This window comes from Streptomyces sp. NPDC050704, from assembly GCF_040654355.1.
Classification (GTDB): domain Bacteria; phylum Actinomycetota; class Actinomycetes; order Streptomycetales; family Streptomycetaceae; genus Streptomyces.
Window position 1 is genome coordinate 1 of record NZ_JBFAHW010000052.1, and the last position, 57,671, is coordinate 57,671.

The 57,671-nt window shown below is 70.4% G+C and carries 47 protein-coding genes and 1 pseudogene; 20 read left to right on the plus strand and 28 right to left on the minus strand.

The annotated features are described in order from the left end of the window. Positions 1-189: 189 nt before the first annotated feature. Both AB0I18_RS28060 and dapE read right to left on the minus strand, forming a co-directional pair. Positions 190-948 carry a TIGR00730 family Rossman fold protein gene (locus tag AB0I18_RS28060; protein WP_363108369.1) on the minus strand — a complete coding sequence of 253 codons (759 nt, stop codon included), beginning with the start codon at positions 946-948 and terminating at the stop codon, positions 190-192. A gap of 136 nt (positions 949-1,084) precedes the next feature. Continuing rightward, the gene (gene dapE / locus AB0I18_RS28065; RefSeq protein ID WP_363108370.1) at positions 1,085-2,164 is read right to left on the minus strand and encodes a succinyl-diaminopimelate desuccinylase; all 1,080 of its coding nucleotides are present in this window, start codon (positions 2,162-2,164) and stop codon (positions 1,085-1,087) included. 117 nt (positions 2,165-2,281) lie between these two features. Here dapE and AB0I18_RS28070 point away from each other — a divergent pair, with 117 nt between their 5' ends. Together AB0I18_RS28070 and AB0I18_RS28075 are read left to right on the plus strand one after the other, a co-directional pair. Next, entirely contained in the window at positions 2,282-3,295 is a 1,014-nt protein-coding gene (locus AB0I18_RS28070; RefSeq protein ID WP_363108371.1) for a heavy metal transporter, read from the plus strand. Between the two features lie 364 nt (positions 3,296-3,659). Beyond that, positions 3,660-4,097, plus strand: coding sequence for an ATP-binding protein (locus tag AB0I18_RS28075; protein ID WP_363108372.1), 438 nt, complete (start codon positions 3,660-3,662; stop codon positions 4,095-4,097). A gap of 149 nt (positions 4,098-4,246) precedes the next feature. Here AB0I18_RS28075 and AB0I18_RS28080 read toward each other — a convergent pair whose 3' ends face one another. Both AB0I18_RS28080 and fdxA read right to left on the minus strand, forming a co-directional pair. Beyond that, complete coding sequence (locus AB0I18_RS28080; protein ID WP_363108373.1) at positions 4,247-5,341, minus strand: bifunctional succinyldiaminopimelate transaminase/glutamate-prephenate aminotransferase; 1,095 nt, start codon at positions 5,339-5,341, stop codon at positions 4,247-4,249. A gap of 143 nt (positions 5,342-5,484) precedes the next feature. Then, entirely contained in the window at positions 5,485-5,805 is a 321-nt protein-coding gene (fdxA, locus tag AB0I18_RS28085; RefSeq protein ID WP_019058397.1) for a ferredoxin, read from the minus strand. Positions 5,806-5,946: 141 nt separating this feature from the next. On the opposite strand from fdxA, the gene AB0I18_RS28090 reads away from it, so the two are divergent. After that, positions 5,947-7,071, plus strand: a complete 1,125-nt coding sequence (locus AB0I18_RS28090) for a GNAT family N-acetyltransferase (RefSeq protein ID WP_363108374.1) — start codon at positions 5,947-5,949, stop codon at positions 7,069-7,071. A 17-nt stretch (positions 7,072-7,088) separates the two neighbouring features. After that, positions 7,089-7,940 carry a transglutaminase-like domain-containing protein gene (locus AB0I18_RS28095; protein ID WP_363108375.1) on the plus strand — a complete coding sequence of 284 codons (852 nt, stop codon included), beginning with the start codon at positions 7,089-7,091 and terminating at the stop codon, positions 7,938-7,940. Between the two features lie 52 nt (positions 7,941-7,992). Here AB0I18_RS28095 and AB0I18_RS28100 read toward each other — a convergent pair whose 3' ends face one another. The 8 genes and pseudogenes from AB0I18_RS28100 to AB0I18_RS28135 all read right to left on the minus strand — a co-directional run bounded on the left by AB0I18_RS28100 (position 7,993) and on the right by AB0I18_RS28135 (position 16,157). Next, positions 7,993-8,610: a response regulator transcription factor gene (locus AB0I18_RS28100; protein ID WP_363108376.1), complete on the minus strand. Its 618-nt coding sequence runs from the start codon at positions 8,608-8,610 to the stop codon at positions 7,993-7,995. Between the two features lie 332 nt (positions 8,611-8,942). Further along, positions 8,943-10,097 (minus strand): annotated as a pseudogene (locus tag AB0I18_RS28105) (histidine kinase); the annotation flags it as partial. After that, on the minus strand, positions 10,094-10,834 hold the full coding sequence (locus tag AB0I18_RS28110) for an ABC transporter permease (RefSeq protein ID WP_363108377.1): 741 nt from the start codon (positions 10,832-10,834) through the stop codon (positions 10,094-10,096). The pseudogene AB0I18_RS28105 and the gene AB0I18_RS28110, both read right to left, overlap by 4 nt. Continuing rightward, complete coding sequence (locus AB0I18_RS28115; RefSeq protein ID WP_363108378.1) at positions 10,831-11,754, minus strand: ABC transporter ATP-binding protein; 924 nt, start codon at positions 11,752-11,754, stop codon at positions 10,831-10,833. The genes AB0I18_RS28110 and AB0I18_RS28115 overlap by 4 nt, the downstream gene beginning before the upstream one ends. A gap of 221 nt (positions 11,755-11,975) precedes the next feature. After that, positions 11,976-14,363 (minus strand): hypothetical protein, encoded by a 2,388-nt coding sequence (locus tag AB0I18_RS28120; protein WP_363108379.1) that lies wholly within the window; start codon positions 14,361-14,363, stop codon positions 11,976-11,978. Between the two features lie 160 nt (positions 14,364-14,523). Then, a complete protein-coding gene (locus AB0I18_RS28125; RefSeq protein WP_363108380.1) occupies positions 14,524-14,949 on the minus strand; it encodes a DUF6113 family protein in 426 nt (141 codons plus the stop codon). A 40-nt stretch (positions 14,950-14,989) separates the two neighbouring features. Further along, the gene (gene mshB, locus AB0I18_RS28130) at positions 14,990-15,916 is read right to left on the minus strand and encodes an N-acetyl-1-D-myo-inositol-2-amino-2-deoxy-alpha-D-glucopyranoside deacetylase (protein ID WP_363108381.1); all 927 of its coding nucleotides are present in this window, start codon (positions 15,914-15,916) and stop codon (positions 14,990-14,992) included. Between the two features lie 46 nt (positions 15,917-15,962). Further along, entirely contained in the window at positions 15,963-16,157 is a 195-nt protein-coding gene (locus AB0I18_RS28135) for a hypothetical protein (protein ID WP_363108382.1), read from the minus strand. Positions 16,158-16,340: 183 nt separating this feature from the next. On the opposite strand from AB0I18_RS28135, the gene AB0I18_RS28140 reads away from it, so the two are divergent. From AB0I18_RS28140 to AB0I18_RS28170, 7 genes are all read left to right on the plus strand, one after another. Beyond that, positions 16,341-18,458, plus strand: coding sequence for a prolyl oligopeptidase family serine peptidase (locus tag AB0I18_RS28140; RefSeq protein ID WP_363108383.1), 2,118 nt, complete (start codon positions 16,341-16,343; stop codon positions 18,456-18,458). A 433-nt stretch (positions 18,459-18,891) separates the two neighbouring features. Beyond that, complete coding sequence (locus tag AB0I18_RS28145; protein ID WP_363108384.1) at positions 18,892-19,923, plus strand: ABC transporter permease; 1,032 nt, start codon at positions 18,892-18,894, stop codon at positions 19,921-19,923. A 123-nt stretch (positions 19,924-20,046) separates the two neighbouring features. After that, entirely contained in the window at positions 20,047-21,807 is a 1,761-nt protein-coding gene (locus AB0I18_RS28150; RefSeq protein WP_363108385.1) for an ABC transporter substrate-binding protein, read from the plus strand. Between the two features lie 163 nt (positions 21,808-21,970). Further along, positions 21,971-22,951 (plus strand): ABC transporter permease, encoded by a 981-nt coding sequence (locus tag AB0I18_RS28155; RefSeq protein WP_363108386.1) that lies wholly within the window; start codon positions 21,971-21,973, stop codon positions 22,949-22,951. Between the two features lie 78 nt (positions 22,952-23,029). Further along, positions 23,030-24,070: an ABC transporter ATP-binding protein gene (locus AB0I18_RS28160; RefSeq protein WP_363108387.1), complete on the plus strand. Its 1,041-nt coding sequence runs from the start codon at positions 23,030-23,032 to the stop codon at positions 24,068-24,070. A gap of 52 nt (positions 24,071-24,122) precedes the next feature. Next, positions 24,123-25,187: a dipeptide ABC transporter ATP-binding protein gene (locus tag AB0I18_RS28165; protein WP_363108388.1), complete on the plus strand. Its 1,065-nt coding sequence runs from the start codon at positions 24,123-24,125 to the stop codon at positions 25,185-25,187. A gap of 88 nt (positions 25,188-25,275) precedes the next feature. Beyond that, the gene (locus AB0I18_RS28170; protein WP_363108389.1) at positions 25,276-26,259 is read left to right on the plus strand and encodes an aminoglycoside phosphotransferase family protein; all 984 of its coding nucleotides are present in this window, start codon (positions 25,276-25,278) and stop codon (positions 26,257-26,259) included. Positions 26,260-26,338: 79 nt separating this feature from the next. On the opposite strand, the gene AB0I18_RS28175 is transcribed toward AB0I18_RS28170, so the two are convergent. Together AB0I18_RS28175 and AB0I18_RS28180 are read right to left on the minus strand one after the other, a co-directional pair. Next, on the minus strand, positions 26,339-26,803 hold the full coding sequence (locus AB0I18_RS28175) for a GNAT family N-acetyltransferase (protein ID WP_363108390.1): 465 nt from the start codon (positions 26,801-26,803) through the stop codon (positions 26,339-26,341). Beyond that, positions 26,804-27,181, minus strand: a complete 378-nt coding sequence (locus AB0I18_RS28180) for a VOC family protein (protein WP_363108425.1) — start codon at positions 27,179-27,181, stop codon at positions 26,804-26,806. Positions 27,182-27,365: 184 nt separating this feature from the next. On the opposite strand from AB0I18_RS28180, the gene AB0I18_RS28185 reads away from it, so the two are divergent. Continuing rightward, positions 27,366-28,409, plus strand: coding sequence for an amidohydrolase family protein (locus AB0I18_RS28185; protein ID WP_363108391.1), 1,044 nt, complete (start codon positions 27,366-27,368; stop codon positions 28,407-28,409). Positions 28,410-28,741: 332 nt separating this feature from the next. Here AB0I18_RS28185 and AB0I18_RS28190 read toward each other — a convergent pair whose 3' ends face one another. The 7 genes from AB0I18_RS28190 to AB0I18_RS28220 all read right to left on the minus strand — a co-directional run bounded on the left by AB0I18_RS28190 (position 28,742) and on the right by AB0I18_RS28220 (position 39,818). After that, a complete protein-coding gene (locus AB0I18_RS28190) occupies positions 28,742-29,875 on the minus strand; it encodes an oligopeptide/dipeptide ABC transporter ATP-binding protein (RefSeq protein WP_363108392.1) in 1,134 nt (377 codons plus the stop codon). 12 nt (positions 29,876-29,887) lie between these two features. Next, complete coding sequence (locus tag AB0I18_RS28195) at positions 29,888-30,949, minus strand: ABC transporter ATP-binding protein (protein ID WP_363108393.1); 1,062 nt, start codon at positions 30,947-30,949, stop codon at positions 29,888-29,890. Positions 30,950-30,959: 10 nt separating this feature from the next. Next, the gene (locus tag AB0I18_RS28200; protein WP_363108394.1) at positions 30,960-31,937 is read right to left on the minus strand and encodes an ABC transporter permease; all 978 of its coding nucleotides are present in this window, start codon (positions 31,935-31,937) and stop codon (positions 30,960-30,962) included. 105 nt (positions 31,938-32,042) lie between these two features. Further along, on the minus strand, positions 32,043-33,848 hold the full coding sequence (locus tag AB0I18_RS28205) for an ABC transporter substrate-binding protein (protein WP_363108395.1): 1,806 nt from the start codon (positions 33,846-33,848) through the stop codon (positions 32,043-32,045). Positions 33,849-33,949: 101 nt separating this feature from the next. Next, the gene (locus AB0I18_RS28210; protein WP_363108396.1) at positions 33,950-34,987 is read right to left on the minus strand and encodes an ABC transporter permease; all 1,038 of its coding nucleotides are present in this window, start codon (positions 34,985-34,987) and stop codon (positions 33,950-33,952) included. Positions 34,988-35,398: 411 nt separating this feature from the next. Further along, the gene (gene typA, locus AB0I18_RS28215; RefSeq protein ID WP_363108397.1) at positions 35,399-37,306 is read right to left on the minus strand and encodes a translational GTPase TypA; all 1,908 of its coding nucleotides are present in this window, start codon (positions 37,304-37,306) and stop codon (positions 35,399-35,401) included. Positions 37,307-37,460: 154 nt separating this feature from the next. Continuing rightward, entirely contained in the window at positions 37,461-39,818 is a 2,358-nt protein-coding gene (locus AB0I18_RS28220) for an ABC transporter family substrate-binding protein (protein ID WP_363108398.1), read from the minus strand. Positions 39,819-40,357: 539 nt separating this feature from the next. Between AB0I18_RS28220 and AB0I18_RS28225 the strand changes: the two genes are divergently transcribed. The 5 genes from AB0I18_RS28225 to AB0I18_RS28245 all read left to right on the plus strand — a co-directional run bounded on the left by AB0I18_RS28225 (position 40,358) and on the right by AB0I18_RS28245 (position 46,154). Then, positions 40,358-40,645 (plus strand): hypothetical protein, encoded by a 288-nt coding sequence (locus AB0I18_RS28225; RefSeq protein ID WP_363108399.1) that lies wholly within the window; start codon positions 40,358-40,360, stop codon positions 40,643-40,645. Positions 40,646-40,688: 43 nt separating this feature from the next. Next, positions 40,689-41,486, plus strand: a complete 798-nt coding sequence (locus AB0I18_RS28230) for a hypothetical protein (RefSeq protein WP_363108400.1) — start codon at positions 40,689-40,691, stop codon at positions 41,484-41,486. Then, positions 41,486-43,435 (plus strand): fumarate reductase/succinate dehydrogenase flavoprotein subunit, encoded by a 1,950-nt coding sequence (locus tag AB0I18_RS28235; RefSeq protein WP_363108401.1) that lies wholly within the window; start codon positions 41,486-41,488, stop codon positions 43,433-43,435. Before AB0I18_RS28230 ends, AB0I18_RS28235 begins: the two co-directional genes overlap by 1 nt. Then, positions 43,432-44,208, plus strand: a complete 777-nt coding sequence (locus AB0I18_RS28240) for a succinate dehydrogenase/fumarate reductase iron-sulfur subunit (protein ID WP_363108402.1) — start codon at positions 43,432-43,434, stop codon at positions 44,206-44,208. The genes AB0I18_RS28235 and AB0I18_RS28240 overlap by 4 nt, the downstream gene beginning before the upstream one ends. Before the next feature lie 122 nt (positions 44,209-44,330). Continuing rightward, positions 44,331-46,154: a hypothetical protein gene (locus AB0I18_RS28245; RefSeq protein WP_363108403.1), complete on the plus strand. Its 1,824-nt coding sequence runs from the start codon at positions 44,331-44,333 to the stop codon at positions 46,152-46,154. Between the two features lie 252 nt (positions 46,155-46,406). On the opposite strand, the gene AB0I18_RS28250 is transcribed toward AB0I18_RS28245, so the two are convergent. Together AB0I18_RS28250 and AB0I18_RS28255 are read right to left on the minus strand one after the other, a co-directional pair. Next, complete coding sequence (locus tag AB0I18_RS28250) at positions 46,407-49,040, minus strand: SpoIIE family protein phosphatase (protein ID WP_363108404.1); 2,634 nt, start codon at positions 49,038-49,040, stop codon at positions 46,407-46,409. A gap of 241 nt (positions 49,041-49,281) precedes the next feature. Then, positions 49,282-49,740 carry an ATP-binding protein gene (locus tag AB0I18_RS28255; RefSeq protein WP_363108405.1) on the minus strand — a complete coding sequence of 153 codons (459 nt, stop codon included), beginning with the start codon at positions 49,738-49,740 and terminating at the stop codon, positions 49,282-49,284. Between the two features lie 588 nt (positions 49,741-50,328). On the opposite strand from AB0I18_RS28255, the gene AB0I18_RS28260 reads away from it, so the two are divergent. Next, a complete protein-coding gene (locus tag AB0I18_RS28260) occupies positions 50,329-51,612 on the plus strand; it encodes an MFS transporter (RefSeq protein WP_363108406.1) in 1,284 nt (427 codons plus the stop codon). 90 nt (positions 51,613-51,702) lie between these two features. Here AB0I18_RS28260 and AB0I18_RS28265 read toward each other — a convergent pair whose 3' ends face one another. Further along, positions 51,703-52,452 carry a PepSY domain-containing protein gene (locus AB0I18_RS28265; RefSeq protein WP_363108407.1) on the minus strand — a complete coding sequence of 250 codons (750 nt, stop codon included), beginning with the start codon at positions 52,450-52,452 and terminating at the stop codon, positions 51,703-51,705. A 171-nt stretch (positions 52,453-52,623) separates the two neighbouring features. On the opposite strand from AB0I18_RS28265, the gene AB0I18_RS28270 reads away from it, so the two are divergent. Further along, a complete protein-coding gene (locus AB0I18_RS28270; protein WP_363108408.1) occupies positions 52,624-53,292 on the plus strand; it encodes a response regulator transcription factor in 669 nt (222 codons plus the stop codon). Beyond that, positions 53,289-54,764: a HAMP domain-containing sensor histidine kinase gene (locus tag AB0I18_RS28275; RefSeq protein ID WP_363108409.1), complete on the plus strand. Its 1,476-nt coding sequence runs from the start codon at positions 53,289-53,291 to the stop codon at positions 54,762-54,764. The genes AB0I18_RS28270 and AB0I18_RS28275 overlap by 4 nt, the downstream gene beginning before the upstream one ends. Before the next feature lie 220 nt (positions 54,765-54,984). Here the strand turns inward: AB0I18_RS28275 and AB0I18_RS28280 are convergent, their stop codons facing one another. From AB0I18_RS28280 to AB0I18_RS28295, 4 genes are all read right to left on the minus strand, one after another. Continuing rightward, positions 54,985-55,461 carry a MarR family transcriptional regulator gene (locus tag AB0I18_RS28280; protein WP_363108410.1) on the minus strand — a complete coding sequence of 159 codons (477 nt, stop codon included), beginning with the start codon at positions 55,459-55,461 and terminating at the stop codon, positions 54,985-54,987. Between the two features lie 92 nt (positions 55,462-55,553). Then, the gene (locus tag AB0I18_RS28285; protein ID WP_363108411.1) at positions 55,554-56,348 is read right to left on the minus strand and encodes an AIM24 family protein; all 795 of its coding nucleotides are present in this window, start codon (positions 56,346-56,348) and stop codon (positions 55,554-55,556) included. Next, the gene (locus tag AB0I18_RS28290; RefSeq protein WP_363108412.1) at positions 56,345-56,995 is read right to left on the minus strand and encodes an AIM24 family protein; all 651 of its coding nucleotides are present in this window, start codon (positions 56,993-56,995) and stop codon (positions 56,345-56,347) included. Before AB0I18_RS28290 ends, AB0I18_RS28285 begins: the two co-directional genes overlap by 4 nt. A gap of 1 nt (position 56,996) precedes the next feature. Continuing rightward, positions 56,997-57,629 carry an AIM24 family protein gene (locus AB0I18_RS28295; RefSeq protein ID WP_363108426.1) on the minus strand — a complete coding sequence of 211 codons (633 nt, stop codon included), beginning with the start codon at positions 57,627-57,629 and terminating at the stop codon, positions 56,997-56,999. Positions 57,630-57,671: the final 42 nt, after the last annotated feature.

Below are 57,671 nucleotides of genomic sequence, written 5' to 3' on the forward strand. Positions count from 1 at the left end.
TTGCTCGCGACGGGCTTGTTCTTCGGGTGCGGGTGGGTGGGGGCTGGTCGCGCAGTTCCCCGCGCCCCTGGGTACCTCAGCCCGTCCGGCGTTTGAGGACGAGGCCGTTCAGGCCGATAGCGGGGGTCTGGGGGCGCAGCCCCCAGGGACGGGACGGGTAGGGGCGGCGGGGGCGAAAGAAAATCCCGCCTACCTCCCGGCCTCCTTCGACACCAACGCCACCGCCTCGTCCACGTCATCCGTCAGGTGGAAGAGCAGCAGGTCCTTCTCCGACGCCTTGCCCTGGGCGATCAGCGTGTTCTTGAGCCAGTCGACCAGCCCGGCCCAGTACTCCGTACCGAAGAGGACGATCGGGAAGCGGGTGACCTTCTGGGTCTGGACCAGGGTGAGGGCCTCGAAGAGTTCGTCGAGGGTGCCGAGCCCGCCCGGGAGGACGACGAATCCCTGGGCGTACTTCACGAACATCATCTTCCGCACGAAGAAGTAGCGGAAGTTGAGGCCGATGTCGACATAGGGGTTGAGCCCCTGCTCGAAGGGCAGCTCGATGCCGAGGCCGACGGAGATGCCCTTGGCCTCGCAGGCTCCCTTGTTGGCGGCCTCCATGGCACCGGGACCACCACCCGTGATGACGGCGAACCCCGCCTCGACGAGCCCCCGCCCGAGCTCGACCCCGGCCGCGTACTCGGGCGAGTCGGCCGGCGTCCGCGCCGAGCCGAAGACACTGATCGCGGGCGGCAGTTCGGCCAGTGTGCCGAAGCCCTCGATGAACTCCGACTGGATGCGCAGCACCCGCCACGGGTCGGTGTGCACCCAGTCGGACGGCCCACCCGCGTCCAGCAGGCGCTGGTCCGTGGTGCTCCCCTGGATCTGGTCCCGCCTGCGCAGCACCGGCCCCAGCCGCTGCTCCTCCGGTGGCCGCTTCTTGCCCTCCGGGTTGCCAGTAGCCATGTCCGCTCCCTCCGCTTGCGGGTCGTTCCACCCCAGCGTAGGTCTACGCGGGTTACGGAGGGGGGACGCGGGCATGTCCGCCATGAACCGCTGCCAGGTACGCAGCAGGTACGCAGCAGGTACGGCTCGGACGGGCTCAGGCGGTCAGCCAGGCCCGCAGACGCTTCTCGCCCGCCAGGATCTTCGCCGTCTCGACCCGCTCGTCGCGCTTGTGCGCCAAGTGCGGGTTGCCGGGGCCGTAGTTCACGGCCGGGACGCCGAGCGCGCTGAAGCGGGAGACGTCGGTCCAGCCGTACTTGGGCTGCGGGGTGCCGCCGACCGCCTCGATGAACGCGGCGGCCGCGGGATGCGAGAGACCGGGGAGGGCCGCGCCGCTGTGGTCGTCGACGACGAACTCCTCGACACCGCAGTCCGCGAAGACCTCGTGGACGTGGGCCAGGGCCTCCGCCTCGCTGCGGTCGGGCGCGTAACGGAAGTTGACGGTCACCACGCACTCGTCGGGGATGACGTTGCCGGCCACCCCGCCCGAGATGCCGACGGCGTTCAGGCCCTCGCGGTACTCCAGGCCGTCGATGACCGGGTAGCGCGGCTCGTACGCGGCCAGGCGGGCGAGGATCGGGGCGGCCGCGTGGATGGCGTTCGAGCCCATCCAGCTGCGCGCCGAGTGCGACCGCTCGCCCTTGGTCTTCAGCAGCACCCGGAGGGTCCCCTGGCAGCCGCCCTCGACCTGGCCGTCCGACGGCTCCAGGAGGACCGCGAAGTCGCCCTCCAGCCAGTCGGGATGGGCCTCGGACACATGCTTCAGCCCGTTCAGGTGTGCGGCGACCTCTTCGTTGTCGTAGAAGACGAAGGTGAGGTCGCGGTTGGGGGCCGGGACCGTCTCCGCGATCCGCAGCTGGACCGCGACGCCCGCCTTCATGTCGCAGGTGCCGCAGCCCCACAGCACGCCGTTCTCGTCCAGCCTCGACGGCACGTTGTCCGCGATGGGGACCGTGTCGATGTGGCCGGCCAGGATCACGCGCTCGGCCCGCCCCAGGTTCGTACGCGCGACCACGTTGTTGCCGAACCTGTCGACCGTCAGGTGCGGCAGGGCGCGCAGCGCGGTCTCGACGGCGTCCGCGAGGGGCTTCTCGGTGCCGCTCTCCGAGGGGAAGTCGACGAGTCGCGCGGTGAGCCGGGCGGCGTCCAGCGTGAGGTCGAGGGGCGTTTCGGTCATGCCGTCGACCCTAACGCGCCGGGCGGCCGGGCCCCGTCGGCCCTCATCCCGCGGGCCTCTTCATGTTTTCCACAAACCCACAGATCGCTCACAGTACCCTCCAGTAACGTGTCCCCCGTGTCAGAGCCGTCACCACCCACTCGCCGACGCCGCGGGCGCCTCCTCCGTTCCGGAGCGGCGCTCGCCGTGCTCCTCGCCCTCGCCTGCTACCTCACGGTGCAGTACCTCACCGGGAGCAAGGGCGAGCCGAAATGCAGAGTCGTCTCGGGCAAGGGCGACGGGGTGTCGTACGAGTTCACGGCGGAGCAGGCGGTGAACGCGGCGACGATCTCGGCCGTCGGCACCAACCGCGGCCTGCCCGAGCGGGCCGTCACCATCGCCCTCGCGACGGCGCTCCAGGAGTCCGCGCTGCGCAACATCAGCCATGGCGACCGGGATTCGCTGGGCCTGTTCCAGCAGCGCCCCTCACAGGGCTGGGGCACCGAGAAGCAGATCCTGGATCCGACGTACGCGGCGGGCGAGTTCTACGACCACCTGGGCAAGGTGCGGGACTACGCCCAACTGCCGCTCACCGTCGCCGCGCAGCGCGTGCAGCGCAGCGGCTATCCCGACGCGTACGCGAAGCACGAGCCGGACGCCACGCTGCTGGCGGCGGCCCTGACGGGGCGCGCGGCGGCCACGTTCACCTGCGAGGGGCGCCCGGACATGCGGCCCGGGGGTCCGAACGCGGTACGCGCCGCGCTCGTACGGGACTTCGGGCGCGTCGCGTTCCAGGAGACGGCTGCCGAGGTGGGCGCCACGCCGTCCGCCTCGCCCACCGGGACGAGCGGCTCCGCCGGCCCGCGCACCGTGATCGTCCCCGTCCCGAAGGCCGCGGTGGGCGGTGACGGGGGTGCGGCCGGAGAGCGCCGCCGCGGCTGGGCCCTGGCGCACTGGGCCGTGGCCAACTCGTCCGCCCTGCACGTGGAGCGGGTCTCCTACGCGGGCCGGGTGTGGACCGCCGGGAGGACCCAGAGCGAGTGGCGGACGGACAATTCGGGCACACGGAACTCCGGTGCCGCCGGAGACACCGGGGACGCCGGAACCGCGGGAAATTCCACGGGCGAAGTCCGAATCGTCACCGGGCAGTAGTACGGGTCGTCACCCGTTGGGGGGACGCCCGGCGCGCCTTGTCGACGGCACGTACGGGATTTCGTCCGGCTTCCCCTCCGCCTCCCCCGCATCCGGGAAATCCCTTGGGAACAAAGGGTCGTAAGGATTCGGTGGACTTTCTCACCGGGCGTTTTTTGCCCGGGTTTCTCCGCAGCTGATAATGCGACGCATTGCCAACTCTTTACGTTGGGGCACCGCAACCTTCGCGGACTTCGAGCGGTAGTCACTGCGTCCGAGCCCGGAACGATCAACAGCCGGTCGATCGACAACCGGCCGACATCCAGTCGGTCAACTGCCGGGCAAGGTCGGACACTTCACTGTTTCTTCCGTCTTAAGGAGCACCATGTCCCTCCCCCTGACCCGTCGGATCGCCCGTGCCGCGCTGCTCATCGCAGCGGGAGCGGTGCCCGTGGTCGGTGCGGCCGGCTCCGCGAGCGCGGCCGAACTGCCGGCCACCCCCGACCTCGGCGGGATGACCGCGCTGGACAACGCGGGCACCACCGTCGACGGCGCCGCGCAGAACGCCACCGGGCTCGCGGGCAACACGGGCGGCAAGGCCGTCAAGAAGGCCGTGCCGACCGCGGGCAAGACGGGTGGCAAGGCCGTCAAGACCACGACGCCCGCCGCCCAGAAGACTGCCGGGGATGTCGCCGGCACCGCGGGTGACGTGCTCGGTGACACGGCGGGATCGGCGGCCGGTAAGGGGCTGCCGACCGATGCCGTTGGCAAGGGCGGGCTGCCGACCGAGCAGCTGCCGCTGAAGGGTTTGCCGATCGGCTAGCCTGCCTGCGGCCGAGCGGCTTGAAGGGGTCCAGGGAGTTCTTCCCTGGACCCCTTCGCTTGTGTCCGGTGTGTGGCTGCGGGCCGGTGGGGGCTGGTCGCGCAGTTCCCCGCGCCCCTTATGGGGCGCGCCCTTGTGGAGCGGAGTTCTCAAGCCAGGCGTTCCTCCGCTGCCTTGACCCGCTCGTCCGTCGCCGTCAGGGCTACTCGTACGAACTGGTCTCCTGCCGGGCCGTAGAAGTCGCCCGGGGCCACCAGGATGCCCAGGGTGGCCAGGTGGGCGACCGTGTCCCAGCAGGACTCGTTGCGGGTTGCCCACAAGTACAGGCTGGCCTCGCTGTGTTCGATGCGGAAGCCGTGCTTCAGGAGGGCGTCGCGCAGGGCGGTGCGGCGGGTGGCGTAGCGCTCGCGCTGTTCGCGGACGTGGGTGTCGTCTCCGAGGGCGGCGACCGCCGCGGCCTGGGTCGGCGCGGGCGTCATCATGCCGCCGTGCTTGCGGATCTGGAGGAGATCGCCGAGGACCGCCTCGTCCCCGGCCAGGAACGCGGACCGGTAGCCCGCCAGGTTCGACCGCTTCGAGAGCGAGTGGACCGACACGATCCCCTCGTACGAGCCGCCGCACACCTCGGGGTGCAGGACCGAGACCGGCTCGGCCTCCCAGCCCAGCTCGATGTAGCACTCGTCGGAGAAGACGAGGACGCCGTGCTCGCGGGCCCAGGCGACGATCCGGGTGAGTTCCTGCTGGGAGAGCACCCTTCCCGTCGGGTTCGACGGGGAGTTGAGCCACAGCAGCTTCAGACCGGCCGGGTCCAGCTCGGTCGGGTCCTCGTAGGCCACGGAGTCCGCGCGGGCCAGGCGGGCGCCGACCTCGTACGTCGGGTACGCGAGTCGCGGGTACCCGACCCTGTCGCCCGGGCCGAGGCCCAGCTGGGTCGGCAGCCAGGCGACCAGCTCCTTGGAGCCGACCACCGGCAGCACGTTGCGATGCGTGAAGCCCCGCGCGCCCAGTCTCCGCTCGCACCAGCCCACCAGCGCGTCCCGCAGCTCCGGCGTGCCCCACACCGTGGGATAGCCGGGTGAGTCGGCGGCCGCGACCAGGGCTTTCTGGACCAGTTCGGGCACCGGGTCGACGGGGGTGCCGACGGACAGGTCGACGATGCCGCCCAGGTGAGCGGCGGCCGTCGCCTTGAAGGGCTCCAGCTTGTCCCAGGGGAAGGTGGGAAGCCGGTCGGAGACTGCGGACACGGGTTCTGGCTCACTTTCTCGTACGGACGGCGCGGACGGCACGGACCGTACGGACGTACACGGGGCGCGTACGGCAAACGCCTCGGTCCCGTACGGCGGCGGTGCCGTACGGGACCGAGGCGGCGCACTCTCGTACGTACCGCTTACTGGTTCTGCGGCGGCAGAGCTGCGACGAAGGGGTGGTCACGCTCGATCAGTCCCAGCTTGCTGGCGCCGCCGGGCGAGCCGAGTTCGTCGAAGAACTCGACGTTCGCCTTGTAGTAGTCCTTCCACTCCTCGGGAGTGTCGTCCTCGTAGAAGATCGCCTCGACCGGGCAGACCGGCTCGCAGGCTCCGCAGTCGACGCATTCGTCCGGGTGGATGTACAAGGACCGGGAGCCCTCGTAGATGCAGTCGACCGGGCACTCCTCGATGCACGCCTTGTCCTTGACGTCGACACAAGGCTGCGCGATGACGTAGGTCACGCTGTCGTTCCTCCTCGATAGGGCGCTGGCGAGCCGTCTTCAGGCTCCGCCACCTGGCGCGCGGGAGCGCGGCGTCGTCGATGCCCGCACCTAGTATCTCCGTTCTTGGGCATGATCCGAACAGGAGGGTTGGACTGAGCTGTGGAATTCTCCGCACACTTCCGGCTTGAGGTCCGTATTACCCCCGCTGACGTGGGAAAACGCGTCTCGGTGCGGCGACTGGACGAAGACGCTCCCACGAGTGAGAAGTTCACCGACACGGTTGGCGTTCTCACATCATGGGACGACGGTGTGCTGCTGATCACACGACGGTCGGGAGAGAGCGTCCGGATTCCGGAATCGGCCCTGGTCGCGGGCAAGGTGGTGCCCGCGGCGCCCGCCCGTCGGCGGGGTCCGGCGGCCTCGTACGAGGAGCTGGCGCGGGTCGCCGCGCGGGCCTGGCAGCCGGTGGAGCGGGAGCGGCTCGGTGAGTGGGAGCTGCGGGCCGCCGCCGGGTTCACCCGGCGGGCCAACTCGGTACTGCCGCTCGGCGCGCCTGGCGTACCGCTGGACGAGGCGCTGTCGTTCGTACGGGAGTGGTACGCGGCCCGGGGGCTGCCCGCGTACGTGCAGACCGCGACCGGGGCCGCGGGCACGCAGGAGCTGCTGTGCGCCGAGCTGGAGGCGCGGGGGTGGATACGTGAGGTGAGCGCGGAGATGTGGATCGGCGCGCTGGCGCCGCTCGGTGACCGCCCGGATCCGGAGCCGGACCGACCGGTCGTGCTCTCCCGTGCGGCGGACGAGGCCTGGCTGGGCCGCTACCAGCGCAAGGGTGTCGGCGAGGTGGCCCTGAAGGTGCTGGGCAGCGGTCCCTCAGTGTGGTTCGCGACCGTGCCCGGCACCGAGCCCGGCAGCCCTGCGGCGATCGGCCGCTGCGTGGTCGACGGCCGCTGGGCCGGCTTCGCCGCGGTGGAGGTCGACCCGGCGCTCCGCCGCCAGGGCCTGGCCACCACGGTGATGGCGGCCCTGGCCCGCCGGGCCCTCGACGAGGGCGCCTCGGCGGCGTGGCTCCAGGTGGAGGCCGACAACGCGGGAGCCCGCGCGCTGTACACGGGCATGGGCTTCACGACGCATCACGCGTACCACCACTACCGGCAGCCCGCGGCGACACCGGGCGGCGAAGAACCCGTGGACGGCCCGTCCATCGGCACCGGCCACGAGCGGGCCGCCGCCGATCGTGGCGGCGAATTCGGTGGTACGGCCACGGAGCGGTATCGATCGGTGTGAAAGGGCACGAGCCAGCTATGCGTCCTCCTCATCCCCCGGGCCCGGAGCGGAGCGCCGAGTGGCAGCGGCGGTTCGGCGACGAGGCGCGGGCCGAGCGGCCCGATCTGTCGGCGCTGTGTCTGCTGGTCGGCGCCCAGGCGGACGGCGCGCTGGACGAGGCCGGTATGGACGCGGCGCAGATCGAGCTGGACCGGCTGGCCGGTGAGCTGCCGTTCCGGCCCGGCGGGCCGCGGTCCTGGGCCACCGCGCTCGCGGAGCACCTCGGTGGCCGCTGCCGCTTCCGCGGTACGCCCGGCGACTACCAGCGCCTGGAGTCCTCACTGCTGCACGAGGTGCTGCGGCGCCGCCGCGGACTGCCCATCCTGCTCTCGGTGGTGTGGACGGAGGTCGCGAGGAGGGCCGGGGCGCCCGTGTACGGGGTCGCCCTGCCCGGGCACTTCGTGGTCGGCTTCGGGCCGCCGGAGCAGCAGGTTCTCGTCGACCCCTTCGACGGCGGCCGCCTGCTGACCGGCCCCGACGCGGAGCTGCTGGTGGCCGGCGCGACCGGCGCGCCCCTCGACCCGTCGATGCTCTCGCCCGCCGACCCGCTCGACGTCGTCCTGCGCATCCTCAACAACATCCGCGCCTGGGCCGCCGCCCGCCCCGAACGCTCCGACGTCGCCCTCTGGGCCGTCGAGCTCTCCCTCCTGCTCCCGTCCCACCCGGCCCGGCTGCGTTACGAGCGTGCCCAACTGCTCGTCCAGCGCGGCGACTTCCTCACGGGCGCCACGGAGCTCGACGCGTACGCGGAGATCGTGGCCGTCGTCGACGAGCCGGCCGCCGACCGCGTACGGAGGCAGGCGCAGGCGGCCCGGGCCATGCTCAACTGATCGGCGCACGCGGTACCCGGGACACCCGATGCCCACCCGGGACGCCCGGCGCCTACAGCCACCCCTTCTCCCGTGCGATCCGCACCGCCTCCGCGCGATTGCGTACCGCCAGTTTCTGGATCGCCGTGGAGAGGTAGTTCCGGACGGTTCCCTGGGACAGGTGCAGGGTCGCCGCCAGCTCCGCGTTCGTGGAGCCGTCGGCCGCCGCGCGGAGCACCTCGCGTTCGCGGTCCGTCAGCGGGTTGGCCCCGTCGGCGAGGGCGGCCGCCGCCAGGGTGGGGTCGATGACACGTTCGCCGGTGAGCACCTTGCGTACCGCCGCGGCGAGTTGGGCGGCCGGGGCGTCCTTGACGAGGAAGGCGTCGGCGCCGGCCTCCATGGCACTGCGGAGGTAGCCGGGCCGGCCGAAGGTCGTGAGGATGACGAGCCTGAGCCCGGGGAACTCGCGGTGCAGTTCGGCCGCCGCCTCGATGCCGGTCGCGCCCGGCATCTCGATGTCCAGGAGCACCACGTCCACCTCGCGGTGCGCGCGGACGGCAGCCACGGCCTCGTCACCGCGCGCGACCTGCGCAACGACCTCGATGTCGGGTTCGAGGCCGAGTAGTGCGGCCAGCGCCTCGCGGACCATCGACTGGTCCTCGGCGAGCAGGACCTTGATCGTGCGGCTCATGGATCGGATCCTAGGGCCCCGGGCGTTTCCGGCGTCCCGGGCGTTCCCAGCGCCCCGGGTGCTCCCCGCGTCCCGGGCGTTCCCGACGTCCCGGGCGTTCCCGACGTCCCGGGCGTTCCCGGCCCCCCGGGCATCCCCGACGTCCCGGGCGTTCCCAGTGCCCCGGGCGTTTCCGACGTCCCGAGCATCCCCGATGCCCCGGGCGTTTCCAGCGCCCCGGGTGCTCCCGACGTCCCGGGCGCTTCCATCGCCCCGGGCGTTCCCATCGCCCCAGGGGTTCCCGGGGCCCCAGACATCCCCGGCGCCCCAGGCATCCCCGGCATCCCCGGCACCCCGAGCGGGACGCGGGCCGCCAGTCGGAATCCGTGCCGGACCGGGCCCGCCTCCAGTGACCCGCCCGCCTTCTGGAGCCGCTCGCCCAGTCCGGTCAGCCCGTTGCCGGGACCACCGTCGTCCGCCGCGCCCCCGCTGCCGTCCTCGCCGCCACTGCCGTCGTCCTCCACGCACAGCTCCAGCACCAGCCCTGCCAGCGTCTGCCGCCGGAACAGCTCCACCACGCAGCGCCGGGCCCCGCTGTGGCGTACGACATTGGTGACCGCCTCGCGCAGTGCCCACGCCAGCGCGGACTCGCTCTCCGGGGCGACGCCCGTGAGGTCCGGCTCGGCCGGCAGGTCCGCCGTGATGCCCGCGGCCGTCAGGGCGACCCGGGCACCCGCGAGTTCGCCGGGCAGCCGGGGCCGCCGGTAGCCGCTGACCGCCTCGCGTACGTCGACGAGGGCCTGGCGGCTGACGCTCTCGATGTCGGCGACCTGCCGCGCGGCCCGGTCCGGGTGGTCGGGGAGCATACGGCCCGCCAGCTCGCTCTTCAGTGTGATCAGCGACAGCGAGTGGCCGAGCAGGTCGTGCAGATCTCTGGCCAGCCGCAACCGCTCCTCGTTCGCGGCGAGTTGGGCGACCGTGGCCCGCGCCTCGCGCAGCGCGACGGTCGTCCGGACGAGTTCGCGCACGCCCGTCATGACGAAGCCGCCCAGCAGCGCCGGGATGAGCAGCCCCGCCAGATACGCCTCGCCGTCCGGGACGGCCAGCGCGATCGCCGTCATCAGCCCGGACACGGCCGCGATCGCCCAGCGCGCCGGCCGTATCGGCAGCGCCGCGCCGGACGCGATCGAGACGTACACGAAGAGGACCAGCCACTCCCGTCCCAGGGTGAGGGCGAGGACCGTGGACTGGGCCGCGAGGACCGCCAGCGAACCCGGCACCAGCCGGAGGGTCTCGCGGCGGCTCGTGCGGAAGACCAGTACGAGGTACCAGGCGACGAAGGCCACCAGGCCCAGCCCGCCGAGCACCCGGACTCCGGCGGCGTGCCCGCCGTGCAGCAGGTCGGTGACGGGCGCGCCCAGGTAGACCAGCCAGATCGCGGTCCACAGGGACTTGACCACCCGCTGCCTGCGGTTCTCCGGCCGCTGTCCGATCCCGATGCCACTCACGCCTTCAGCGTGTCCTTCCGGTACAGCCAGGCCGCGCCGCCCGCGAAGAGGAGGAAGGACACGGCGAGGACGGCCACGTCCTTCGTGTGCGGGGCGTGGCCGAGTTCGACGGCCTGCCCGAGGGCAGCGTACGCGTGGGTGGGCAGCCACTTCGCGATGTCCTGGAGCCAGTCGGGGAAGGTCGTCGTCGGCATCCACAGCCCGCCGAGCATCGAGAGCCCGAAGTAGACGATCATCGTGATCGGACGGACCGCGTCACCGCTGGCGAGGTAGCCGATGGCCACGCCGAGCGCGGCGAAGACGAGGCTGCCGGCCCAGAGGGTGAGGGTGAGCACGCCCCACTGCCAGGCGTCCAGGCGTACCTCCTTGACGGCGGCCGCGACCACGAAGACCACGACGATCGACGGCAGGCTGACCACGGCGGCGCTCGCGGTCTTGGCGAGTACGTAGCCGCGGCCGGGCAGCGTCGTCAGGCGCAGCTGCCGCACCCAGCCGCTCTCACGCTCCTTGGCGATGCGCTCGCTGTTGCCCATCAGGACGGCGGTCAGGGCGCCGAAGGAGGCCATCGAGACCATGTAGAAGGTGGGGAGGGTGAGTCCGGTGTCCGCCACCTCGGTCGTGCTGTCGGCGCTGCCCGCGAGCAGCAGGAACAGGACCGAGGGGTAGACGACCGAGAAGAACAGGAACTTGCGGTTGCGCAGGGCGCGGGTGAGTTCCAGTCGGATCAGGCTGTTCATGCTGTGCGTGCCTCCTCGGCCGCTGTGATGGCGACGAAGGCCTGCTCGAGACCGAGACCGGCCACTTCGAGATTGCGCGGGTGGAGGCCGAGCCCGTACAGCGCGTGCACGGTCGCGTCGGCGTCCGCCGACTGGATGCGGACGGTGTGGCCGGACACGTCGATCGAGGTCAGGAAGGGCAGCGCGCGCAGCGCGGCCTCGTCGACCGGACCCGCCAGATCGAAGGCGATCCGCCGGGCGCCCGCCTTCGCCTTGATCTCGGCGGCCGTGCCGTCGGCGAGGAGCCGGCCCCGGTGCAGCACGAGCACCCGGTCGGCGATCGCGTCGGCCTCTTCCAGGTAGTGCGTGGCGAACAGGACCGTACGGCCTTGGTCCGCCTGCTCGCGCATGGTGGCCCAGAAGGCCTGGCGGGCGGAGACGTCCATGCCGGTGGTGGGCTCGTCGAGCACGATCAGGTCGCTGTCGCCGGCCGTGGCGAGCGCGAACCGCACGCGCTGTTCCTGGCCGCCCGAGAGCTTGCCGACCCTGCGGTCGGCGAGCTGCGTGATGCCCGCCCGGGCGAGTACGTCGGCGGCGCGGTACGGCTTGGGGTGCAGGTCGCAGGCGAGTTTGACCAGTTCGCCGACCGTGACCTCGTCCATGAGTCCGCCGCTCTGCAGCATGGCGCCCACCCGGCCGGCGACGATCGCCTCGCGCGGGCTGGTGCCGAACACCCGGACCGAGCCGCTGTCCGCGTGCTTCAGCCCGAGGAGCAGGTCCAGGGTGGTCGACTTCCCCGCGCCGTTCGGCCCCAGCAGGGCCACCGTCTCGCCGGGGTGCAGTTCGAGTGTGAGCCCGTCCACGGCCCGGACGCCCGCATAGCTCTTGATCACCTGATCGAAGCCGGCCACCGTGCCGGTGGCCGTCGCAGTCGTTGTCATACGGCCCAGCGTGGCGCCGGGCCATCCACTCCCGGCAGTGTCGCCCGTCGTCACTCCCGGATGACAGATGTCACGTCCGAGACGTCATCCCGGAGACGTCGTGTCCGAGACGTCATCTCGGGTCACGGCCGCATGTCGGGTCACGGCCGCGCGGTACGGCGTTTCCGCGGGCGGCGGCGAGTACGAGACCGGCCGCGCCCGCGGAGTGCCTGGTGCGGTGCCTAGCTGGGATCCGTCTCGATCACGCCGACACGGTCCGCCGGTGTCTTGCCGAGCAGCGCCGGGCGCATCGCACCGATCACGTCCTCGGGCGTCACGGCGGTCTTGTTGCCGTTGCCCCGGGTGATCAGCACGCCGTCGAAGGCGCTGCCGTAGAGCTCCTTCAGCGCCGGCCTGTCGTAGTACTCGATCAGCTTGCCGTCGGCGTTGGCCTTCACACCGAGGAACTTCCACAGGGAGTTCTCCGGGCTGAACGCGAGCTCCACCCCGCCGGCCCTGATCGTCACGCGGTCCGACATCGCCGGCTCCGCGAACGCCTTCATCATGCGGTCGACCTCGGCCTTGGTGACCTTGGGTTCCTTCGCCTGGGTGGGGACCTTCACGGGGCTGGGCTTCCCGGTCTCCACCTGCGCGCGGTACGCCTCCTCGACGGACTCCGTCGACTGGGGGATGTCGATGCCCTGGCCCGCCTTGCCGTAGACGGCGACGGCCCGGCCCGACTCGAACTTGATCGTGCCCTCGGTCGCCGAGCCCGAGCCGCCCGCGGCACGCTCCAGGGCGGCCGCCAGCTTCTCCTCGTCGACGGGCATCACCGGGGCGACGACGCGCTGTTGGCCGAACAGCGAGCCGATCACCGAGACGGGGTTGTAGTCGCTGCCCGCGGCGGCCCGTACCGTGGCCTGGCTGTCGAGCTGGAGCCCGGCCTGGTCCGGCCGGAGCGGGACGGTGTCGCCGTCGACCGAGAGCTGGAGCGACTTGGCCGCGCGCGCCTCGAAGGCGTCGTCGAGCTTCTTGACGGCCTCGTCACGGGTGCCGCCGCCGATGTCCACACCGAACACGGTGGTGCCCTTGGGCACGTCGGAGTGGTTCATCAGCAGTCCGGCGCCGTACGCCATGCCGCCCAGCGTCACCACGCCGACGGTCAGGAGCACCAGCTTGTTGCGCCCCTTCTTCTTCGGCCGGGCGGCGGCGGGTGCGGTCGGCGAGACCGGGTCGGGCAGTTTCGGCGGCTGGTGCGGCAGCGGGCCGTCGGAGTGCGCGCCCGGTGCGAACGGTGAGTTCGGGGCGGTCGGCACGACGGGGATGCCGCTGGTCAGGGTGTGTCCGGAGACGTTCTCCCCCGCGCCGCCGTAGCCCGGCGTACCCGGCTCGGGCGCCGGCTTCTGCGGGGTGAGGATCGCGGTGTCGTCACTCATGCCGCCGCCTGGGCCGCCGGGAGGACCGGGGTAGGCGGCGCCGTTCTGGGCGCCCCTGCCGCCGGGGAAACCCGAGCCGTCCGGGGCACCGGGGCCACCAGGCCCGCCGGGAGCACCGGAGTAAGCGGGTCCGCCCTGACCGCCCGGGAAGCCCGAGCCGTCGTGGCCACCGGGGCCGCGCCCTGTGCCGGGGCCACCGGGGCCACCGGGGCCACCGGAGACACCTGGTCCACCCGGACCACCGGGCGCCGTCAGCGACCCTGTACCGGTGACCGGTCCGCCGGTCGGACCCGAAGGCCCACCCGGCCCACCCGGTCCGCCCTGGCCGCCCTCGGAGAAGTACGGAAGTCCGTCACGCCGTGCATCGCCGCCCGAGTCGCCCGTACCAGCCGTACCGGCCGTCGGGTACGAACCCGTGGAACCCGTGCCCAGCGGTCCCGCCGCCAGCGCACCGGAGACGTCGAAGGAACCGGTGCCGCCACTGTGACCGGGCGCCACAGGTCCGGTGCCGCCGGCGCCGGCCAGTCCTGCCCCGTTCGTACCGCCGGGCCGCGAACCACCCGGCGAGCCGCTCATGGCGCTGCCGGGCCGAGGCGTGCCACCGGCGCCGTTCGTGCCGCCGGGCCGCGTTCCCGGACCACCCGGCCGCGCCGCGCCGCTCGGGCCCGCACCGGGCCCGCCCGCGCCAACTCCCGTACCGGCGCCCGCTGCCGGGCCCTGCGCACCCGAACCGCCGGGCAGCCCGGCCCCGTTGGTGCCGCCACCGCCGGGACCGCCCGCGGGCGCACCGGCCTTGCGTGGCGCGAACCAGTCGCTCGTCTTCTCTCCCGGAGCCCCGGGGGGCCCGCCCGCGGACGCGGCGTCCGGGCCCTCGGGCCCGCCCGGACCGGCACCCGGCCCGGGCTCCGCGGCGGCCGCTCCCGGCACACCTCTCCCGTCGGACGGCTCGCCGCTCGCGACGGGCGTGCGCACGACGACCGGCGGGATGGGCCGCGATCCGGGGATGTTGATGCGGATCCGCGTCGTCAGCGTGGTCTCGGTCTTGGGCGCCTCCGGCCGGTCACCGGCGGAACGTCCCGCGTCGGTGCCGTCGTCGGACACCGCGGGGGTTCCGTACGGCGGAGTCCCCGACGGGTATGCGGTTCCGCCGCGCCCGTTGGGCCCGGAGGACGAACTGTCAGTTTCACGACTCAAGGCAGGTTCTCCCGGTTGGCTCCACCGCCCGTTTACTCGACCTCGATTCGGGCGGCTCGGCGGCGCGCACCACCATACTGGCCACTAGTCGCAAGCATCTTCTGGCCGTCGGGGAAACCCACACCGGACTTGCACCTGCGCTTGGTGGCGAAGTGGTACGTCACTTGCCAAGTCGGGCGGCAGAGCCACCCGGTTGCCGCCCTCGGCCAAGGGTGGCGCACATCACAGCGACAGCCATTCCGCCGAGCAGGAAGAGGTAGGAGCCCGCTCCTGCGGCGAAGAGGAAGTCACCTTCCGGACGGCTCGCGGTGAGCAGGATGACGGCCACCATCCAGCCTGCCGCGGGCGCGACCGCCCCGGCCCGGCCGCCGGTCGCCTGCGCCCCGCCCAGGAAGAGCCCGGCCGCGCCGGCCAGCGCGAGCAGCAACCCGCCCGGGAACCAGCCCGCTTGGACCAGCCCGCCCGCCACCCCGACCACCGCACCCAGCACAAAGAGCCCCAGGTGGACGGCGATCCGTCCGGCCGAGGGCGCTACCGGCGGCTGGGCGAGCATGCTTCCCGCCCGCGGCCTGTTCGCCGTACTCATCAGACATGCACCTCAATACGCATCAGGTGTCCACCAGTACTCATCGGACACCTTTGTCGGCAATCCCGGCGAACAGGTCGGTCTCATGCGCCCCGGTGCGCTCGCCCCGCACCAACTCGTAGTACTCCACGGGGAAAAGGGGCTGCGCGAGCTGGTTGGAGAGCGCGAACCAGGGCTCGGCGACCTCGATCTGCGTGGCGTGCGCCCGCATCGCGGCGGCCTTGGCGGCGGCGAAGGGGGCGCCGTCGATCTCCGTGGTGACCAGGGAGTCGTCCACCACACCCGGCACGTCGTCCACCGCGGCGCTGGCGGGGAACGGCAGATCTCCGAGTACGTCCTTCAAGCGGGCGAAGCCCTCTTCGGCGACGGAGCGCGGCACCCGGTTCCAGTAGATCTTCGTGATCGTCCACGGTTCGCCGAGGTCCGGGCGGAAGCCGGGGTCCGCGGCCAGGTCGGCGGCGCGCATCGCGACGCGGTGGGCCTGGATGTGGTCCGGGTGGCCGTAGCCGCCGTTCGGGTCGTAGGTCACGAGCACCTGGGGGCGTACCTCGCGGATCACCTGGACGAGGTCCGCGGCGGCCTCGTCGACGTCGGCCCGCCAGAAGCAGCGCGGGTCGTCGTTGTCCGGGAGACCCATCATCCCGGAGTCCTGGTGCCGGCCGACGCCGCCGAGGGAGCGGAAGTCGGGTACGCCGACCTCGCGCATCGCCGCACCGAGCTCCCCGAGGCGGTGGGCCCCGAGGGCCTCGCCCGTCAGATGGGCGAGCTCGGGCGGGATGACCTCGCCCCGCTCGCCGAGGGTGCAGGTCACGAGCGTGACCTGGGCTCCCTCGGCCGCGTACCGGGCCATGGTCGCGCCGTTGTTGATCGACTCGTCGTCCGGGTGCGCGTGCACCAGGAGCAGACGCCGGGCGAAGCGAGAAGGGGGTTCCCCCGGCCGGCGGCTGGGGGAGGGCGGTTCCGTCATGGACCCCACCCTACGAGCCCGCGAGGCGGGCCCTACGAGGCGCGGGTCAGAACTTGATGTCCCCGATCATGCCCGCGATGTTCGTGGTCAGCTCGTTGATCGTGGGCGCGATCGTCGAGCTGGCGAGGTAGAAGCCGAACAGGACACAGACGATGGCGTGAGGCGCCTTCAGCCCTGATTTCTTGATCAGGATGAAGACGATGATCGCCAGCAGCACCACCGCCGAAATCGAGAGTGCCACGGCGGCTCACCTCCAAAGGTCCCAGGGACGCGGGGGGTCGGGGGTCGAACGAAGGGGGCGGTAAATCCATACAGCGGCCAGCAGGTTGATACCCACACAGCGCTAGTGATCATAACTATTCGTGCGTGCGCATTGATCGGCGCACGGCCGCACAAGGGGGCGCATGGCCAATATGGTCGGAGCATGACGACCGAGCCTCTGTCCTTTCCGCGCCGGCAGGCGCGCACCCTGCGTTTCACGCTGGGCGCGCCCCGCGCGTTCACCGTGGCACCCGACGGTTCCCGCGTCGTGTTCCTGCGTTCCTCGTCCGGCACGGACCGGGCGAACCAGTTGTGGGTGCTCGACGTCGCGGACGGCCAGGAGCATGTCGCCGCCGACCCGGCGGTGCTGCTCGGGGGCACCTCGGAGCAACTGTCGGCGGCGGAGCGGGCCCGGCGCGAGCGCAGCCGCGAAGGCGGGGCCGGCATCGTCGGATACGCCACCGACAACGCCGCCGAACTGGCCTCCTTCGCCTTGTCGGGGCGGCTTTTCACAGCGGAGCTGCGGGTCGACACGGCACGTGAACTGCCCGTCCCCGGTCCGGTCCTCGACCCGCGCCCGGCCCCCGACGGACGGCTCGTCGCGTACGTCTCCGGGGGCGCTCTGCGAGTCGTCGGCGCCGAGGGCGAGGACGACCGGGCGCTCGTGGAGCCCGAGTCGGACACGGTCACCTATGGGCTGGCGGAGTTCATCGCGGCCGAGGAGATGGGCCGCTCGCGCGGTTTCTGGTGGTCGCCGGAGTCGGACCGGCTGCTGGTGGCACGGGCCGACGACGCGCCCGTACGCCGCTGGTGGGTCGCCGATCCCGCGCACCCCGAGCGTGAGCCGCAGCGGGTGGCGTACCCGGCGGCCGGTACGGACAACGCGGACGTACGGCTCTTCGTGGTCGGTCTCGACGGGACCCGCACGGAGGTCGTCTGGGACCGGGCGCGCTACCCGTATCTGGCGCGGGTGCACTGGTCGGCGGCCGGCGCCCCGCTTCTGCTGGTGCAGGCGCGGGACCAGGCGAGCCAGCTCTATCTGGCCGTGGACCCGGACAACGGGACGACCCGGATGGTGCACGCCGACGAAGATCCACAATGGCTTGATCTTTTCCCTGGGGTGCCGAGCTGGAGTCCCAGCGGAAAGCTCGTGCGGATCGCCGACGAGGGTGGCGCGCGGGTGCTCGCGGTGGGCGAACGCCCGCTGACGGGACCGCAGTTGCATGTGCGCGCGGTGCTCGACGTGTCGGACGAGGACGTACTGGTGTCCGCCTCGGCCGGTGCGGCGGCGGCCGACCCCGAGACCGGTGAGGTGCACGTCTACCGGGTCAACGACCTCGGCCTGGAGCGGATTTCACAGGAGCCCGGCGTCCACTCGGCGGTGCGCGCGGGCGGTGTGACCGTGCTCGTCTCGGCGGTGTCGGATCGCCCGGGTGCGCAGGTACAGGTGCTGCGGGAGGGCAAGAAGGCGGCGAGCGTGGCCTCGTACGCCGCGCACCCCGGCTTGAGCCCGCGCGTGACGCTCACGGAGGCGGGCGAGCGCCGGGTGCCGTGCGCCGTTCTGCTCCCCACCGGCTACACGGACGGTCCGCTGCCGGTTCTGATGGACCCGTACGGCGGGCCGCACGGGCAGCGCGTGCTGGCCGCGCACAACGCGTATCTCACCCCGCAGTGGTTCGCCGACCAGGGCTTCGCGGTGGTCGTCGCGGACGGGCGGGGCATGCCGGGCCGCTCCCCCGCCTGGGAGAAGGCGATCAAGGACGACATGGCGACGGTCGTCCTGGACGACCAGATCCACGCGCTCCGGGCGCTCGCCGAACGCTTCCCGCTGGACCTGGACCGGGTCGCCATCCGGGGCTGGTCGTTCGGCGGTTATCTCGCGGGGCTCGCGGTGCTGCGCCGCCCGGACGTCTTCCACGCGGGCGTCGTGGGCGCGCCGGTCACCGACCAGCGGCTGTACGACACCCACTACACCGAGCGGTACCTGGGTGATCCGAACTCCCAGCCGGAGGTGTACGCGGCGAACTCGCTGATCGACGACAACGGTCTGGTGGGAGCCGCCGGGCCGGCCCGTCCGATGATGATCGTGCACGGTCTGGCCGACGACAACGTGGTGGTCGCGCACTCCCTGCGGCTGTCCTCGGCGCTGCTGGCCGCCGGCCGCCCGCACGAGGTGCTGCCGCTCTCGGGGGTCACGCACATGACCCCGCAGGAGCAGGTCGCCGAGAACCTGCTGCTGCTCCAGGTGGACTTCCTGAAGCGTGCGCTGGGCGTCGCCTGACGGGATGCGGGCGTGCGACCGGCCGGGGAGACATGGCGCGCCCCGGCCGGTCTACGGCACCCGCACGGCCGTACGTGATTCAGATTGACGCGTCCGTATATCGGTATCGGGTCGGCCAAGTTGCCTGCGTGTTAACGAAGTTGATGCGCATTTGTCATGTTATTCCCGCTCACCCGCACCAGGGCCCGTGCATAAGGATGCACCGGGGAACAGGTCTCCGAATTTCGGACAGGCGACCACCGGATTCCGGACATGAGACGGTCACGGGCTACTACGCGTGCAGTTACGTCGAGCCCATGGAGAGATCAAGAGACCAAAGAGAAGGCCAAGGTGGTCCGGATTTCATTGACCTTGGACGAATTGCATTGAAAGGTCCGGCGTAGCCCGTAGGGGAGCGCCCTGCGGAGCCTTGACCCACAGGGCACGGAGCACCATGACCACCCCAACCCCATCTGCGGCCCCTCCAGAGGTCGCCCCCGAGAGTGCGATTCACCCGGTTTCTCCTTCGGCACCCCAGGGGACCGGAGCCGACAGCCGCTCTCCCGGACGGCTCGCCTGGAACCGCTTCAAGCGCGACCGCACCGGCGTCGTGTCGGCCGCCGTAGTGATCTTCTTCTTCGTGATCGCGATCGGTGCTCCGCTGATCGCGAAGCTGTACGGCAAGAACCCGTACACCACCTACGCCAGCGCACGCCCGGGGCTCCTGAACGCCTTCTCGTACCCGGCGGGACCCAACGGCGGCATGAGCTCGGAGTTCTGGTTCGGCATCGAGCCGCAGCTGGGGCGGGACGTCTTCACCTTCCTGCTCTACGGCATCCGCACCTCACTGCTGATCGCCACCGCCGCCACCCTCCTCACCGTCGTCGTCGGCGTCGTGATCGGCGTGAGCGCGGGCTATCTGGGCGGCAGGACCGACTATCTCGTCGGCCGGGTCATCGACATCCTGCTGTCGTTCCCCTCCACGCTGTTCTTCATCGCCTTCATGCCGGTCGTGTACGGGCTGTTCGTCGCCTCCGACGACAACATCCCGACCTCGCTGCGGGCCACCTGCCTGATCCTCGTCCTCGCCGCCTTCGGCTGGGCCTCCATCGCCCGTCTGCTGCGCGGCCAGGCACTCGGCCTGCGGACGCGGGAGTTCGTCGAGGCCGCCAAGGTGACCGGGGCGACGCCTCGCCGCATCGTCTTCACGGAGCTGCTGCCCAATCTGTGGACCCCGATCATCATCCAGTCCACGTTGATGCTCCCGGCCTACGTGACCATGGAAGCGGGGCTCGCCTTCCTCGGCGTCGGCATCATCGACCCGACCCCGGACTGGGGCGTCATGATCCAGCGCGGCGCCCAGTTCTACTCCGAGGACATCACCTTCATGCTCTTCCCCGGCCTGTCCATGGTGATCTTCGTCCTCGCCTTCAACCTGCTCGGCGACTCGGTGCGGGACGCACTCGACCCGAAGTCCAAGCACTGATCCACCGCCGTTCCCGCTTCACACCCCTTTCGCGCCGGCCTCGTTCCGGCTTCCTCCCGGCCCGGATCAACGTCGTCCGGCCGGCCCTCATCCGTTTCGCCCGATCCCCTAGGCAGGTTCGTCATGTCCTTCTCGCGGAGAAATTTCCTGATAGCAACCGGTGTGGCCGCCGCCTCGGCCTCGGTGCTGACCGCCTGTGGCAGCGGTAGCGGCAGTTCCTCCGGCGACGACACCGTCCCCAAGGTCAGCGGCTCCAAGACCACCAAGATCGACGTCGGCACCAAGGCCGACTCGACCGGTCCGGCCCCCGAGGTCACGGGCGCGGTCAAGGGCGGCACGATCTACTCGCTGGACCAGTTCGACATGGACCACCTGGACCCGGCCCAGATCTACGTCTCCACCGAGGGGGCCATCACGGTCCCGATCCTGCGCGGCCTGACCGGCTACAAGATCGACGACAAGGGCGGCGCCGTCCTGGTCGGCGACGCCGCCACCGACGCCGGCACGATGAAGGACGGCGGCAGGACCTGGTCCTTCACACTGAAGGACGGCGTGAAGTGGGAGGACGGCGCGGACCTCTCCATGGACGACGTCCGCCACTCCTTCGAGCGGCTCTTCGCCTCGTTCATCACCGAGGGCCCCCGCTACGTCCAGCAGTGGCTCGCGGGCGCCGGGAAGTACACGGGCCCGTACGGCGGCAAGCACCTCGACTCCATCGAGATCGACGGCAGGACCGTCACGTTCCGCCTCAACGAGGCCCGCGCCGACTTCAACTTCACGCTGGCCATGCGCGGCTACTCCTTCGTGCCGAAGAAGCACGACACCAAGGAGAAGTACGACAAGCGCCCGTACTCCTGCGGCCCGTACAAGATCCAGAGCCGCAGCGTCGGCAAGTCGATGACCCTGGTGCGCAACGAGCACTGGGACCCGAAGACCGACTCGATCCGCAACGCGTACCCCGACAAGTTCGTCTTCCAGTACGGCTTCGAACCGGTGGCCTCGACCGACCGCTACATAGCGGACTCGGGCAACGACCAGTACGCGATGTCGATCTTCAACGAGGTCGCCCCCGAGCGCACCGCCCAGGTGCTCACCGACGCCAAGCTCAAGCAGCGGGTGCTGACCGAGGTCGACACGGTCACCTACTACTGGCCGATCAACATGACCCGGATCAAGGACCTCAAGGTCCGCCAGGCCATCAACTACGCCTGGCCGCAACAGCAGTTGCAGACCATCCGCGGCGGCGCCGCCATGAGCGAGCTCGCGACCACCATCCTGAGTCCGGTCACACCCGGGTACACGAAGTTCGACCTGTACGGCAAGACGCGGAAGCCCGGCGGCGACCCGGTGAAGGCCAAGGCCCTGCTCAAGGAGGCCGGCAAGGTCGGCCAGAAGCTGGTCATCGCGTACCAGCAGTCGGACAACGCCGTGAAGCAGGCCGTCGCCATCAAGAACGCGCTGACCGCGGCCGGTTTCACGGTCGTCAACAAGCAGATCGACAAGTCGACCTTCTACACCCAGATCGGCAAGATCGACAACGGATACGACCTCTACTACGCCGGCTGGAGCCCGGACTGGCCGAACGGCTACTCGGTCTTCTACCCCTGCTGGGACGGCCACAACATCGGCGACGGCCGCAGCAACTACTCACAGCTGAACGACGCGAGCGTGAACAAGGCGATCGAAGCGGCCTCCACCATCGCGGACACGGACGCGGCCAACAAGGCCTGGGGCGCCGTCGACCGCCAGGTCATGGAACTCGCGGGCTGTGTCCCGGACTACCACTCGATCCGCAACTGGATGTACGGCTCCAAGGTCGGCCACGTCGTCTACGACAGCGGCAACACCTGCGTCGCGCTCTGCAAGCTCTACGCCAAGTCGTAGCCGCGTAACCGCGTATCCGGGCATCCGGGCATCCGGGTATCCGAGTTCGTCCTCGGATACCCGCGCACGCCCTCACCGGCACCCGCATCCCCTCCCCTCCCCTCCCCTCCCCTCCCCTCCCCAACGCCCCGGCGACGGCGCCCCGTCCGGAAAGTCACGCCCCATGCTCCGCTTCCTCGTCCGCCGAGTCACCGGCGCGGTGGTCATCCTGCTGATCATCAGCGCCATCACCTTCTGGCTCTTCTACGCCATCCCGCGTGACCCGGCGCTGCTGTCCTGCGGCAAGAACTGCACCCCCGACGTGCTCGCGCAGGTCCGGCACAACCTGGGCATCGACCGGCCGCTCCCCGTCCAGTACTGGCACTGGCTCGCGGGCATCTTCGCCGGGCGGAACTACAGCGGCTACGGATTCTGCGACGCTCCGTGCCTCGGTTACTCCTTCGCCAACCGCGAACCCGTCTTCGGCACGATCATGGACCGGCTGCCGACGACCCTCTCGCTCGCCTTCGGCGCGGCCGTCGTCTTCCTGGTCCTCGGGATCGGCACCGGCATGATCGCGGCGGTCAGGCAGGGCAGGTTCCTCGACAAGTTCGTGAGCTCGCTGTCGCTGCTCGGCTCCTCGCTGCAGATCTACTTCGTCGGCTACATCGCGATGTTCTTCCTGGTCGCGAAGTTGCATCTGTTCAGCCAGCCCTCGTACACGCCGCTGACCCAGGACCCGGTCGCCTGGGCCTCGGGACTGCTGCTCCCCTGGCTGGTCCTCGCCATCATCTACACCGCCAACTACACCCGTATGACCCGCTCCCAGCTGGTCGAGCAACTCAACGAGGACTACGTACGCACCGCCCGTGCCAAGGGCCTGTCCCGCGCGAACGTCTTCTTCCGGTTCGCCTGGCGCGGCGCGATGGGCCCGATCGTCACCCTCTTCGGCATCGACCTGGGCGGCCTGATGGGCGGCGCGATCATCACGGAGGCGACCTTCAGCATGCAGGGCATCGGCCGGCTCGCGGTGGACTCCGTGGACAAGAACGACCTGCCCATGCTGCTGGGCGTCACCCTGCTCGCGGCCGGCGCGATCGTCTTCCTGAACATCGCCGTGGACGCCGTGTACGCGCTCATCGACCCGCGGATCCGGCTGGCCTGACCGCGTGCCCCTCCCTCTCCCCCTCCCCAGCGCCCCCTCCCCGACGACCCCCTCGCATCACCTCCCAGGAGCGTCCCCGTGACGAGCACCGATCAGCAGCCCTTCCTCTCCGTCCGGGATCTGAAGGTCCACTTCTCCACCGAAGGCGGCCTCGTCAAGGCCGTCGACGGCCTCTCCTTCGACCTGGCCGAGGGCAGGACGCTCGGCATCGTGGGCGAGTCCGGCTCGGGCAAGTCCGTCACCAACCTGGCGATCCTGGGCCTGCACGACCGCGCGCGCACCGCCGTCGGGGGCGAGATCCTGCTGGACGGCAAGGAGTTGCTGACCGCGACCGAACGGGAGCTGGAGCGGCTGCGCGGCAACACGATGGCCATGATCTTCCAGGACGCGCTGGCCTCGCTCTCGCCCTTCCACACCATCGGCAAGCAGATCGGCGAGACGTACCGCAAGCACACCGGGGCGTCCAGGAGCGAGGCCCGCGCACGGGCGGTCGAGATGCTCAGGCGGGTCGGCATCCCGCAGCCCGACCTCCGCGTGGACGACTATCCGCACCAGTTCTCCGGCGGTATGCGCCAGCGCGCGATGATCGCGATGGCGCTGGTCTGCGACCCCGAGCTGCTGATCGCGGACGAACCGACCACGGCCCTGGACGTCACGGTCCAGGCCCAGATCGTGGACCTCCTCAAGGATCTCCAGCAGGAGTCCGGCACGGCGATCGTCTTCATCACGCACGACCTGGGCGTCATCGCCGACGTCGCCGACGACGTGCTGGTGATGTACGGCGGACGCTGTGTGGAGCGCGGTACGAAGAGCGAGGTGCTGCGCACGCCCCAACACCCGTACACCTGGGGCCTGCTGGGTTCGATGCCGACCCTCGACGGACCGGTCGACGTGCCGCTGACGCCGATCCCCGGTCTGCCGCCCTCCCTCATCGACCCGCCGTCCGGCTGCCGCTTCCACCCGCGGTGCGCGTTCGCGGAGAAGGTCCCCGGCCGACGGTGCGCCACGGACAGTCCTCCGCTGGAGATCACCGGCGGCGGTCGCGGCGCCGCCTGCCACCTCACCGCCGCGCAGCGCCGGGAGTTCTTCGCCGACTACGCCACACCCCAGCCCCACTGACGCCCCGACTCCCCACGGCCGACCGACGCACCCGAGACGGGACTTCACGACCATGAGCACCACCAGCACAGACCCCACCACCACCCCGCTCCTGGACGTCACCGGGCTCGTCAAGCACTTCCCGGTGATGGGCGGCTTCCCCTTCAAGCGGAAGGTCGGCGCGGTGCAGGCCGTCGACGGGATCGACCTCCGGATCGCCGAGGGCGAGAGTCTGGGCCTGGTCGGCGAGTCCGGCTGCGGCAAGTCGACGACCGGCCGACTCCTCACCCGGCTCCTTGAACCGACCGGCGGCCGCATCACGTATCGCGGGCAGGACATCACCCACGCCGGCCGCCGGGAACTGGCGCCGGTCCGCTCCGAGATCCAGATGATCTTCCAGGACCCGTACGCCTCGCTGAACCCCCGCCACACGGTCGGCAAGATCGTCTCGGGCCCCATGGAGATCAACGGCATCAACCCGGCCGGCGGCCGGGAGGCACGCGCGCGTGAGCTGCTGGAAACCGTCGGCCTCAACCCCGAGCACTACAACCGCTTCCCCCACGAGTTCTCCGGCGGCCAGCGCCAACGCATCGGCGTGGCACGGGCGTTGTCCCTCTCCCCGAAGCTGATCGTGGCGGACGAGCCGGTCTCCGCGCTGGACGTGTCGATCCAGGCGCAGGTCGTGAACCTCCTCCAGGAGCTTCAACGGGACCTGGGCATCGCCTTCCTCTTCATCGCCCACGACCTCTCGATCGTCCGGCACTTCTCACAGCGCGTCGCCGTGATGTACCTCGGCCGGATCGTGGAGATCGCCGACCGGGACGACCTGTACGAGAACCCGCGCCACCCCTACACCCGCGCGCTCCTCTCCGCCGTCCCCGAGGCGACGGCGGCGGACGTCCCGTCCCGCGAACGCATCCGCCTGACAGGCGACGTCCCCTCACCGATCCACCCCCCGTCCGGCTGCCGCTTCCGCACCCGCTGCTGGAAGGCCACGGAGAGGTGCGCTTCGGAAACCCCGGCGCTGGTACGGGCGGAGGGGAACGGGGCGGGGCATCTGACGGCTTGCCATTACCCGGAGGCGAGGGGGACCGTTCCGTCGCACCGCCTCGCCAAGAGCTCCGGGGCGGCGGCCTGACACCCTCGTTTCCGTCAACCGCCGCCTGGGGTGGAGGTTGTTGAAGGCCGGACCCGGGGGAGTCCCGGTGATCAGTAGGCTGCCCCGCATGGCCGAGGGTGGGAACGCGGACGTCGCCGGTGCCGGCATCGATGATCAGGGGTGGTCCAACACCCGCGCGTGGGTGGAGAAGAGGCTGCCGGAGGGAGACCGCATACGTGCCGTCGCCCCGCTGCGGGGCGGGTGGACATCGCGGATGCGGCGTCTCCGTGTCGAGGGGAGGGACGAGCCGTACTCGCTCGTCCTGCGGTCTTTCGTCAAGCCCTTCTTCGTGAAGCACGCGGAGGGGTTGCTCACCCGGGAAGCGGACGTGCTGCGCCTGCTCGCGAACACGGGTGTGCCCGCGGCCGGCCTTCATGGTGTGGACGGGCGGGCGGAGCACTGCGACCACCCCTCACTGCTGATGTCACTGCTGCCCGGCAGCGTGCGGCTGGACGAGGAGGACGTCGAGCGGAGGTCCGAGTTGCTCGCTCGGCAACTGGTCGGCATCCATGGGCTGTTCGTGCCGACGCGGGCCCGTCCGCGGGCGTATCAGGCCTGGACCGCGCCCGAACGGGTCCGGTTGCCCGAGGGAACACGGCGGCCCGAGCTGTGGCGACGCGCCGTGGACGTCATCCGCCGCCCGCCTCCGCCCTACCGGCCTTGCTTCCTGCACCGCGACTTCCACCCCGGCAATGTGCTCTTCACAGGTCAGGGCGCCGACCTGGCGATCACCGGCGTCGTGGACTGGGTGGAAACCTCCTGGGGCCCGTCCGACCTGGACGTCGCCCACTGCTCGACCGCGCTCGCCCTGCTCCACGGTGCCCACGTCGGGATGCGGCTGGCCGACGACTATCTCGCGGCCGGGGGCACCCTGAGCCAGGACCCGACAGCCCACCTGTACTGGCGCCTGCTGGACGCGCTGGCCTTCGCACCGGACGCGGAGAAGGTCGCCGGGCCCTGGCGGGAACTCGGACGGCACAATCTGACCTCCACCGTCCTCACCCACCGACTGGAGGACTACCTGCGGGAGCTCTTCGACCACTACGGCTGAACACGTACGTGCCGGACGAGTGGCCAGAAGGGCTGCCCGAGTTCCTGGGATGCCGGGGTAACCCCCACCCGGCTCACCCCTACAGTTCCAGCTCCCCCACGACCTGGTCCCCGCTCATCTCCCCCGTACGGCGAAAGCCCAGCCGCAGGTAGAACGGTTCGGGCCCGCCCTCCCCCTCCGCCCAGGTCACCGTGACACGCGACTGCCCACGCCTGCGGATCTCCTCGCACACGGACTCCACGGCGAAGCGGCCGTATCCGCATCCCTGTCGGCCGTCGGCGATGTTCAGTCGCCAGAGGCCGGAGCGGGGGCGGTCGTCCGGGTTCTCCGGGGCGAAGCGGACGTCGAAGAAGGCCATCACGAAGCCGACGGGTTCCTCGCCGTCGAGGATCAGGCGGGGCCAGGCGACGTCCGGCTGGACATAGGCCTCGGCCAGCGACTTCACCACCGGTGAGACGAACCGCTCCTGGTCGGGTCGCACCGTGAGACGGCACGCGGCGTCGATGTTGTCCGGTGTCACCTGTTCCAGGCGAAGATCCGTCACTCAGTCCAACTCCCCGCGCTCCACACAGAATTCGTTGCCTTCGGGATCGGCCATCATGACCCAGCCTCCACCGTCCGGCCGTGTGTGGTCCGCGAGTTGGCGGGCGCCCAGGGAGAGCGCCCGCTCGACCTCTTCCGCCCGGGTGCGTCCCCTCGGCCGGAGGTCGAAATGGATGCGGTTCTTGGCCGACTTGCCCTCTGGGACCCGCACGAAGAGCAGCCCGGGTCCGCCGTCGGGATCAGCGATCAACGCCTCCGGGTCACCGGGCTTGTCGTCGTCGTCCAGCGGCCGCCCGAGCAACTCGCTCCAGAAGAGCCCGAGGTCGTACGGGTCTCCTGTGCAGTCGAAGGTGATGTGTCGGATCGTGGGGTTCAACAGGCTGTCCTCTTCCCTGTTTCCGGAGGCTCCGCCAGGCAGCAGCGCCCAGGCGTATCTGTTCGAGTCATCGGGGCGAAGCATCGCTGGCACAGATTCCGTTGTCGAACGAATAAGGCGACTCGGCCCCCGAACAACCAGACCGAGCCTTGTCGTTGTCACGGACCCGGCGGCAGACTGCTGCCTCATGTCCCTTCACCTGCGCGGAACCGTCCTGCCCGGCGGGGCCGTACGCGATCTCTGGATACTCGGCGACCGGATCACCTTCGACCGCCCGCACGGCCCGGCCGACACCGTCGCCGACGGCGGTTTTCTGCTGCCGGGACTCGTCGACGTACACACGCATCCGGGGAGCGGTGACGACCCCGACGACCCGCGGTTCGACCCGGACCTCTTCGCCGAGCAGGTCGCCGCCCACCGTGACGCGGGTACGACGGCCCTGCGCTTCCCCGGGCTCCTGGGCGAGGTGCCGGCCGCGTCGCGGGAGGCGCCGGACTCGCCCCGGATGATCAGCGCGGGGCGCTGGCTGGCCTGGGCGGGGCTGTCGAAGAGCGCCGGGTTCCACACGGTCACCGACGATCTGGCGGCGTACGCGGTGGCTGAGTCGAAGGCCAACGACGGCTGGTGCAAGCTCATGGGTGACTGGGACTTCGAGGCGGCACCGGTCCCGTACGAGCTGCTGCGGGCGGTCGTCGCGGCCGTGCACGCGGCCGGCGGGCGGGTCGCCGTGCACTGTCAGTCCGCTGAGGGTGTGCTGGGCGCCGCACGGGCCGGGGTCGACTCGATCGAGCACGGGATGGGCATGCCCGAGGAGTGCGTCGGGCTGATGGCCGCGCACGGCACCGTGTACGTCCCCACGCTCACCGCCTTTGCACGGAGCGCGCCCAGGATCAAGCCCGGCCCCCGAGGAAACCTCTGGCAGGCAGGCCACCGCACGATGGTCCGGCGTGTCCGTGAGGCCCACGACGCCGGGGTCACCGTCCTGGCCGGAACGGACTCCGCGCCCTTCGGCAACGTGGCCGCCGAGGTCGAGCACCTCATCGCCGCCGGCCTGCCGGCCGAGACCGCCGTCGGCGCCGCGAGCTGGACCGCGCGCGACTTCCTGGGTCTGAGCGGGCTGACCGAAGGCGGGCTCGCCGACGTCACGGTCTACGACGCCGACCCGAGGCGCGAACCCGGTGTCCTGCGGCATCCCGGTCGCATCGTCCTGCGCGGCCGTGTCATCCGCTGACGACGGCTCCCCACTCGCCACCGAGGTCGGCCGTGCGTCGCGCGATCGCTCCGGGTCCGGGCCGGTGTTTTCCGGCCGGTGTGTCCCGTCCGGCGTCTCACGTGCCGGGGGCAGCCGCCGTGACGCCGCCCGGCAGAGACCTTCACCGGACGCCCCGGGCTGTGGCTCCGGCAGTGTCGGACTCGCCGTACGGCAGCGGTCCGGGGATCTGGTGCGAGGCCGTTCACCCTCGCCGGTCCCTGGTCCCTGGTCCCTGGATCGTCACCGTCGCACGACAAGCCGCTCGCCGACCCGGGCCGACTCTTGCACCCGGGCCGGGCCTTGCACTCGGGTCAGCCCTTGCTGACGGCCTCTCCCCCGGCGCTGTCCTCCAGCGCCTTCAGTGCCGGGTCCAGCACGACGTCCTCGTCCCGGGCCTCCGTCGTGGGCTCCTCCGGGAAGTGGCAGGCCGTCAGGTGGCCCTCCCGGTTGCCCGAGATCTGCACCAGCGGGGGCTCCTCGCTGGCGCACTTGTCCTGCGCCTTCCAGCAGCGGGTGCGGAACCGGCAGCCGGACGGCGGGTGGATCGGCGAGGGAACGTCACCGGAGAGCCGGATCCGCTCTCGGTCCAGGGGCTCGTCGTCGAGGGCGACCTCCGGGACCGCCGACAGCAGGGCGTGGGTGTAGGGATGCCGGGGCCGGTTGTAGATGGAGTCCCGGTCGCCGACCTCCACGATCTTGCCGAGGTACATCACCGCGAGCCGCTGCGAGAAGTGCCGGACGATCGCCAGGTCGTGGGCGATGAAGAGGAAGGCGATGCCCATCTCTTCCTGGACCTTCTGGAGCAGGTTGACGACCTGCGCCTGGATCGACACGTCCAGCGCGGAGACCGGCTCGTCGGCCACGATGAGCTTCGGCTGCAGCGCGAGGGCACGGGCTACACCGATGCGCTGGCGCTGACCGCCGGAGAACTCGTGCGGGAAGCGGTTGTAGTGCTCCGGGTTGAGGCCGACGAGTTCGAGCAGTTCGCGGGTCCGCTTCTCCCGGCCGCCCGTCGGGTTGATTCCGTTGACCTCCATCGGCGACTTGATGATGGTGCCGACGGTCTGCCGCGGGTTCAGCGAGGAGTACGGGTCCTGGAAGATCATCTGGATCTCGGACCGTACGGGGGCGATCTGCTTGCGCGAAGCGTGCGTGATGTCCTGCCCCGCGTAGGTGATCCTGCCGCCGGTCGGCTCCAGGAGGCGGGTGATGAGCCGGCCGGTCGTCGACTTGCCGCAGCCGGACTCGCCGACCAGGCCGACGCTCTCGCCCACGCCGACGGACAGGTCGATGCCGTCCACCGCCTGCACGGCCCCGACCTTGCGTTTGATCGGAAAGCCGCCGTAGATCGGGAAGTGTTTCGTCAGGCCCTCGACGGAGAGCAGCGTCTCGCCGGCTCCGTCGACGGGACCCTGCGGCTTCGCCAGGGTGAGGTTGTCACTCATGTCTCGTTCTCCCTAGCCCAGCCGGGGCTTGATCTGCTCGATGAAAAAGGTCGACTTCTGCTCCGCGCCGAGGTGACAGGCGGCGCCCCGGCCCTCGGGCAGCTCCGGACGCTCGTCCGAGCAGCGGCTTCCGCCGACCTCGGCCGTGAAGGTGCAGCGCGGGTGGAAGGGGCAGCCCGACGGCGGGTTCAGCAGGCTGGGCGGAGACCCCGGAATCGGTGTGAGCGCCTGTGCGGTGTCACCGCCGAGTCGCGGCATCGAGCTCAGCAGACCCCACGTGTAGGGATGCTGGGGGTTGCGCAGCACCTCACGGACGCTGCCGCGTTCCACGGCCCGCCCCGAGTACATCACCAGCAGGTCGTCGGCCATGTTGGAGATGACGCCGAGGTCGTGGGTGATGAAGATGATCGCCGAGCCGAACTCCTGCTGGAGGTCCTTGAGCAGGTCGAGGATCTGGGCCTGCACGGTCACGTCCAGGGCCGTGGTCGGCTCGTCCGCGATCAGCAGGTCGGGGTCGCAGATCAGCGCCATGGCGATCATCGCGCGCTGGCGCATACCGCCGGAGAACTGGTGCGGAAAGTCGTTGAAGCGCATGGTGGGCTGCGGAATGCCGACCTTGTCGAGCATCTCGATGGCCCGCGCCTTCGCCTCCTTCTTGGAGGCGCCGGTGTGCTTCATGAACGGTTCGGCGATCTGCCGGCCCACCGTGTAGTACGGCGAGAGCGCGGTGAGCGGGTCCTGGAAGATCATCGCGACCTTGTTGCCGCGGAGCTTCTCCATCTCCTTCTCGGTCGCGGTGACCAGTTCCTTGCCGTCCAGGACGATCTCGCCCTCGACGGTGGAGCTCTTGGGGTTGTGCAGACCGAGAACGGTCAGGTTGGTGACGGACTTGCCGGAGCCCGATTCACCCACGATGCCGAGGGTCTTGCCGCGTTCGACGTCGAAGGAGAGTCCGTCGACGGCCTTCACGATGCCGTCCTCAGTGGAGAACCGCACCCGCAGGTCGCGGACCGAGAGGAAGGCCTCCGGCCCGTTCGGGGCCTTCGCGCCTTCGGTCTTGGTCAGTGTGGTCACGGTATTTCTCCTAGGCGAGGCGCACGCGCGGGTCGATGTAGGCGTAGGCGAGGTCCACGATGATGTTCAGGATCAGGATGAAGAAGGCCCCGAACAGCATGACGCCCATCGTCACCGGAAGGTCCTTGCTCAGCGAGCCCTGGACCGCGAGACGTCCGATACCGGCAAGGTCGAAGGTGAACTCCGTGACCACCGCACCCGACAGGAGTGCGCTGAGGTCCATGCCGATGATGGTGACGATGGGGATGAGTGAACCGCGCCAGGCGTAGCGGAAGAAGACGTACCGCTGCCGCATGCCCTTGGCGCGCGCGGTGCGGACGTGTTCCTCCTGCAACTGCTCGATCATCGTCGAGCGTGCCATACGCGTGTACTGGGCGGTGAAGATCGTGGCCATCACGGCCCAGGGGATCAGCAGCCCCACGAACCAGCCCACCGGATCGTCGGTGAACGGGACGTAACTGGGGTTCTCCATCCACCCTGTGCTGAAGACGAAGATGCCGAGGACGATCGGGCCCAGGAAGTAGATCTGGAACGAGCTGAGCACCATCGAGGCGCCGCTCACCAGCTTGTCGACGACGGTACCGCGCTTCCACGCGGCCAGCAGACCCGTGCCGAGGCCGAAGAGCAGGAAGATGACCAGGCCGCCGACCGTCAGCGAGAGCGTCAGCGGGAAGCGGTCCATGATGGAGTCCCAGACGAAGTCGCCGCTCTCGAAGGAGACACCCAGGCACGGCGCGGAGCAGTGCCCGACGGCGAAGTCCCGGCCGGCCACGATGCCGACCATGAAGTTCCAGAACTGCGTGGTGATGGGCTTGTCGAGACCGAGGTTCTCACGGATGACCGCGATGTTCTCGGGGGAGCAGTTCTTGCCGCAGGCCAGCTGCGCGAAGTCCTGAGGGATCGTATAGAACAGGAAGAACGTGAAGGCGCCGATCAGGAACATGATCACGACGGCGCCGCTCAGCCTGCGGATGAGGAACTGAAGCATGGCGGGTGGGTGCTCTCTTCGAAACGCGGCGGCAGAAGGGGGATACCGTCCGCGGGGGTGCGCTCCGCCTGGCGCACACCCCCGCGGATCAGCCGAGCTGTCGGATTACGGCTGCTTCAGGTACAGGTCGTTGATGTCGATGTAGCTCGACTCCACGCTGTACCGGGCACCACCGATGTTCGATCCGTAGAGCTGGATCTGCTTCGAGTAGTAGACCGGGGCGCCCGGGTTGATCTCCTCAACGATGCGGTGGTGAGCCTGCTCCCACGTCTTGGCGGCGGCCTCCGGCTCCTCGGTCAGAGCCCTCTGGATGAGGTCGTTGACCTGCTTGTCGTCGATGTGGGAGTAGTTCGGCGAACCGTCGGCGACCTGGGTGCCGTCGTAGACCGGGGTGATGACCGTGCCCGGCGACGGCCAGTCCTGGCCCCAGCCGGTCATGTAGAGGTCGTACGGGTTCTTCAGCTTGCCGACCTGCTCGTAGAAGGTCGCGCGGTCGATCTCCTTGGCCTGGACGTCGTAGCCGAGCTTGTTCAGCGCGTCCTTGATGATGACCATCTGGGCCTGGCCGCGCGGGGTGTTGGAGTAGGCGTAGCTGAGCTTGGTGCCCTCCTTGACCCCGGCCTCCTTCAGCAGCTCCTTGGCCTTCGCCGGGTCACCGTTGGGCTTCTTCAGCTTGCCGAACGGGTCGTACTTCGGGTCGAAGCCGGGCAGGGTCGGCGCCAGCAGACCACCGGCGACCTCACCGCCGTACCGGCCGCCGTCGGCCTGGACCATGGACTGGTTCGGGATCGCGTAGGTGATCGCGTCGCGGACCTTCTTGTCCTTCATGTTGGGGCTGTCGAGGTTGAAGGACAGCTGCCAGACGTAGGGCTGGTAGCCCTGGATGGTGCGCTTCTTGGCGGCCGCGTTACCGATGACCGTGGACAGCTGGGCCGGGTCCACCGAGTCCGTGAACTGGATGCCGTTCTTGGCCTCGCCCTGGTCGGCGATCAGACGCTTGGTCTGGCTGGGCTGGTCGATGGTGTTGGTGAACTGGTAACCGTCGACGTACTGGTGGCGCACCGGGTCCGTCTTCGCGTCCCACTGGTCGTTCTTGACCAGCGTGACGGACTTGCCGGCCTTGTACTCGGAGACCTTGTACGGGCCCAGGGAGGCCGGGGCCTTGTCGTACTTCTCCTTCGTGTCCTGCTTCTCGGGCACGATGGCGTAGCCGGCCATGGTCAGGGCCTGCGGGAGGTCCGGCTGGGCCGTCTTGAAGTGGAAGACGACCGTCTTGTCGTCCGGGGTCTCCAGGACGGAGTCCGGCAGGTGCTTGCCCTTGTACGGGCCGTCCGGCAGCGCCTTGCGGTAGTCGGCACCCGAGAGCCACGTCTGGACGTAGGTCGGGCCGTCGAAGATGAACTTGGCGTACATCCGCTCGATGGAGTGGCGGACGTCGGCGGACGTGATGGCGTTGCCGTCCTCGTCCTTGATGCCGTCCTTGAGGGTGAACGTCCAGGTCTTGCCGTCGTCGGACGACGTGCCGGAGTCGGTGGCGATGTCACCGACGACCGTCAGGTTGCCCTGGTCGTCCTCCTGGAAGTTCGTCAGACCGCGGTGGACCAGGTTGGCGAACTGGCCCGCGTCGCTGACGTAGATCTGCCCCGGGTCCATGTGGGTCAGGTCCGACTGCTGGTACACGTTGATAACGCCGCCGGTCTTGGCCCCGGCGACCTCTTCGGCCGGACCGTTGGACGTCTTGGCGTCGCCGTAGACGACAGGCTTCGACTGTGCGGCGGCGTCTTCCTTGGACTTGGAGTTGTCCTTGGAGTTGTCCTTGCCGCTGTCGCTGGAGCAGCCGGTCAGCGCCAGTGACCCGGCCACCGCGGCAACCGCTATGGCGCGCATGGTGCGCATTCTGATGGGCTTCATGATGCCGGTGTACCTACCTGTCGATAGTTGTCCACGAGTGCTGCCTGACGGTCCGGTTGTCCCGGAACGGGGGTGGCAGCCCCCCCACCACCAATGGACGGTTAGCGTCCGGTCTTGGGGTCGAATGCGTCCCGGACGGAGTCGCCGAGAAGGTTGAAGCAGAGCACGAAGACCACCATCGCGACGCCCGGGAAGAACATGAACATGGGGTCCTGCTCGTAGATGTCGGCGCCGATGGCGAACATGCGGCCCCAGTCCGGCGTCGGCTCGGTGAAGCCCACGCCGACGAACGAGAGGAAGGCGATGGAGAGGATCGCGCTGGGCAGCATGTAGGTGCCCTGCACGAGGATCGGGGTGACGATGTTCGGCAGGATCTCCTTGCGCACGATGCGCGCCGGAGAGGCTCCCGAGACCTTGGCCGCCTCGACGAACTCCCGCTCCCGCAGGGAGAGCACCGAGCTGCGCACCAGGCGGGCCATGCCCATCCAGCCGAGGAACCACATCACGAGGATGATCGAGATGGCCCGCAGGTAGACCGGGGTCTCGTCCGTCGGGGAGACGAACAGTGCCGTGACCACCGGCATGAAGGCGATGAAGAACAGCTGCTGGGGGAAGGCCAGGAAGAAGTCGGTGACCCGGCCCAGCCAGTAGTCGACCTTGCCACCGAAGTAGCCGCTGACCATACCGATGATGACGCCTGTCGCGACGCTGAACAGCGTGACGACTACAGCCATGTACAGCGAGGTGCGCATGCCGTACAGCAGCATGGTGAACACGTCTCGCCCCAGCTTGGGCTCGACGCCGAACCAGAAGTCACCGGAGATTCCGCCGAACGACCCGGTGGGCATGGCGAAGTCGTCGAGCAGGAAGGGGTAGTCCGGCTCCTGCGCGTACAGCGTGTAGGGGTCCTTGCCGTACAGCTTCGAGATGACCGGAGCCAGGGCGGCGATCGCGAAGAAGAAAATAACCACGCACGCGGAGATCACTCCGGTACGGTCCCGCTTGAAGCGATGCCACATCAGCTGCCCGGGAGAGCGGCCCTCGAGCTTCTCGGCCTCGCGAGGCTCGGTGCTCGACGCGAGCTCGGGGTCCAAGGCCGCCGACGGCCCGGAGCCCTCGGCCTTGGTTGGACTGGTCATCTTTGTTCGTCCCCCGGGGATGGAGAGTTGAGCGCAGCACAGATACCGGCAGGTTCTGTGGTTTCAGGGAACTTTCACCAAGTGGGTCAACGCGCGTCAAGGGCGGAAGACATAGGGAATTCCCTACCGTCGAAATTTTGAACAAAAATTGCAAAGATTGACACCTACGCGCGCTTGACAGGTGACTTTGATTCCTGGCAAAACAGACATACGTGATGAAATTTTCGTTTACGTGTCCGAAACTTGATTGTCCGATGCCCGGTATGCGAACGCCGGTCACATCGATTCCACCGTCACCCGAACTGCCATGGACTGACACGGACTGAGATGTCCTGAGACGGTTTCGTACGAGGGCACACCGAAGGCCCGGCTCTCCGTCGTGCGGAGAACCGGGCGTTCGGAGGCCGGGTGTCAGCCGTGCTTGGCGCGGCTCGCGGCGCGGGCGCGCTCGCGGCCGTCCAGCTTCACCTTGCGGATGCGGACGGACTCCGGGGTGACCTCGACGCACTCGTCGTCGCGGCAGAACTCCAGGGACTGCTCCAGCGAGAGCTTGCGCGGCGGGACGATCGCCTCGAACGAGTCGGCCGCGGCCGACCGCATGTTGGTGAGCTTCTTCTCCTTGGTGATGTTCACGTCCATGTCGTCGGAGCGCGAGTTCTCGCCGACGATCATGCCCTCGTACACCTCGGTGCCGGGGTCGGTGAACAGCACACCGCGCTCCTGGAGGTTCGTCATCGCGAAGGCGGTGACGGCACCGGCCCGGTCGGCGACCAGCGAGCCGTTGTTACGGGTCGTCAGCACGCCGAACCAGGGCTCGTGGCCCTCGTGGATGGAGTGCGCGATGCCCGTGCCACGCGTGCCGGTCAGGAACTCCGTACGGAAGCCGATGAGACCGCGGGACGGCACGACGAACTCCAGACGGACCCAGCCCGAACCGTGGTTGGACATGTTGTCCATCCGGCCCTTGCGGACACCCATGAGCTGCGTGACCGCGCCCATGTGCTCCTCGGGCACGTCGATCGTCATGCGCTCGACGGGCTCGTGAACCTTGCCGTCGATCTCCTGGGTGACCACCTGCGGCTTGCCGATGGTCAGCTCGAAGCCCTCGCGGCGCATCTGCTCGACCAGGATGGCGAGCGCGAGCTCACCACGGCCCTGGACCTCCCAGGCGTCCGGACGCTCGGTGTCGAGCACGCGGAGCGAGACGTTGCCGACCAGCTCGCGGTCGAGGCGGTCCTTGACCTGGCGGGCCGTGACCTTGCGGTCCTTGACGGCGGCCTTGGCCGAGGCACCCTTGCCGGTGCCGCCACGGCCGACCAGCGGCGAGGTGTTCGTACCGATGGTCATCGAGATCGCCGGCTCGTCGACCGTGATCAGCGGCAGCGCGATCGGGTTCTCGGGGTCGGCGAGCGTCTCACCGATCATGATGTCCGGGATACCGGCGACGGCACAGATGTCACCGGGGCCCGCCATCTCGGCGGGCTTGCGGGTGAGCGCCTCGGTCATCAGCAGCTCGGTGATGCGCACGCTGGACATCGTGCCGTCGCGCTTGATCCACGTGACGGTCTGGCCCTTGCGCAGCTCACCCTGCTCGACGCGGAGCAGCGCGATACGGCCGAGGAAGTTGTCGGCGTCCAGGTTGGTGACATGCGCCTGGAGCGGGGCCTCGGTGTCGAACTGCGGAGCCGGGACGTGGGACAGGATCGTGGAGAAGAACGGCTCCAGGCTGTCGCTGTCGGCCGGGACGGTGCCGTCCTCCGGCTTGGTCAGCGAGGCCACACCGTCGCGTGCACACGCGTAGACGATGGGGAACTCGATCTGCTCCTCGTCCGCCTCCAGGTCCAGGAAGAGGTCGTAGGTCTCGTTGACGACCTCGTCGATCCGGGAGTCCGGGCGGTCGGTCTTGTTGATGCACAGGATGACCGGCAGACGCTGCTGGAGCGCCTTGCGCAGCACGAAGCGGGTCTGGGGCAGCGGGCCCTCGGAGGCGTCGACGAGGAGGACGACCGCGTCCACCATCGACAGGCCGCGCTCGACCTCGCCACCGAAGTCGGCGTGGCCGGGGGTGTCGATGATGTTGATCGTGATGACGTCGCCGCCATCCTTCGGGTGGTACTTGACCGCCGTGTTCTTGGCCAGGATCGTGATGCCCTTCTCACGTTCCAGGTCGTTCGAGTCCATCATGCGGTCGTCGAGCGACTCGGCGGCGTGCGCGGCGAAGGCACCGGCCTGCTTGAGCATGGCGTCGACCAGGGTGGTCTTGCCATGGTCGACGTGGGCGACGATGGCGACGTTGCGGATGTCGTGGCGCGTGGCCATATTGAGGCGCTTCTCCCGGAGTGAGCGGATGGCCGACGCGTATATCTGTTTACGCGGGCCCTGCCGGGCTGAACATGCCACGGCCTTACCCCATCGTACGTGGCCCTGACAGAGAGGGCCTCCTCCGGGGTTTGGGCGGGAGGCCCCGCGCCCCTTACGGGGCCGGGCTCGGCCCAGCCTTCTTGCCCTTCCTCAGGTAGCCCATGTTCTCGTACACCGGGGTCTGGAAGCCGAACGCTCCCGCGTTGGAGAGGGTGGTGCGGGCCGCAGTGAGCTGGGGGCGCTGGTAGAGGGGGATCGAGCCGGCGGCGGCCCAGATGCGGGCGTCGGCCTTGCGGACCAGGGAGCGGGACTCGTCCGCGTCGAGTTCGGCGATGGCCTGGTCGAAGAGCTGGTCCACCTGGTCGGTGCCGACCCGCGTGTAGTTCTGTTCGACGTTGAGCGAGCCGTCCGCGGCCGGTACCGGCTTGGAGTAGATGGGGCGGGCGTCGGTCGCGGGGAAGGCGGACGCGGGCCAGGAGTACAGCGCCAGGTCGTACTGGCCCGACGCGATGTGGTCCTTGAAGTAGCTCTCGTCGGCGACCTTGGTGATCTCGGTGCGGATGCCGATACGTTCCAGCATCCGCGAGATCCGCTCACCGACCGCCCGCAGCGGCTCCGAGCCGGGGCCCGACGGGAGCACGAAGCGCAGCGACAGCGGCTTGCCGTCCTTGGCGAGCGGACCGGCCGCGGCCCGCCGTGGGGCCGCCGTGCCCTTCGGCGCGTACGCCCCGGGGGCGCCGCCGTGCTTGAGCTGCTGCGTCCCGTCCTGGGCCAGGTGCTGCTCGGCGGCCCCGCCGGTCCTGCCCGCCCCGTCCTTCTTCTTCCGCATCTGCCGCTGCTTCTGCTGCTTCTGGCGCGGCTTCTGCTCCCGCTCGATCTCGCGCTGTGCGCCCGGGGCGCCGGCCAGGTCGTACGCGTCGCCCGGCTTCTGGTCCTCGCCGACGATGTACGTACCGTCGCCGCCGGAGCCTTCGGAACGGCCGGAGCCGTTCGAGTCGTCGGACTTCCTGGCGGCCTCACCGCCGGCCGCCTTCTTGGGCTTCTTCCTGACGGGTCCGCCCGACACCCATCCCGCGTCGGACAGCAGCGCCTGCGCCTCCGCGGTGTCCTGGCCGCCGAGCGCCCCGCTGTTGTCGGCGTACGCGTGCTGCCCGGCGAGCGCGAGGTGGCTGCCGACCGGTTCGGCTGGCAGGCCCAGCGGCTGGAGCACGACCCTGGCGAGCTCGTCCCGGTCGAGGGCGCGGGCGACGGCCCGGCGGACCCGCTCGTCGGTGAGCGGCCCGTCGGCGCCGTTCAACGCGAGCTGGGTGTAGGCGGGTTCGAGGGACTTGCGGACCTCGAAGCCGCGCAGCGCCGACTGCTGCGCGGCGTACTTGGCGACCACCTTGCCCCGCTTCTTGCGGGCGCTGATCTCGGCGTCGGCCGCCTCCTCGTCGGAGCCGTGCGCGATCGCCCAGGAGCGCAGGGCGGCGGCGGGCGTCAGCGCGGCGCCGGGGCCGTGCGTCAGCGGCACCGGCATTCCCTCGGCCCCCGCACGGCCTTTGGTCTCCGCACGGCCCTTGGCCCCCTTGGCGGTCTTGGTGCCCTTGTCGCGGGCGGCGAGCGTGATGCGCCGGACCCCGGCGGGGTCGATCTCGGCCAGGTCGAGCCGTCCGTCGGCGAGCGCGGTGGCGCGCTTCTCACGCGGCACGGCGCGCAGTACCAACTCGGAGAGTTTGGCCTGGGTGCCCCACCAGCGCGGGTTGCGCCTGAGCCGTACGTCACCCGCCGAGCGGTCGATCTTCTCGATGGCGAAGGGTCCCGCGGTGACCTTCAGCCTGCGGCGGGCACCGTCGTTGAAGGAGTCCGGGGTGCCCATGACGTCCTTCGGGTACAGCGGCGAGAAGAGCGACTGCCAGTCGGTGTACGGCTTGCTGAAGGTGACCCGTACTTCGAGGTCGTCGGCGCCGCGCTCGATCTTCTCGACGCGGTCGTAGCCGGCGTTGCGGGCGGTCCAGTACGCGCTGTCCTTGCCGGACAGGGCGCGCCACTGGGCGGCGAAGTCGGCGGCGCCGATCTCGCGGCCGTCGCTCCAGACGGCCTGCTGGTTGAGCTTGTAGACCACGACCTGCTTGGGCTCGCGCTCGACGACCTTCGCGGACTCCAGGTAGTCGGCGTTGCGCTGCGGGCGGCCCATGGCGTCGAGCCGGTACAGGGCGGGCAGCACGGCGCCCGCGACCCGGGAGGTCGTCGCGTCGGCGTCCGCCTGGAAGGTGTTGAGGGTCTCCGGGAGGCTGTCCACCGCCCAGCGCACGGTGCCGCCGTCGGCGATCAGATCGCGGCCCGCGGGAGCGATGTCCTGGCCCGCGGTGGGCTTGCCCGCCTGGTCCTCCCCGCCGCACGCGGTGAGGGCGGGCACCGCGAGCACGCCCGCCGTGAGGAACGCGACCGAGCGCATCACCGCGCGCGGTCCGACGCCGTCGTGGGACATGACTGGTACCTCCGGGACGCTTCTGATCACGTCGAGCCGTGCAGGCCCGACTTCGTGATGTAGATCACATTTGGCGGTATAATGGTGCTGATCAGATCTATCGCCCCACTGAAGGGGAGGGTCGCCGTCTCCGGGCGGCGACACGGCGACCGGCCCGCCGAAGCCCACCCGTGCGGCCCAACGGTTAGGGCCGGTGTCGGAAGTGGCGTCGTCCGCCCGGAGGGCGGGCCGGGCGGCGCATGGTGCGTGCTCTCGGCGTGCCGGGCGGAAGCCCTCGTACTGGATGTACTTGGGCTTTCGCCCGGTGCGGCGAGAGGGCGTGCCAGGCGTCGGCCGGCAGGCGCCACTTCCGACACCGGCCCTAGCCCCGAGGGGCGTGCCCCGTCCCGCCCAGGGGCGCACGTACGGCGCGTAACGGACGACACGAGCCGGTAATCCGTGCAGATCCCTTCACAGGGGGCGATGTGACGCGCGACACTCGCAGGCGCATGAACGTTGCCGCCTTTGGGCTCTGGAGCCCGTGGAAGTGAGGGCAAGTCATGTCAGTGCACGACGACCTGACAACAGTCCAGCGTTGCCTCGACGACCTGACGAGGTCCGTGAAGCGCCTGGAACAGCAGATGGGCAGCGGTCTGGAGGTGCGCCGGGTGCGCACCGACGCCGACCACCTGCGCGAGAGCGTGGCCCTGCTGCGCGAGGCCGCCCCCGCGCTCGCCGCGCCCAGGCGGCCCGACCTCGTCTCCATCCCCGACACCCCGTACGACAACACCCTGTGGACGGATTCGGACGACGAGGGTCTCGGCGCCCGCGACCGGCACGCCCCCTGACCCCGACCGGAGCTCCAAGTTGGCCACTGGTACGGAACCCCAAATGAACAGCGGCGGCGTACGGACCCGTACGCGCGCCGCGATCGCCGCCCCGCATCTGCGGACCGACCGCTGGTGGCTGGCGCCCGCCGTCACCGCGGCCGGGCTGCTGGCCTTCGTCGTCTACTCGACGTGGCGGGCGTTCGCGAACTCCGACTACTACGCGGCGCCCTACGTCTCGCCGTTCTACTCGCCCTGTCTGGCGGAGAACTGCGAGCCGATGAGGAGCGGCCCGAACTGGGAGATCTTCGGCAGCTGGTGGGGCCTGTCCCCCGCGCTGCTCATCCTGATCTTCCCGCTCGGCTTCCGGCTGACCTGCTACTACTACCGCAAGGCCTACTACCGCGGCTTCTGGGCCTCGCCGCCGGCCTGCGCGGTCGCCGAGCCGCACAAGAAGTACTCCGGCGAGACCCGCTTCCCGCTGGTCCTGCAGAACATCCACCGCTACTTCTTCTACGCGGCGGTGCCGGTCGCCGGAATCCTGACGTACGACACGGTCCTCGCCTTCCGGGACGAGCACTACGAGTGGGGCCACATGGGCCTCGGCACCCTCGTCTTCCTGGTCAACATCGTGCTGATCTGGGCGTACACCTTCTCCTGCCACTCCTGCCGGCACATCGTCGGCGGCAAGCTCAAGCACTTCTCCAAGCACCCGTTGCGCTACCGGACCTGGCAGCTCGTCGGGAAGCTGAACGCCCGTCACATGCAGCTCGCCTGGGCGTCGTTGGTGAGCGTGGCACTCGCCGACTTCTACGTGTACCTGGTCGCGTCCGGCGCCTTTGACGATCCGAGGTTGTTCTGATGTCCGTAGTGGACCGGCAGGAGTGGGACGTCGTCGTGGTCGGTGCCGGGGGCGCCGGGCTGCGGGCCGCCATCGAGGCGCGGGAGCGGGGCGCGCGGACGGCCGTGATCTGCAAGTCGCTGTTCGGCAAGGCGCACACGGTGATGGCCGAGGGCGGCATCGCGGCGGCCATGGGCAACGTCAACTCCGGTGACAACTGGCAGGTCCACTTCCGCGACACCATGCGCGGCGGGAAGTTCCTCAACCAGTGGCGGATGGCCGAACTGCACGCGCAGGAGGCCCCGGACCGGGTGTGGGAGCTGGAGACCTGGGGAGCGCTGTTCGACCGTACGAAGGACGGGCGGATCTCGCAGCGCAACTTCGGCGGGCACGAGTACCCGCGGCTCGCGCACGTCGGCGACCGTACGGGACTCGAACTGATCCGGACGCTCCAGCAGAAGATCGTGTCGCTCCAGCAGGAGGACTTCAAGGAGACCGGTGACTACGAGTCGCGGCTGAAGGTCTACCAGGAGTGCACGGTCACCAGGATCCTCAAGGACGGCAACCGCGTCTCCGGGGCCTTCTGCTACGAGCGCGAGTCCGGCCGCTTCTTCGTCCTTGAGGCCCCTTCGGTCGTGGTCTCCACCGGCGGCATCGGCAAGTCCTTCAAGGTGACCTCGAACTCGTGGGAGTACACGGGCGACGGGCACGCGCTGGCGCTGCTGGCGGGGGCGCCCCTGCTCAACATGGAGTTCGTGCAGTTCCACCCGACGGGCATGGTCTGGCCGCCGTCGGTGAAGGGGATCCTCGTCACGGAGTCGGTGCGCGGGGACGGCGGGGTGCTCCGGAACTCCGAGGGCAAACGCTTCATGTTCGACTACGTCCCGGACGTCTTCAAGGAGAAGTACGCGCAGTCGGAGGACGAGGGCGACCGCTGGTACGAGGACCCGGACCACAACCGCCGGCCCCCCGAACTGCTCCCCCGCGACGAGGTGGCGCGGGCCATCAACTCGGAGGTCAAGGCGGGCCGCGGCTCACCGCACGGCGGGGTCTTCCTGGACGTGTCGACCCGGATGCCGGCCGAGGTGATCAAGCGGCGGCTGCCGTCCATGTACCACCAGTTCAAGGAGCTCGCGGACGTCGACATCACCGCCGAGGCGATGGAGGTCGGGCCGACCTGCCACTACGTGATGGGCGGCATCGCGGTCGAGTCGGACACGGCGGCGGCCCGCGGGGTGCCCGGGCTGTTCGCGGCCGGTGAGGTCGCGGGCGGTATGCACGGCTCCAACCGGCTCGGCGGCAACTCGCTCTCCGACCTGCTGGTGTTCGGACGGCGGGCGGGGCTGCACGCGGCCCAGTACGCCACCGGGCTCGGGGTCTCCGGAGGGCGTCCCGCCGTGGACGACGGCCAGGTCGACGCGGCGGCCGCGGAGGCGCTGCGGCCGTTCTCGGCCGAGGGACCGGCGCCGGGTTCCGAGGACGGTAAGCCGCCCGAGAACCCGTACACCCTCCACCAGGAACTCCAGCAGACGATGAACGACCTCGTCGGCATCATCCGTCGTGAGGCGGAGATGGCGGCGGCGCTGGAGAAGCTCGCCGACCTGCGGGTGCGGGCACGGCGGGCCGGGGTCGAGGGACACCGGCAGTTCAACCCCGGCTGGCATCTGGCGCTCGACCTGCGGAACATGCTGCTGGTCAGCGAGTGTGTGGCGCGGGCCGCGCTGGAGCGGACGGAGTCCCGCGGCGGCCATACCAGGGAGGACCATCCGGGGATGGACCGGGCATGGCGCCGGATCAACCTGCTGTGCCAACTGACCGACCCGACGGGCGGGTTGGCGGCCACGGACCCGGTGCACGGCCAGATCGACCTCGTACGAGAGACCACCGAAGCCATCCGACCCGACCTGCTCGCCCTCTTCGAGAAGGAGGAGCTGGTCAAGTACCTCGCCGAAGAGGAGCTGTACGAGTGAGCAGCTATGAGGCCCGCTTCAAGGTGTGGCGCGGGGACGTCGAGGGCGGCGGCCTGAAGGACTTCGAGGTCGAGGTGAACGACGGCGAGGTCGTCCTCGACATCATTCACCGCCTCCAGGCCACCCAGGCTCCGGACCTGGCCGTCCGCTGGAACTGCAAGGCGGGCAAGTGCGGTTCGTGTTCGGCGGAGATCAACGGGCGGCCGCGGCTGCTGTGCATGACGCGGATGTCGGTGTTCGAGAAGGACGAGACGATCACCGTCACGCCGCTGCGGGCGTTTCCGGTCGTACGTGACCTGGTGACCAACGTCGGCTTCAACTACACGAAGGCGCGGGAGGTCCCGGCGTTCGTGCCGCCGGAGGGTGTCGGCCCCGGTGAGTACCGCATGATGCAGGAGGACGTGGACCGCTCGCAGGAGTTCCGCAAGTGCATCGAGTGCTTCCTGTGCCAGGACACCTGCCATGTGGTCCGCGACCACGAGGAGAACAAGACCGCCTTCGCCGGTCCGCGCTTCCTGATGCGGGTGGCCGAGCTGGACATGCATCCGCTGGACTCGGCCGCCGAGAGCGGGCTCGACCGCAAACGCACCGCCCAGGACGAGCACGGGCTCGGCTACTGCAACATCACCAAGTGCTGCACGGAGGTGTGCCCCGAGGGCATCAAGATCACGGACAACGCGCTGATCCCCCTGAAGGAACGGGCGGTCGACCGGAAGTACGACCCGCTGGTCTGGCTGGGGAACAAGATCCGCCGGAGGCCGGCCGGGACGTAGGCGGCGCCCTGGGCCGACTGTCTGGGCCTGCTCCGTTCTGTATCGATACATGACGGCCTGCGCAGGTCTATGACGGTCTATACCGGTCGCGCTGGAGCGTACGGGGTCATACGCTCCGAAATGTGACGTCGCCCCTTCGCCGAAGCCGTCCGCGCCGAGCCGCGTCGCACATAGCCGTGCGGATGGCGCACGCCGTGGCGGGCGCGGTGGTGGCGGTCGGCTGGCTTGTGCCGTCCGTGACGGCGGACGCCGGTGCCGGTGTGAGTGCGGCCGCCGGTGGCGGGGCCGTGGTGGCGCCGGCCGGGGAGCGGCCCGGGGCCGCCGAGGACGGGACGACCGCGGCGGATCTTGTGCTGCCTGTTGCCGCGGTGGGGGCTGTGGGGGCGCTGGCCCTGTACGGGCACGTACGGCGGACTCGGCGGGCCCGGGCGCGTACGACGCCCGGTGGGGCGGGCGAGCGATCCGCTTCTCTCGCCGGAGGCTCCGGCGGCTCCGGCGTTCCCGAGGTCTCCGAACTGGATCCGCGGGCGCGGCGGTTGCTCGTCGAGGTGGATGACGCCGTGCGGACCAGCGAGGAGGAGCTCCGGTATGCGGCGGCGCAGGTCGGGGACACCGACACCGCGGCGGTGGCGCCGTTCGTGGAGACCGTGGCGTGGGCGAAGGGGGAGTTGGCGGCTGCCTTCCAGATACGGCAGCAGGTCGACGACGGGTTGGCGGAGGACGAGTCGGGCCGGCGGCTGATGCTTACGGAGATCGTCGAGCGGTGTACCGACGCCGGGCGGTGGCTGGATGCGCAGGCGGCCGCGTTCGATCAACTGCGGGCGCTGGAACGGAAGATGCCCGAGGCGCTGGCGCACGCGGAAGCCCGGTTCCGGGAGGTCGCCGGACGTACTCCGGGCGCGGAGGCGGCGCTCGGGGAGATCGGGAAGCGGCATGCCGCTCCCGCCGTCCTGTCCGTCGTCGGCGACATCGGCGTCGCCGGTCACCTGGAACAGGCCAAGGACCGGCTGGTGTTCGCGATGACGCGGCTCAACCGGGCGCGGGCGGCGGTCGACCGGGATGACACCGGGGCGGCCACGGTGGCTCTGCGTGCCGCCGAGGGGGCCGTCGACCAGGCGGAGCTCTTCGTCGGCGGCGTCGAGCGGTTCGCCTCCGAACTCGCCGTCGCGGAGAAGCGGTTGCCCGCCGCCGTCGACGAGGCCGGGGCCGACCTGGCGGGGGCTCGCGGTGCGGTGGGTGTGGCGGGCGCGGAGGGCTCGGAGGTCGCCACGGGTGAGCCTCTCGGGCCGCTCGTCCGCGCGGAGTCCGTGCTGGATGCCGTACTGGATGCCGTACGGCGTGAGACCGCTGCCGGGCCGTACGACCCGGTCGGCGCCCTTCGCCGGGTCGGTGAGGCCGATGCGGCGCTGGTCTCGGCGGTGGCGGCGACGGCCGACGACGGGCGGGTGCGGGCGCTGCTGGACCGGATGCTGTTCGTCGCCCGGGGCGCGGTGGCCGGGGCCTCGGAGTTCATCACCACGCATCGGGGTGCGGTGGGCAGCGAGGCCCGGACCCGGTCTGCGGAGGCGCGGAGGCATCTGGAGCGGGGGGAGGGTGCTGATGGGGCTGAGGGGGAGGCCGGTGGGGCCGATGGGCGCTTCTCACCGTTCGCCCGCCTCGCCGACGTCCAGCGGGCCGATGGCCTGGCCCGGGAGGCCCGGGAGCTCGCCGAGCGGGATGTGCGGGCGTACGAGCATCCCGTCGGCGGTGGTCATGGCCGTGGTCATGGCGATGGGGTGGCCGGAGCGGTGCTGGGCGGGATCCTCCTGGGCGACGGCGAGGGCACGTCTCTGGGCGAGGGCGGCATACCAGGCAGTTTCGGCGGGGGCGGGACGCGGGCGCGACGGGGCGAGGAAGGGGACGAGGGCGACGGGGCCGAGGGCAGGGCCGGGGACGGTCTGAGCTGATCCGGCGACCCCACCGAGCCCCCCTCAGAGGGAGCTCGGATACCCCACTGGCTCCCCCCGCAGAGCAACCTCGGCAGCCCCGCACAGCAAGCTCGGCAACCTCACCGGCTCCCTCGGAGCAAGCTCGGCAACCCTCACATCACGCTCGGCAACTCCGCCGGCTCCCCCTCGGAGCAAGCTCAGCAACCCCGCACAGCACGCTCAGCGACACCGCCGACTCCCCCGCACAGGCAAGCTCGGCGACGCCTCCCCTCAGAACAGGCTCAGCAGCGCGTCCGCCGGGTCCGTGAGGCCCGGTCCCCCGTTGGGCAGGGGCAGTTCGAACCACACCGTTTTCCCGCGGGGCGTCCGGCGGGAGCCCCAGGCCGCGCTCAGGAGGCCGACGAGCTGGAGGCCGCGGCCGCCCTCGTCCGTGTCGCGGGCCCGGCGGCGGCGGGGCTGGACGAGGCCCGCGTCCCAGACCTCGCAGACCAGGGTGCGGTCGAGGAGGAGGCGCAGGCGGATGTCGCCCTCGCCGTAGCGCAGGGCGTTGGTGACGAGTTCGCTGACGAGGAGCTCGGCCGTGTCGACGAGGGGTTCGAGGTCCCAGCCGGTCAGTTGGGCGCGGGCGTACTCCCGTGCCTTGCCCACGCTGCGCGGCTCGCGCGGCAGCGTCCAGTCGCCGACCGAATCGGCGGGCAGTCCCTGGACACGTGCCATCAGCAACGCGATGTCGTCCTCGCCGTGGTGTGTGTCGAGGGTGTTGAGGACGTGGTCGCAGACGTCCTCCAGCGGGCTGGAGGGGTCGGTGAGGACGTTGACGAGGGCCTGCAGGCCCTCGTCGAGGGGGTGGTCGCGGGATTCGACCAGTCCGTCCGTGTAGAGGGCCAGCAGGGCACCCTCCGGGAGCTCCACCTCGACCTCCTCGAACGGCTCGCCGCCGACACCGAGCGGCATGCCCGGCGGGACGTCGAGCATGAGCGCGCTCTCACCCGGCTCGACGAGGACCGGCGGGAGATGGCCTGCGTTGGCGAAGGTGATCCGGCGGGTGACGGAGTCGTAGACCGCGTACACGCAGGTGGCGAGGTACACCTCGGAGAGGTCGGCGTCCCGGGACTGACGGGCACCGCGCGTAGACTGCTGCGTTCCGCCGGGCGTGCCCAGGCCGCGGGCGATCTCGTCCAACGCGGAGAGGACCTCGGCCGGTTCGAGATCGAGCAGGGCCAAGGTCCGTACGGCCGTGCGCAGTTCACCCATCGCGACGGCCGCGCGCAGGCCCCGGCCCATCACGTCGCCGACGACCAACGCCGTGCGGTGGCCGGGGAGTTCGATGACGTCGAACCAGTCGCCGCCGACCTCGGTGGCCGCGTTCCCCGGGAGGTAGCGGCAGGCGATGTCCAGGCCGGAGGCCTCCGGGTCGCCGGGCGGCAGGAGGGAGCGCTGCAGGATCAGGGCGCGCTCGTGTTCGCGGCGGTACAGGCGGGCGTTGTCGATGCAGACGGCGGCGCGCGCGGCCAGTTCGACCGCGAGCGCCCGGTCGCGTTCCCCGAACGGTTCGCTGCCCTTCGTACGCGAGAACTGGACCAGGCCGACCACCGTGTCGTGGGCGACCATCGGGACCGCGAGCGTGGACTGGATCAGGCCGCCCTCTTCGGCGGGGATGCTCTGCGGGCGGGCGGTGCGCAGCGCGTCCGCGCAGAGGGAGTTGAAGGCGAAGTGGTGGACCGCGCCGACGTTCACCGGCTCCGGGCCGCCGAGGAAGGGCGCGTCGGACACGGCGCTGGCGAAGGCGACGCGGCGCAGCTCGGCGCTGCCGTCGGCCAGCCCGGGCGGGGTCTCGTCACCGGCGAGGAGGCCTTGGTAGAGGTCGACGGAGGCGAGGTCGCAGAAGCCGGGGACGGCCACGTCGAGGAGTTCGCGGGCGGTGGTCTCCAGGTCGAGCGAGTTGCCGATGCGCGCTCCCGCCTCGTTCAGGAGGGCGAGATTGCGCCGGGCGGCGGCGGCCTCGCGGGCGGCGGCGCGGCGCGCGGTGATGTCGGTGCCCAGCCACGCGATGCCGATCGGCCGGCCCGAACCGCTGTGCACGCGATAGAGGTTGATCGACCAGTGACGGCGCTCGGGGGAACCCGGCACGGTGCCCGTGACCAGCATCTCGGTGACGGAGTCGCCGGTCTCCAGGACGCGGCGCAGGATCGCGGCGACGCGCTCGGCCTCGCCCGGCGACAGATAGTCCTTGACCGTGCGTCCGCGGTGGTCCTCGACCGTGCCGCCGAAGGTCAGGGCGAACCGTTCGTTGGCCCGGCGGATCCGCAGGTCCGGGTCGAGCAGCAGGAACCCGAACGGAGATTGGCCGAAAATAGCCTGCGATGCGGCAAGATCGGTCTCGATCCGACGCAGCGTGCGCACATCCACCACGATGCACACGGCGGCACGCTCGCCCTCCTCCGTCCGCGTCGGCATGACGTAGACCTCGGCGAGTCCCTCGGCGGCCCGGCCCGAGTCGTCCACGTCGGGCATCCGGAAGGGGACTACACCCGTCCACTCCCTGCCGTCGAGGATCTCGGCCATCTTCCGCTGGCCCAGCTCGCGCATGTCCTCGGCGACGAACGCCTCGATGGGGTCCATGCCCACGGCGTACTCGGCCGTGATGCCGAAGAGCTGCTCAGCGCGCAGGCTCCACTGGTCGACAAGCCCGTCGGGGCCGATCGAGAAGGAGGCGACCTTGATGTAGTCGTAGATCGAACCCGGTGGGCTGCTCTGCCAGACCACTTCGCCCGGAACCTCACCCGACACCTCGCCCGGCATGTCGCCATACCTGGGCGCGACGGCATCGCCTGTCGTCGCATCAGCCAACGCGCCGCCCGACGGATCCTCGGACTCCGTGGCCTTCGCTGGTATCTCGCTCACGCGAACCGTCCCCTCCAGCTCACCGCATCCGGCACCGGTCACCGGGGGCGGCTGCCCGCAGTATCCAGCACTACGGTGCCGCACAACACGGTGTTCACGATCACAGCACGGTCCCGATGCTTTTAGGACCGGCAGCGACAAACACTCCCAGTCTTCTAACCACGCGGCACCCCGTCGAACCCCAGACTCCCGACAGCCCTCATGACCAGGGAGCCCCGGCCACCCCACCAGCTGTCTCCGGTCAGCCCGGCAGGGCCAGCTCGAACCACACCGTCTTGCCCGTCGAGCCCGGTCTGGTACCCCAGCGGCGTGAGGAGTTCGCCACGAGCTGAAGTCCTCGGCCGCCCTCGTCCTCGGGCCGCGCGGTGCGCTCCCGGGGCGGGTCAGGCAACGGGTCGGAGACCTCCACGAGCAGGGCGTCCAACGGTTGCGCGGGGCGTACGAGGCGTACGCCGATGGGGCCGGTCGCGTGCCGCAGGGAGTTGGTCACCAGCTCGCTGACCAACAGCGCGGTCACGTCTCCCAGCGAGTCGAGGTCCCATGAGCGCAGCTGGCCCCGGACGACGGTGCGGGCGGTTCGTACGGCACCCGGATCCGCGGGAAAGGTCCACTCGGCGACGTCGCCCTCGGTGTGGATCACGCAGATCACTCCCAGGCCAGAAGCGGACCATGTCCGGTTTCGTGGGGTTAATGGGCACATACCCGATATCCCGGGCGGAGTACCGTACGCGTGGGCGCACGGTGGCACGCACGGCGTACGAGGCGCTCGTCCCGGCCGCCACATGCGCCCCCGCGAGCCCGAGCGTCCCACGTACGGGTGGCGTCCCGCATCCCACGGTGCCGGGTGCACGCAGTTGCGGTGGTCACACACGGGGCTCCGCCCCAGGCCCCGAGGGGGTGCGTTGTCGGGTGCGGGTGGGTGGGGGCTGGTCGCGCAGTTCCCCGCGCCCCTGGAAGTGGGGCTTCGCCCCTACTTCCAGCCCAGCCATTTCCAGCCCAGCCCAGGCATCTCCAGCCCGTCCGGCGTTTGAGGACGAGGCCGTTCAGGCCGATAGCGGGGGTCTGGGGGCGCAGCCCCCAGGGATGGGACGGGTAGGGGCGGCGGGGGCGAAAACACCCTGGTCCGCTTCCGGCGTCCGCTGATACCTTGACGCCGTGTTCCTCCTCTTGGCATAGGGCCCGCCCCGGCCCGCGATCGACAAGCACACCGGTGCCGTCGTCGCGGAGCACAGGCGTCCCTACTGCCCGGGCGCCCATCCCGGCGCCCTCTCCGTGAGGAACCTTCCGCATGTCTGCGTCTTCAACGCGGCCTTCGTACGCCGCGGTACTTCGCATGCCCCACGCCACCCGCACATTCATCGCCGCCCTGGTCGGCCGACTGTCGTACGGGATGGTCTCCCTCGCCGTGATGCTGGCGGTGAGCCGGGCCACCGGCTCGTACGCCGTCGCCGGTGTCGTCCTGGCGCTCTTCGGCGCCGCGAACGTGTTTCTGACGCCCCTGCGGGCGGCACTGGTCGACCGGCACGGCCCCCGCCGGGCGCTGCTGCCGATGGCCTCGCTGTACGCGGGGCTGCTGGGCGTCCTGGCGGCGGTGAGCCGGCAGCCCGGAGCGTCGCCGATCGCGCTGGGCGCGGCGGCCGTCGCCGCCGGAGCCTGCGCGCCGCCTCTCGGGGCCACCATGCGGGCCGTATGGGGTGAACTCGTCCCCGACCGGCTGCTGTTGCAGCGGGCGTACAGCCTGGACGGGGTCGCCGAGGAGGTGTTGTTCGTCTCGGGGCCGCTGCTCGTCGGGGTGGTCGTGGGGTTCGCGTCCCCGGCCGCCGCGGTCGTCGTGAGCGCGCTGCTGGCGGGCCTGGGCACACTCGCGTTCGTCACGTCCCCCGCGGTGAAGGGTGTCGCCGTTCGCGCCACCCGCGCCACCCGCGCCGGCCGCGCCGGCCTGCGGATGCGCCTCGGGCGCGGACTCGTGGCGCCGGTCGTCGTGGCCGCGGGGGTGGGCCTCTCACTGGGCGCCGTCGACCTGCTGGTGCTGGCCTTCGCCGAGCAGCGGGGGCACGGGGACGGCACAGTGGCATGGATCTTCGCCGCGCTGTCCGCCGGGAGCGCCGTGGGCGGGCTGCTGTACGGCGCGGTCGAGTGGCGCGCCGGAGCCCGGCTGCGACTGCCGGTGCCGGCGGCGGGTCTCGGTCTCGTGCTGGCCTGCGCCGGGCTCGCCCCGGGCCTGGCCACGCTGACCGGTGCCGTCGTGTGTGCCGGGTTCTTCGTCGCCCCGGCGCTGACCACCGCCTACCTGGTGGCCGACGAGGCTGCCGCGCCGGGCGCCCGCGTCCAGGCCGGTGCCTGGGTCAACACCGCGGTGAACGCGGGTATCTCAGCGGGTGCGGTGGCCGCGGGACTGCTGGTGGGCCGCCTGTCCCTGGGCATGGGGTTCGCCCTGGCCGGCGGGGCGGCGCTGCTCGCGGCCGCAGCCGTCGGCATGGGGGCCCGGCGCCCCCGCACACTGCCGCAGGAGCAGGAGCAGGAGCAGGAGCAGGAGGTGGGCGCGGCAGAACAGGGCCGCGAACGCCGGTAAGGGCACCCGGTGCCGGGTGCCCTTACCTGAGGGGCCGAAAGACCTGAGGGGCCTGAAGAGACCTGCGGGCCTGAAGAGGACGAGGAAACGTCAGTCGTTCGAGCGGTCCGCCGTGGTCTTGCCGGAGTTGAGGTCGACCCTCCAGTCGCTGCCGGTGCCGTCGGCGGCGGTGGCGTCGATCTCCCAGGCCTGGTTCGTGCCGTCCTCGTCGAGGTCGACGGAGGTCACCGTGCCCTTGGCGGCGCCGGCCTCCGCGGCCTCGGCGGCGGTGACGGAGCTGCCCTTCAGAGCGGCACGGATCTGCGCGGTCTCGGCGGCGTCGTCACCGTCGTCGTCCCGGTCGACGTGGGAGCCCAGGACCTTGCCGCCGGCGGGGTCGACCTGCACGCTGTGCCAGGCGCCGCCGTTGGTGAGGATGTCCACGTCCCACACGTGCTTCGTGCCCTCGTCGTCCAGGTCGGCGGAGACCGCCGTACCCTTCGTGTCCTTCAGCGCCGCCTTGATCGCGTCGGCGGCCGTGACCTGCGCGGCCTTGGCGTCGCGGGCGTTCTCGGCCCTGTCCTCGGCGTCCTCGCCGGTGTCCTTCGCGGCCTTGTCCTCCGCCGCGTCCGCCTTGTCCTCGGCCCTGTCGTCAGCGTCGTTGTCGTTGTCGTCGGGGTCGTTCGTGCCGTCCGCGTCGTTCACATTGGCGTCGTCGTCGCGGCCGTTGTCGTCGTTCGACACCTGCACGTTGGACTTCGCCGGCGCCTCCTCGTCACCCGAGACCGCGATGGCGGTCGCGGTGCCGCCGCCGATCAGGGCCGCGGCCGCGATGGTGGCGATGACGATGTTGCGCTTCATGGGGTTCCTCCTGAATGCGACTGGTTGCAACCAGTAACGGATGGTGTCGCCGGTTGCAGCTGGCTTGTGTGCCTATCTGCTGTCGACAGGAACCAATGTGGCCGACCGACGCTGAAGCCGACCTGAAGCTGCCTGAAGGCCTCTTCAGGTTCGGTTTGCCAAGCTGGACGCATGCGCCTGTTGATCGTGGAAGATGAGAAGCGGCTCGCGGTGTCGCTGGCCAGAGGGCTGACGGCCGAGGGCTACGCCGTGGACGTCGTCCACGACGGCGCCGAGGGCCTGCACCGGGCGAGCGAGGGGACGTACGACCTCGTGATCCTCGACATCATGCTCCCGGGCATGAACGGCTACCGCGTGTGCGGCGCCCTGCGCGCCGCGGGACACGACGTGCCGATCCTGATGCTCACCGCCAAGGACGGCGAGTACGACGAGGCCGAGGGCCTCGACACGGGCGCCGACGACTATCTGACCAAGCCGTTCTCGTACGTCGTCCTCGTCGCCCGGGTGAAGGCGCTGCTGCGCCGGCGCGGCCCGTCGGGCGGGGCCTCGCCCGTGCTGGAGGCCGGGAACCTGAAGGTCGACACCGCCGCCCGGCGGGTGTTCCTCGCGGACGACGAGGTCACCCTGACCACCAAGGAGTTCTCCGTGCTCGAGCAGCTCGTCCTGCGGGCCGGGGAGGTCGTGTCGAAGGCCGACATCCTGGAGCACGTCTGGGACTTCGCGTACGACGGCGACCCGAACATCGTCGAGGTCTACGTCAGCACCCTGCGCCGCAAGCTCGGCTCCGAGCTCATCAGGACCGTGCGCGGCGCCGGATACAGACTGGAGGCAAGGGCATGAGGCGCCGACTGGGATCGGTACGGGCCCGCGCCACGCTCGCCGCGACCCTCGTCGTCGCCGTGGCGCTGGTCGTCGCGGGCGCCGCGGTGCTGTTCGCGCTGCGGTCCAGCCTCATCGGCCAGGCGGACACCGAGGCCGACTCCGTGGCCCGTAACGCGGCCTCGGCGCTGGCGAACGGGTTCGCGTACGACGATCTCGGCCTGCCGGACGGCGACGAGAACCCCGTCGAGGTCCTGGACCGGAAGGGGAAGGCCGTCGCCGTCGGCGAGGACGTCGAGGGCATGAGCGTGAGCGCCAGGGACTCGGCCCGGCTGAACTCCGTCGACAACGACGACGCGGGCGACACGGACGAGGGGGCGGCGGACGAGGAGGACCCCCTCGGCGCCGGCGACATCGCCGACGAGACCTGGTACGGCGAGGGCACCGCGACCGTCGAGGGGGAGACGGGCGACTACCGGTTCGCCGGGGTCGACCTGGTCACGCAGGGGGGTGTCCCGCTCACGGTCTACGCGGGCGCTCCGCTCTCCGCCGAACACGACGCCGTCGACACGGCGTTGACGACCATGCTGATCGGTCTGCCCCTGCTGCTGGTGACGGTCAGCGGGGTGACGTACTTCGTCACCAGGCGGGCCCTGCGCCCCGTGGAGGGCATCCGTGCCGAGATGGCCGCCATCACGGCTTCCGAGGACCTCTCGCGGCGCGTCCCCGAGCCCGCCACCCACGACGAGGTGGCACGCCTCGCCCGTACGACCAACGAGACGCTCGCCGCCCTGGAGGCCTCGGTCGAGCGGCAGCGCGCGTTCGTCGCCGACGCCTCGCACGAGCTGCGCAGCCCGATCGCCTCGCTGCGCACCCAGCTCGAAGTGGGCGCCGCGCACCCGGAGTTGCTCGATGTCGAGGGGGCCGTCGAGGACACCGTACGACTGCAGCGGCTCGCCGCCGACCTGCTGCTGCTGGCCCGCCTGGACGCGGGGGAGCGGCCGTCGGACGCGCACTTCGACCTGGCGGCGTTCGTCCGCGAGGAGGTGGCCCAGCGGGGCGGGGACCGCATCGCCGTGTCCGTGGAAGCGAAGTCCGCGGAAGCGGGGTCCACGGGAGAAGAGTCCGTCGAAGTCGCCGGGTCCCGTGGGCAGTTGGCGCGGGTGCTGGGCAATCTGCTGGACAACGCCCAGCGGCACACGCGGTCGTCGGTCACGGTGACCGTGCGGCGCGCGGGGCAGCACGCGGTCGTCGAGGTCGCCGACGACGGCTCGGGTGTGCCCGACGGCGAGCGCGAGCGGGTCTTCGAGCGCTTCGTACGGCTCGACGAGGCCCGCACCCGCGACGACGGCGGAGCCGGTCTCGGCCTCTCCATCGCCCGCGACGTCGCCGCGCGGCACGGCGGATCGCTCACCGTCCGCGAAGCGCCGACAGGCGGAGCCCTGTTCGAGCTCCGCCTGCCGTTGGCCCAGCGCCTGACGTCTGGTGCCTAGGGCCTGTGTCGGAAGTGGCGTCGTCCGCCCGGAGGGCGGGCCGGGCGGCGCATGGTGCGTGCTCTCGGCGTGCCGGGTGGAAGTCCTCGTACTGGACGTACTTGGGCTTTCGCCCGGTGCGGCGAGTGGGGGTCCCCCCGGCCGAAGGCTGGGGGAGCGTGCCAGGCGTCGCCCGGCAGGCGCCACTTCCGACACAGGCCCTAGTCGCGCTGTTCGTATGTCACGGACGCCCCCGCTGCCCCCGCAGGTGCTCCGCGATCGGTGTCAGGGACTTGTGGAGCTCTTCCAGTGACTCCGGCGGGACGAGGTCGATGAAGTGCCGCCGCACAGACGCCACATGATGAGGCGCGACCTTCTTCATCGTCTCCATGCCGTGCTCCGTGAGCACGGCGTACAGCCCGCGGCGGTCGGACTCGCAGTTCTCGCGTCGCACCAGGTCCGCGTTCTCCATGCGGGTGATCTGGTGCGACAGGCGGCTCTTGGACTGGAGGGTGGCGGACGCGAGGTCGCTCATCCGCATCCGTACGCCCTCCGACTCGGAGAGGTTCACCAGAATCTCGTAGTCGTTCATCGTCAGGCCGAACGGCTGCAGGTCCCTTTCGAGCTGGTACGTCAACAGCCTGTTGACCTCCAGGTGGGTGCGCCAGGCGCACTGCTCCGCATCGGTCAGCCAGCGCGTGGCCGTCTCGGTCTCCATGAATGAATTCTACCTAAGAAGTTGAAAGGCGAACTAGTGAGGGTGGCGTGACGGCGCGCACACGTTCGACGTCACACTCCGCAGACTACCGCTCACAGCCCGAAGCGACGCTGGAGGTCCCCCAGCTGTCCGGGAAGACGCGGTACTCCTGCCTGCTGTCCCGGGTGGCCCTGCGCCCCGCCACCCGGTACGCCCGGCTCGTGCGGAACCGCGCCCGCCGCCTGCTCGGCCATGAGTGCCTCGGTGGACTGCAGCAGTACGGTACCGGCGCCCACGAACTCGAACTGGTGCTCCTCTCCGGAGGCCCCGCCGAGGCCCGTAAGCGCACGTAGGCCGCCGATCAGGCCTGTCATGTACCCGTGGTCGTAGTGGTGGCACGGCGAGGGGCAGTCGGCCCAGCCGACCAGGGCCTGCGGGTCGACCCGGATCGGGGGTTCCATGAACACCACCGGGCCGTTCGAGGCGGCCACGAACTTGCCCGTCCCGATCAGCGTCAGGAAGCCCGGCACGATCGACTGCTTCAGCGCGAGAGTTGGCTGAAAAGCGAGGAGGTTGCCCGAGCGAATGGTTAGGTTGCCCTCCTCCAGGTCGAACGAATTCACGTCGAAGGCCCGGTCGGCGAGGAGCATCTTGCCCGAGCCGGAGGCCACCACCCAGTCGCTCGCGTGCAACGGCGAATGGAAACTCGTCCGCACCAGCCGGTCCAGTCGCCCGTGCCCGATGCCGTTGAACTCCATCGAGCCGTAGTAGGCGATCATCTTCCCCTTCTGCAGGAACCACTCGCTCCCCCGGAGCTCCACGCAGAAGGTGTACGCGTTCACGTTGTCGTCGACCGGCAGCGTCATCGGGTCGTGGATCACGGGGCCGGCGCCCGGGTAGGTGGTCACAGTTTCTCCTCCGAGGCCTGCACGTACACCGCTCCGTTGCCGCTCAGCTCCAGCTGGAAGGCCTCGCCCGAGCCGCGCCCCACCAGGTCCCGCAGACCGAGCGCGGTGGACAGCTTGTTGCGTACGTCCCCGTGGTGGGCCACATACGCCTGCGGATCGACGTGGACCGGCCGCTGCGGGCTGATCGGCACTTCGATGACCCCACCGTGCGCCATGACGGCCACGGCTCCATGACCCTTCAGGGTCGTCGTGAAAAGCCCCTGCCCCGTCACCTGCCCGCGCACCATGCCCATGACCCCGCCCTGGGAGCCCATGAACATCGTGCCCTGCTCCAGCGTCCCGTCGAAGGCGAGCAGCCGGTCCGCCTCCACGCACAGGGTGTCCCCTGTGAGGTTGATCACCTGGACGTGGTGGCCGCCGTGCCCGAACAGCACCGTGCCGGAGCCCTCGACGGTCATCAGCGGAGCCGCCTCGCCGGCCGCCCGCCGCCCGATCATCGACATGACCCCGCCCTGGCCGCCCTGCATGTTGGGGGTGAAGGACACCTCGCCCTTGTAGGCGAGCATCGCGCCGCGCTGACTGAACAGCCGCTGCCCCGGCCCCACCGTGGCCTCGACCATCTTCGAGTTGACCTCACGAAAGGGCATGTCACACATCCCCCGCGATCGAGTTGCGCTCACTGGGCTGCACGTAGACGACGCCGTCGCCCTCGAAGCGGATCTGGAAGGCCTCACCGCCACCCTCGCCCATGAACGTGCGGAACGTCACACCGGACTGGAAGGACTGCCGCAGATTGCCCTGGTGCGCGATGTACGCCCCCGGGTCGACGGTCAGCGGATACTGCGCGCTCACCCGCAGCACCACAGCGGGCCCGTCCGACATGATCGCCGCCTGACCGTGCCCCTCGATGGTCGTCGTGAACAACCCGTTGCCCTGCGAGGCGCCCCGAACGCCCGTGAAGGCCGTCCCTGTACGCAGCCCCGAGTCCGTCGCGAGCAGATTGCTCGACTCGACGAAGAGCTTGTCGCCCTGGAGCCCCACCAGATTGATCTCGCTGGCCCTGTCGGCGAACCAGCAGGTCCCGTGCCCCTTCACCTCCATCAGGGTCATCTGCTCACCGGTGATCCGGCGCGTCACCATGCCGCGGATCCCCTCACCGCCACCGCTGAGCTTCTTGAACGCCATCTGGCCGTCGTACGCCACCATCGAGCCGTTCTTCGCCTTCACGGCGTCGCCGGTCATGTCGACGGCCAGCACTTTGCTGCCTTGGAGTCGGAACATCGCCACGATGTGACGGTAGCCGTCGGGCGGGGCCGCCGACAG

What these genes read in the sequence shown, in the direction of transcription:
- AB0I18_RS28060 (WP_363108369.1), bottom strand. Translation starts at nt 948, where the DNA reads ATGGCTACTGGCAACCCGGAGGGCAAGAAGCGGCCACCGGAGGAGCAG.
- dapE (WP_363108370.1), bottom strand. Translation starts at nt 2,164, where the DNA reads ATGACCGAAACGCCCCTCGACCTCACGCTGGACGCCGCCCGGCTCACC.
- AB0I18_RS28075 (WP_363108372.1), top strand. Translation starts at nt 3,660, where the DNA reads ATGTCCCTCCCCCTGACCCGTCGGATCGCCCGTGCCGCGCTGCTCATC.
- AB0I18_RS28095 (WP_363108375.1), top strand. Translation starts at nt 7,089, where the DNA reads ATGCGTCCTCCTCATCCCCCGGGCCCGGAGCGGAGCGCCGAGTGGCAG.
- AB0I18_RS28100 (WP_363108376.1), bottom strand. Translation starts at nt 8,610, where the DNA reads ATGAGCCGCACGATCAAGGTCCTGCTCGCCGAGGACCAGTCGATGGTC.
- AB0I18_RS28110 (WP_363108377.1), bottom strand. Translation starts at nt 10,834, where the DNA reads ATGAACAGCCTGATCCGACTGGAACTCACCCGCGCCCTGCGCAACCGC.
- AB0I18_RS28115 (WP_363108378.1), bottom strand. Translation starts at nt 11,754, where the DNA reads ATGACAACGACTGCGACGGCCACCGGCACGGTGGCCGGCTTCGATCAG.
- AB0I18_RS28125 (WP_363108380.1), bottom strand. Translation starts at nt 14,949, where the DNA reads ATGAGTACGGCGAACAGGCCGCGGGCGGGAAGCATGCTCGCCCAGCCG.
- mshB (WP_363108381.1), bottom strand. Translation starts at nt 15,916, where the DNA reads ATGACGGAACCGCCCTCCCCCAGCCGCCGGCCGGGGGAACCCCCTTCT.
- AB0I18_RS28140 (WP_363108383.1), top strand. Translation starts at nt 16,341, where the DNA reads ATGACGACCGAGCCTCTGTCCTTTCCGCGCCGGCAGGCGCGCACCCTG.
- AB0I18_RS28145 (WP_363108384.1), top strand. Translation starts at nt 18,892, where the DNA reads ATGACCACCCCAACCCCATCTGCGGCCCCTCCAGAGGTCGCCCCCGAG.
- AB0I18_RS28150 (WP_363108385.1), top strand. Translation starts at nt 20,047, where the DNA reads ATGTCCTTCTCGCGGAGAAATTTCCTGATAGCAACCGGTGTGGCCGCC.
- AB0I18_RS28155 (WP_363108386.1), top strand. Translation starts at nt 21,971, where the DNA reads ATGCTCCGCTTCCTCGTCCGCCGAGTCACCGGCGCGGTGGTCATCCTG.
- AB0I18_RS28165 (WP_363108388.1), top strand. Translation starts at nt 24,123, where the DNA reads ATGAGCACCACCAGCACAGACCCCACCACCACCCCGCTCCTGGACGTC.
- AB0I18_RS28170 (WP_363108389.1), top strand. Translation starts at nt 25,276, where the DNA reads ATGGCCGAGGGTGGGAACGCGGACGTCGCCGGTGCCGGCATCGATGAT.
- AB0I18_RS28185 (WP_363108391.1), top strand. Translation starts at nt 27,366, where the DNA reads ATGTCCCTTCACCTGCGCGGAACCGTCCTGCCCGGCGGGGCCGTACGC.
- AB0I18_RS28190 (WP_363108392.1), bottom strand. Translation starts at nt 29,875, where the DNA reads ATGAGTGACAACCTCACCCTGGCGAAGCCGCAGGGTCCCGTCGACGGA.
- AB0I18_RS28200 (WP_363108394.1), bottom strand. Translation starts at nt 31,937, where the DNA reads ATGCTTCAGTTCCTCATCCGCAGGCTGAGCGGCGCCGTCGTGATCATG.
- AB0I18_RS28205 (WP_363108395.1), bottom strand. Translation starts at nt 33,848, where the DNA reads ATGAAGCCCATCAGAATGCGCACCATGCGCGCCATAGCGGTTGCCGCG.
- AB0I18_RS28210 (WP_363108396.1), bottom strand. Translation starts at nt 34,987, where the DNA reads ATGACCAGTCCAACCAAGGCCGAGGGCTCCGGGCCGTCGGCGGCCTTG.
- typA (WP_363108397.1), bottom strand. Translation starts at nt 37,306, where the DNA reads ATGGCCACGCGCCACGACATCCGCAACGTCGCCATCGTCGCCCACGTC.
- AB0I18_RS28220 (WP_363108398.1), bottom strand. Translation starts at nt 39,818, where the DNA reads ATGTCCCACGACGGCGTCGGACCGCGCGCGGTGATGCGCTCGGTCGCG.
- AB0I18_RS28225 (WP_363108399.1), top strand. Translation starts at nt 40,358, where the DNA reads ATGTCAGTGCACGACGACCTGACAACAGTCCAGCGTTGCCTCGACGAC.
- AB0I18_RS28230 (WP_363108400.1), top strand. Translation starts at nt 40,689, where the DNA reads ATGAACAGCGGCGGCGTACGGACCCGTACGCGCGCCGCGATCGCCGCC.
- AB0I18_RS28235 (WP_363108401.1), top strand. Translation starts at nt 41,486, where the DNA reads ATGTCCGTAGTGGACCGGCAGGAGTGGGACGTCGTCGTGGTCGGTGCC.
- AB0I18_RS28255 (WP_363108405.1), bottom strand. Translation starts at nt 49,740, where the DNA reads ATGTGCCCATTAACCCCACGAAACCGGACATGGTCCGCTTCTGGCCTG.
- AB0I18_RS28260 (WP_363108406.1), top strand. Translation starts at nt 50,329, where the DNA reads ATGTCTGCGTCTTCAACGCGGCCTTCGTACGCCGCGGTACTTCGCATG.
- AB0I18_RS28265 (WP_363108407.1), bottom strand. Translation starts at nt 52,452, where the DNA reads ATGAAGCGCAACATCGTCATCGCCACCATCGCGGCCGCGGCCCTGATC.
- AB0I18_RS28270 (WP_363108408.1), top strand. Translation starts at nt 52,624, where the DNA reads ATGCGCCTGTTGATCGTGGAAGATGAGAAGCGGCTCGCGGTGTCGCTG.
- AB0I18_RS28275 (WP_363108409.1), top strand. Translation starts at nt 53,289, where the DNA reads ATGAGGCGCCGACTGGGATCGGTACGGGCCCGCGCCACGCTCGCCGCG.
- AB0I18_RS28280 (WP_363108410.1), bottom strand. Translation starts at nt 55,461, where the DNA reads ATGGAGACCGAGACGGCCACGCGCTGGCTGACCGATGCGGAGCAGTGC.
- AB0I18_RS28290 (WP_363108412.1), bottom strand. Translation starts at nt 56,995, where the DNA reads ATGCCCTTTCGTGAGGTCAACTCGAAGATGGTCGAGGCCACGGTGGGG.
- AB0I18_RS28295 (WP_363108426.1), bottom strand. Translation starts at nt 57,629, where the DNA reads ATGTTCCGACTCCAAGGCAGCAAAGTGCTGGCCGTCGACATGACCGGC.